General features: G+C 38.8%; 55 protein-coding genes and 1 other annotated feature (1 of these 56 only partly in view). Of the genes, 3 read left to right on the top strand and 52 right to left on the bottom strand.

Translation table 11 applies throughout. The annotated features are described in order from the left end of the window. The 5 genes in view from ACOMCU_RS04430 to ACOMCU_RS04410 are tightly spaced (at most 35 nt apart) and all read right to left on the bottom strand, a layout consistent with a single transcriptional unit that may run on beyond the window. Window positions 1–493, bottom strand: partial view of an oligopeptide ABC transporter substrate-binding protein gene (locus ACOMCU_RS04430; protein WP_421049533.1) — the 5' portion only. Its footprint begins 1,316 nt before the window's first position; the window shows 493 of its 1,809 coding nt (coding positions 1–493); it begins with the start codon at window positions 491–493; its stop codon lies beyond the left edge, outside the window. 15 nt (window positions 494–508) lie between these two features. Further along, window positions 509–1,411, bottom strand: a complete 903-nt coding sequence (locus ACOMCU_RS04425) for an ABC transporter permease (RefSeq protein WP_010858371.1) — start codon at window positions 1,409–1,411, stop codon at window positions 509–511. Between the two features lie 35 nt (window positions 1,412–1,446). Beyond that, a complete protein-coding gene (gene opp4B / locus ACOMCU_RS04420; RefSeq protein WP_010858370.1) occupies window positions 1,447–2,409 on the bottom strand; it encodes an oligopeptide ABC transporter permease in 963 nt (320 codons plus the stop codon). Between the two features lies 1 nt (window position 2,410). Then, window positions 2,411–3,358 carry an ATP-binding cassette domain-containing protein gene (locus ACOMCU_RS04415; protein ID WP_010858369.1) on the bottom strand — a complete coding sequence of 316 codons (948 nt, stop codon included), beginning with the start codon at window positions 3,356–3,358 and terminating at the stop codon, window positions 2,411–2,413. Further along, window positions 3,355–4,368: an ABC transporter ATP-binding protein gene (locus ACOMCU_RS04410; RefSeq protein WP_010858368.1), complete on the bottom strand. Its 1,014-nt coding sequence runs from the start codon at window positions 4,366–4,368 to the stop codon at window positions 3,355–3,357. Before ACOMCU_RS04410 ends, ACOMCU_RS04415 begins: the two co-directional genes overlap by 4 nt. Before the next feature lie 1,252 nt (window positions 4,369–5,620). Here ACOMCU_RS04410 and ACOMCU_RS04405 point away from each other — a divergent pair. Continuing rightward, on the top strand, window positions 5,621–6,409 hold the full coding sequence (locus tag ACOMCU_RS04405) for an MBL fold metallo-hydrolase (protein ID WP_010858367.1): 789 nt from the start codon (window positions 5,621–5,623) through the stop codon (window positions 6,407–6,409). Between the two features lie 209 nt (window positions 6,410–6,618). Here the strand turns inward: ACOMCU_RS04405 and pyrE are convergent, their stop codons facing one another. From pyrE to ACOMCU_RS04325, 16 genes are all read right to left on the bottom strand, one after another. Further along, window positions 6,619–7,248 carry an orotate phosphoribosyltransferase gene (pyrE, locus tag ACOMCU_RS04400; RefSeq protein ID WP_010858366.1) on the bottom strand — a complete coding sequence of 210 codons (630 nt, stop codon included), beginning with the start codon at window positions 7,246–7,248 and terminating at the stop codon, window positions 6,619–6,621. After that, a complete protein-coding gene (gene pyrF / locus ACOMCU_RS04395) occupies window positions 7,245–7,955 on the bottom strand; it encodes an orotidine-5'-phosphate decarboxylase (protein WP_421049532.1) in 711 nt (236 codons plus the stop codon). The genes pyrE and pyrF overlap by 4 nt, the downstream gene beginning before the upstream one ends. Next, entirely contained in the window at window positions 7,955–8,866 is a 912-nt protein-coding gene (locus tag ACOMCU_RS04390) for a dihydroorotate dehydrogenase (protein WP_010858364.1), read from the bottom strand. Before ACOMCU_RS04390 ends, pyrF begins: the two co-directional genes overlap by 1 nt. Further along, on the bottom strand, window positions 8,863–9,636 hold the full coding sequence (locus ACOMCU_RS04385; protein ID WP_010858363.1) for a dihydroorotate dehydrogenase electron transfer subunit: 774 nt from the start codon (window positions 9,634–9,636) through the stop codon (window positions 8,863–8,865). The genes ACOMCU_RS04390 and ACOMCU_RS04385 overlap by 4 nt, the downstream gene beginning before the upstream one ends. Window position 9,637: 1 nt before the next feature. After that, window positions 9,638–12,835, bottom strand: coding sequence for a carbamoyl-phosphate synthase large subunit (gene carB / locus ACOMCU_RS04380; protein WP_421049531.1), 3,198 nt, complete (start codon window positions 12,833–12,835; stop codon window positions 9,638–9,640). Then, window positions 12,828–13,928 carry a carbamoyl phosphate synthase small subunit gene (locus ACOMCU_RS04375; protein WP_010858361.1) on the bottom strand — a complete coding sequence of 367 codons (1,101 nt, stop codon included), beginning with the start codon at window positions 13,926–13,928 and terminating at the stop codon, window positions 12,828–12,830. The genes carB and ACOMCU_RS04375 overlap by 8 nt, the downstream gene beginning before the upstream one ends. Beyond that, complete coding sequence (locus ACOMCU_RS04370; protein WP_010858360.1) at window positions 13,928–15,205, bottom strand: dihydroorotase; 1,278 nt, start codon at window positions 15,203–15,205, stop codon at window positions 13,928–13,930. Before ACOMCU_RS04370 ends, ACOMCU_RS04375 begins: the two co-directional genes overlap by 1 nt. A 1-nt stretch (window position 15,206) precedes the next feature. Beyond that, the gene (locus tag ACOMCU_RS04365; RefSeq protein ID WP_010858359.1) at window positions 15,207–16,085 is read right to left on the bottom strand and encodes an aspartate carbamoyltransferase catalytic subunit; all 879 of its coding nucleotides are present in this window, start codon (window positions 16,083–16,085) and stop codon (window positions 15,207–15,209) included. A gap of 315 nt (window positions 16,086–16,400) precedes the next feature. Continuing rightward, the gene (locus ACOMCU_RS04360; protein WP_010858358.1) at window positions 16,401–17,732 is read right to left on the bottom strand and encodes a solute carrier family 23 protein; all 1,332 of its coding nucleotides are present in this window, start codon (window positions 17,730–17,732) and stop codon (window positions 16,401–16,403) included. A gap of 20 nt (window positions 17,733–17,752) precedes the next feature. Then, window positions 17,753–18,295: a bifunctional pyr operon transcriptional regulator/uracil phosphoribosyltransferase PyrR gene (gene pyrR, locus ACOMCU_RS04355; protein ID WP_010858357.1), complete on the bottom strand. Its 543-nt coding sequence runs from the start codon at window positions 18,293–18,295 to the stop codon at window positions 17,753–17,755. A gap of 326 nt (window positions 18,296–18,621) precedes the next feature. Continuing rightward, complete coding sequence (locus ACOMCU_RS04350) at window positions 18,622–19,533, bottom strand: RluA family pseudouridine synthase (RefSeq protein ID WP_421049530.1); 912 nt, start codon at window positions 19,531–19,533, stop codon at window positions 18,622–18,624. Continuing rightward, window positions 19,530–20,009, bottom strand: coding sequence for a signal peptidase II (gene lspA, locus ACOMCU_RS04345; protein ID WP_010858355.1), 480 nt, complete (start codon window positions 20,007–20,009; stop codon window positions 19,530–19,532). Before lspA ends, ACOMCU_RS04350 begins: the two co-directional genes overlap by 4 nt. A gap of 224 nt (window positions 20,010–20,233) precedes the next feature. Beyond that, entirely contained in the window at window positions 20,234–21,226 is a 993-nt protein-coding gene (locus ACOMCU_RS04340) for a methyl-accepting chemotaxis protein (protein ID WP_421049529.1), read from the bottom strand. Window positions 21,227–21,242: 16 nt separating this feature from the next. After that, window positions 21,243–22,373: an FIST signal transduction protein gene (locus ACOMCU_RS04335; RefSeq protein ID WP_010858353.1), complete on the bottom strand. Its 1,131-nt coding sequence runs from the start codon at window positions 22,371–22,373 to the stop codon at window positions 21,243–21,245. A 117-nt stretch (window positions 22,374–22,490) separates the two neighbouring features. Beyond that, window positions 22,491–24,059: a cation acetate symporter gene (locus tag ACOMCU_RS04330; RefSeq protein ID WP_421049528.1), complete on the bottom strand. Its 1,569-nt coding sequence runs from the start codon at window positions 24,057–24,059 to the stop codon at window positions 22,491–22,493. Window positions 24,060–24,083: 24 nt separating this feature from the next. Next, the gene (locus ACOMCU_RS04325; RefSeq protein WP_010858351.1) at window positions 24,084–24,413 is read right to left on the bottom strand and encodes a hypothetical protein; all 330 of its coding nucleotides are present in this window, start codon (window positions 24,411–24,413) and stop codon (window positions 24,084–24,086) included. Window positions 24,414–24,604: 191 nt separating this feature from the next. Between ACOMCU_RS04325 and ACOMCU_RS04320 the strand changes: the two genes are divergently transcribed. Beyond that, window positions 24,605–25,837 (top strand): helix-turn-helix domain-containing protein, encoded by a 1,233-nt coding sequence (locus tag ACOMCU_RS04320; RefSeq protein ID WP_421049527.1) that lies wholly within the window; start codon window positions 24,605–24,607, stop codon window positions 25,835–25,837. 124 nt (window positions 25,838–25,961) lie between these two features. Here ACOMCU_RS04320 and ileS read toward each other — a convergent pair whose 3' ends face one another. From ileS to ACOMCU_RS04165, 31 genes are all read right to left on the bottom strand, one after another. Further along, window positions 25,962–28,730, bottom strand: a complete 2,769-nt coding sequence (ileS, locus tag ACOMCU_RS04315; protein ID WP_421049526.1) for an isoleucine--tRNA ligase — start codon at window positions 28,728–28,730, stop codon at window positions 25,962–25,964. Window positions 28,731–28,783: 53 nt separating this feature from the next. After that, window positions 28,784–29,005: a binding site (T-box leader), on the bottom strand. 131 nt (window positions 29,006–29,136) lie between these two features. Next, entirely contained in the window at window positions 29,137–29,661 is a 525-nt protein-coding gene (locus tag ACOMCU_RS04310) for a DivIVA domain-containing protein (protein ID WP_010858348.1), read from the bottom strand. A 95-nt stretch (window positions 29,662–29,756) separates the two neighbouring features. Then, a complete protein-coding gene (locus tag ACOMCU_RS04305) occupies window positions 29,757–30,548 on the bottom strand; it encodes an RNA-binding protein (protein WP_010858347.1) in 792 nt (263 codons plus the stop codon). 91 nt (window positions 30,549–30,639) lie between these two features. Then, on the bottom strand, window positions 30,640–30,918 hold the full coding sequence (locus ACOMCU_RS04300) for a YggT family protein (RefSeq protein WP_421049525.1): 279 nt from the start codon (window positions 30,916–30,918) through the stop codon (window positions 30,640–30,642). A 20-nt stretch (window positions 30,919–30,938) separates the two neighbouring features. Further along, the gene (locus ACOMCU_RS04295; RefSeq protein ID WP_219364863.1) at window positions 30,939–31,430 is read right to left on the bottom strand and encodes a cell division protein SepF; all 492 of its coding nucleotides are present in this window, start codon (window positions 31,428–31,430) and stop codon (window positions 30,939–30,941) included. Then, on the bottom strand, window positions 31,414–32,118 hold the full coding sequence (locus tag ACOMCU_RS04290) for a YggS family pyridoxal phosphate-dependent enzyme (RefSeq protein ID WP_421049524.1): 705 nt from the start codon (window positions 32,116–32,118) through the stop codon (window positions 31,414–31,416). The genes ACOMCU_RS04295 and ACOMCU_RS04290 overlap by 17 nt, the downstream gene beginning before the upstream one ends. A gap of 171 nt (window positions 32,119–32,289) precedes the next feature. Beyond that, entirely contained in the window at window positions 32,290–32,526 is a 237-nt protein-coding gene (locus ACOMCU_RS04285) for a PRC-barrel domain-containing protein (protein ID WP_010858343.1), read from the bottom strand. A gap of 134 nt (window positions 32,527–32,660) precedes the next feature. Next, on the bottom strand, window positions 32,661–33,434 hold the full coding sequence (gene sigG / locus ACOMCU_RS04280) for an RNA polymerase sporulation sigma factor SigG (protein ID WP_010858342.1): 774 nt from the start codon (window positions 33,432–33,434) through the stop codon (window positions 32,661–32,663). Between the two features lie 114 nt (window positions 33,435–33,548). Then, complete coding sequence (gene sigE / locus ACOMCU_RS04275) at window positions 33,549–34,256, bottom strand: RNA polymerase sporulation sigma factor SigE (RefSeq protein WP_024362133.1); 708 nt, start codon at window positions 34,254–34,256, stop codon at window positions 33,549–33,551. Between the two features lie 13 nt (window positions 34,257–34,269). After that, on the bottom strand, window positions 34,270–35,103 hold the full coding sequence (locus ACOMCU_RS04270) for a sigma-E processing peptidase SpoIIGA (RefSeq protein WP_010858340.1): 834 nt from the start codon (window positions 35,101–35,103) through the stop codon (window positions 34,270–34,272). A gap of 298 nt (window positions 35,104–35,401) precedes the next feature. Continuing rightward, window positions 35,402–36,559 carry a cell division protein FtsZ gene (gene ftsZ / locus ACOMCU_RS04265; RefSeq protein WP_010858339.1) on the bottom strand — a complete coding sequence of 386 codons (1,158 nt, stop codon included), beginning with the start codon at window positions 36,557–36,559 and terminating at the stop codon, window positions 35,402–35,404. Window positions 36,560–36,613: 54 nt separating this feature from the next. Further along, window positions 36,614–37,897, bottom strand: a complete 1,284-nt coding sequence (ftsA, locus tag ACOMCU_RS04260; RefSeq protein WP_010858338.1) for a cell division protein FtsA — start codon at window positions 37,895–37,897, stop codon at window positions 36,614–36,616. Window positions 37,898–37,992: 95 nt separating this feature from the next. Continuing rightward, a complete protein-coding gene (locus ACOMCU_RS04255; RefSeq protein WP_010858337.1) occupies window positions 37,993–38,364 on the bottom strand; it encodes a small basic family protein in 372 nt (123 codons plus the stop codon). 3 nt (window positions 38,365–38,367) lie between these two features. Then, window positions 38,368–39,087, bottom strand: coding sequence for a DUF881 domain-containing protein (locus tag ACOMCU_RS04250; RefSeq protein ID WP_010858336.1), 720 nt, complete (start codon window positions 39,085–39,087; stop codon window positions 38,368–38,370). 108 nt (window positions 39,088–39,195) lie between these two features. After that, window positions 39,196–39,924 carry a DUF881 domain-containing protein gene (locus ACOMCU_RS04245; RefSeq protein WP_010858335.1) on the bottom strand — a complete coding sequence of 243 codons (729 nt, stop codon included), beginning with the start codon at window positions 39,922–39,924 and terminating at the stop codon, window positions 39,196–39,198. Then, entirely contained in the window at window positions 39,902–40,732 is an 831-nt protein-coding gene (locus ACOMCU_RS04240) for a cell division protein FtsQ/DivIB (RefSeq protein WP_421049523.1), read from the bottom strand. The genes ACOMCU_RS04245 and ACOMCU_RS04240 overlap by 23 nt, the downstream gene beginning before the upstream one ends. Window positions 40,733–40,753: 21 nt before the next feature. Beyond that, window positions 40,754–41,833 carry a putative lipid II flippase FtsW gene (ftsW, locus tag ACOMCU_RS04235; RefSeq protein ID WP_010858333.1) on the bottom strand — a complete coding sequence of 360 codons (1,080 nt, stop codon included), beginning with the start codon at window positions 41,831–41,833 and terminating at the stop codon, window positions 40,754–40,756. Window positions 41,834–41,873: 40 nt separating this feature from the next. Then, the gene (gene murD / locus ACOMCU_RS04230) at window positions 41,874–43,223 is read right to left on the bottom strand and encodes a UDP-N-acetylmuramoyl-L-alanine--D-glutamate ligase (RefSeq protein WP_010858332.1); all 1,350 of its coding nucleotides are present in this window, start codon (window positions 43,221–43,223) and stop codon (window positions 41,874–41,876) included. Then, the gene (gene mraY / locus ACOMCU_RS04225) at window positions 43,220–44,194 is read right to left on the bottom strand and encodes a phospho-N-acetylmuramoyl-pentapeptide-transferase (protein ID WP_010858331.1); all 975 of its coding nucleotides are present in this window, start codon (window positions 44,192–44,194) and stop codon (window positions 43,220–43,222) included. Before mraY ends, murD begins: the two co-directional genes overlap by 4 nt. A gap of 125 nt (window positions 44,195–44,319) precedes the next feature. Continuing rightward, window positions 44,320–46,236: a stage V sporulation protein D gene (locus tag ACOMCU_RS04220; protein ID WP_421049522.1), complete on the bottom strand. Its 1,917-nt coding sequence runs from the start codon at window positions 46,234–46,236 to the stop codon at window positions 44,320–44,322. Window positions 46,237–46,294: 58 nt separating this feature from the next. Then, window positions 46,295–48,511 (bottom strand): penicillin-binding protein, encoded by a 2,217-nt coding sequence (locus ACOMCU_RS04215; protein ID WP_421049521.1) that lies wholly within the window; start codon window positions 48,509–48,511, stop codon window positions 46,295–46,297. Continuing rightward, the gene (ftsL2, locus tag ACOMCU_RS04210) at window positions 48,508–48,876 is read right to left on the bottom strand and encodes a cell division protein FtsL (protein WP_010858328.1); all 369 of its coding nucleotides are present in this window, start codon (window positions 48,874–48,876) and stop codon (window positions 48,508–48,510) included. Before ftsL2 ends, ACOMCU_RS04215 begins: the two co-directional genes overlap by 4 nt. Next, window positions 48,877–49,827 (bottom strand): 16S rRNA (cytosine(1402)-N(4))-methyltransferase RsmH, encoded by a 951-nt coding sequence (gene rsmH / locus ACOMCU_RS04205; RefSeq protein ID WP_219364873.1) that lies wholly within the window; start codon window positions 49,825–49,827, stop codon window positions 48,877–48,879. 63 nt (window positions 49,828–49,890) lie between these two features. Then, window positions 49,891–50,322 carry a division/cell wall cluster transcriptional repressor MraZ gene (gene mraZ, locus ACOMCU_RS04200; RefSeq protein ID WP_421049520.1) on the bottom strand — a complete coding sequence of 144 codons (432 nt, stop codon included), beginning with the start codon at window positions 50,320–50,322 and terminating at the stop codon, window positions 49,891–49,893. A gap of 253 nt (window positions 50,323–50,575) precedes the next feature. After that, on the bottom strand, window positions 50,576–52,192 hold the full coding sequence (gene bshC, locus ACOMCU_RS04195; protein WP_421049519.1) for a bacillithiol biosynthesis cysteine-adding enzyme BshC: 1,617 nt from the start codon (window positions 52,190–52,192) through the stop codon (window positions 50,576–50,578). A gap of 100 nt (window positions 52,193–52,292) precedes the next feature. Continuing rightward, entirely contained in the window at window positions 52,293–52,688 is a 396-nt protein-coding gene (locus ACOMCU_RS04190) for a DUF3397 domain-containing protein (protein ID WP_010858324.1), read from the bottom strand. Next, window positions 52,688–53,587: a ketopantoate reductase family protein gene (locus ACOMCU_RS04185; RefSeq protein ID WP_421049518.1), complete on the bottom strand. Its 900-nt coding sequence runs from the start codon at window positions 53,585–53,587 to the stop codon at window positions 52,688–52,690. The genes ACOMCU_RS04190 and ACOMCU_RS04185 overlap by 1 nt, the downstream gene beginning before the upstream one ends. A gap of 405 nt (window positions 53,588–53,992) precedes the next feature. Then, complete coding sequence (locus tag ACOMCU_RS04180) at window positions 53,993–54,370, bottom strand: hypothetical protein (RefSeq protein WP_010858322.1); 378 nt, start codon at window positions 54,368–54,370, stop codon at window positions 53,993–53,995. 110 nt (window positions 54,371–54,480) lie between these two features. After that, window positions 54,481–55,248: an enoyl-CoA hydratase/isomerase family protein gene (locus ACOMCU_RS04175; protein WP_010858321.1), complete on the bottom strand. Its 768-nt coding sequence runs from the start codon at window positions 55,246–55,248 to the stop codon at window positions 54,481–54,483. A gap of 163 nt (window positions 55,249–55,411) precedes the next feature. Beyond that, window positions 55,412–55,585, bottom strand: a complete 174-nt coding sequence (gene rpmF / locus ACOMCU_RS04170) for a 50S ribosomal protein L32 (protein ID WP_010858320.1) — start codon at window positions 55,583–55,585, stop codon at window positions 55,412–55,414. 24 nt (window positions 55,586–55,609) lie between these two features. Continuing rightward, window positions 55,610–56,143, bottom strand: coding sequence for a YceD family protein (locus tag ACOMCU_RS04165; protein ID WP_010858319.1), 534 nt, complete (start codon window positions 56,141–56,143; stop codon window positions 55,610–55,612). Window positions 56,144–56,331: 188 nt separating this feature from the next. Between ACOMCU_RS04165 and ACOMCU_RS04160 the strand changes: the two genes are divergently transcribed. Then, window positions 56,332–57,543 carry a nucleotidyltransferase gene (locus ACOMCU_RS04160; RefSeq protein ID WP_010858318.1) on the top strand — a complete coding sequence of 404 codons (1,212 nt, stop codon included), beginning with the start codon at window positions 56,332–56,334 and terminating at the stop codon, window positions 57,541–57,543. Window positions 57,544–57,671 lie beyond the last annotated feature (128 nt).

The raw sequence follows: 57,671 nt of genomic DNA, 5'->3' as shown, positions 1-57,671 counted from the left end.
CACCCTCATAATCTGGATGACCAATAATTTCATATGGATAAATTAAGTCATCAGTAGTTAACGGCTTACCATCGGACCACTTAACGTCTTCTTGAATTGTTATTTTTGCTTTATTATTTTCGGCATCAACTTCTAGTTTTGCAATGCCTGTATCTTTCACTAAAAAGTCGCCATCAAGCTCATAAAGAACATTTGAAGCATATTTCATAATTTCCGAATCATATTTATCCTCATATAATTCCCAGTTAAAAATTCCTTGGAAAGGTGAATCTGTTACAAGAGCTACCTGTAACGTTCCTCCTGTAATAGCACTCCCTTCATTTGTTATCTCCATCGGTATTGTGCTTGTATCCACCTTGTCATCTTCTGTTTGAGCTGGTTTATCTTTGTTGCCCTCGTCCGTTTGTGATGCATTTTTTTCAGCACCATTGCAAGCTGTTAATACAAGCATCACTGCAAAAATAACGGACAGCATTAACCATTTCTTTTTCATAGTAATTCCTCCCTTTTATCCTAATCTTTGTTTTGCGTCAGCTGCACGGCGAAGTGCTTGACCGACGTAATTTATACCAAGCATCAATATTAAAATCAATAGAGATGCGGGTAACCATACCCACCATTTTTCTGATAATACTAACGGATTTCTTGCATAGTTTACCAATGTTCCTAAACTTGGCGTTGAAGGGGGTAACCCGAACCCTAAAAAAGAAAGCCCTGTTTCAATACCAACGTTCCCTGCAAAGCTAAGGGTCAGATCTACAATCAAAATAGAGCTTAAATTAGGCAAAATCCCTTTAAACATAATAGAAAAATCACTTGTTCCCATCGTTTTTGATGCACTGACATAATCACGCCGCCCTTCTGATAGTGCCTTACTCCGTACTAAGCGTGCAGTGCCCATCCATTGAAATATAGTAATAATCAAAATCAACTCAATAACTCCATATTTAGGAATAATTGTGACCACTACAATGATGATCATCAATGTTGGTAATGTCATACAGAAATCAATAATACGCATAAATAGATTATCAATAAAACCTCCATAATATCCCATGATAATACCAAGCGCTATCCCCGCAATACCAGCAATTACCGTAATGGAAATAGCAATTAAAATGGAATTCTTTGCCCCAATAATTAACTGTCCAAACATATCACGTCCTGCTTCGTCTGCCCCTAGTATATATCCATTTACACCCGGTTCAGTGTAACGCTCTAACAGTTTGATTTTCAAAACCTCTTCTTGATTGAGAATCATTGCTGCAATTAGAAGGGCTATTATAAGAAGGGTTATTCCTATAAAAGATACCATTGCTAGTTTATCTTTTTTAAACTCTCGTAAAACGACTTGAATTCCCGTTGGAGGAGAGCTTTCAAATTTGACTGCCTCTTTGTTTTGTTGTTCCATTTGAATTCACCTCTCCTTAAACATTATTTTAGTAGTTAGTCTATGCGGATACGTGGATCAACAATGCTCATAATAATATCAGACAGTAGACTACCTAATAATGTTAAGAAGCCAAAAAGCATAACTAGCGCAGTAATAACGCTATAATCTCGACTCATTACTGAGCTGACAAACAAATTACCCATTCCTGGGAAACCAAAAATGGTTTCAATGAAGATGGCCCCGCCCAACAATCCAGTAATTGTAAATCCTAAAAATGCTGCAATGGGTAGCAACGAGTTACGGAAAATATGTCGAGTGTATACTTTACGCATAGGAATTCCTTTGCTACGCGCTGTTTTCACATAATCCTGAGTTTTTGAATCGATAATTTCGGAACGTAAATATTGAATAATGCTTGTTGTACCTAAGATAGCATACGTTATGGCCGGTAATAGCAAGTGATATATCTTATTCCAATAATATGCCGCCGTGCCTGGATCAAGTCCTACATCGACGGTCCCGCTGGTTGGGAACCACATGAGTCGATAACCAAAAATAAATAAGAAAATAAGTGATAAAACGAATGTCGGAATGGCATAGCTGATAAAACTGTAAAGTATAATGGATTTATCTAAAAATGATTCTTGGTAGCGTCCAGCCAGCATCCCTAGTGGAATCGCAATCAAATATACAAGGATAGCACTGAGTAGAGATAGCCAAAAAGTATTTAAGCCACGTTCACCAATCAGTGTGGACACCGCAATTTTATATGTATAGCTCTGTCCAAAATCTCCTTGTAGCGCATTCGTGATCCAATGGTAGTATTGAATATACCAGGGGTCATAGAAACCAGCTTGTATACGTAATTCCTCAATTCTTGAAGGATCTGTCTCAGGTGTAATAAGACCTGTAAATGGATCTCCTGGCATTTGCTTCGCCAAAATAAAAATAAAGAGACTTAACACAAACATTTGTGGAATCATCATCAACACACGTCTTAAAATTGTTTTCCACATACTATACGCCCTCCTGTTCAATCTCAGACATTGCTACTCTATGTGTATCTGAGATAGATTTTAAGGGGTATACTTTCCCATGCTCATCATAATATTTATGTTGCTCCTCATGATACTTCGCTTCGACATCTTGGCGTTGTATTTTTCGCTCCATACGTGTCTCAGGTTCAATATTCGGAATAGCTGACAATAAGCGATTTGTATAAATATGCTGTGGGTTCACATAAATATCATTTCTAGTACCTGTTTCGACAAAGCGTCCCTTATACATAATAGATATGTGATCACACATATGTTTAACAACGCCTAAATCATGCGAAATGAATAAATAACTAAGTCCAAATTCACTTTGAATATCTTTCATAAAATTAAGTACCTGTGCTTGCACTGACAGATCAAGTGCTGATACAGGCTCATCAGCTATAATCAATTTGGGATTACATGCAACAGCACGTGCAATACCAAGACGTTGCTTTTGACCTCCGGAAAATTCATGAGGATATTTTAAAAGTACGTCCTCTGACATACCAACAATCGCTAATAGTTCTTTAATCCGCTTGCGCTCCTCCTGATCGCTGAGCTTCATAAAGTTTCGAATTGGCTCTGCTAAAATATCGAGTACCCGCTTTCTAGGATTCATGCTTGAATGCGAATCTTGGAAAATCATTTGGATATCTCGGTTATATGCTGAATTACGTTTCCGGCGCTGGTTCGTTACGTTGTCCCCTTCATAGATGATTTGACCCGATGTTACTTTTTCTAAACCAATAATTGCCTTACCAGTTGTAGACTTACCAGAGCCCGATTCACCCACTAATCCATATGTTTTTCCTTTTTCAAATTCCATCGTAACACCATCAACTGCATACACTTTATCGGTAATTGTATTAAAAAAACCCCCACGTATTGGATAATGTACGTTCAAATCTTTAATTTGCATAAAACTCATACAGTCCCGCCTCCTTCTTCACCTTCGAAATGAAAGTGTTTCCAGCAGGTACATCTAACAAAATGTCCTGGTGCAATTTCATGTAATTGTGGTTTTTTTTCATGTAAAGATTCATTAATCCATGGTATACGAGCTGAAAATCGACACCCTTCACGAGGCAAATTCATGAGCGATGGTACCATACCATGAATAACCTCTAGCTTCTCATTTTCATCATGTGTTTGCGGTATAGAATTTAATAGCGAACGCGTATAAGGATGTTTAGCATTTCTAAATAACTCTTGGACAGGTGCTTCTTCAATTACTTGTCCTGCATACATCACAGCTACTCGGTCTGCTACTTCTGCTACCACACCCAAATCATGGGTAATTAAAATAATACCTGCTTCAGTTTCGGACTGTAACGATTTTAATAAGTCTAATATTTGAGCTTGTATCGTCACGTCTAGAGCTGTCGTCGGTTCATCTGCAATAATAATCGACGGCTTGCCGGATAATGCAATAGCAATCATGACACGCTGTCGCATCCCGCCGGACAATTGATGCGGAAATTGTCTTGCTACTCGATTCGGATTAGAAATGCCCACTTGATTTAGAAGCTCTAATACACGCTCTTCACGTTGTTGTTTTGTTAGCTTTGTGTGATAGAGAAGGCCTTCAGCAATTTGTTCACCAATACGCATTAATGGGTTTAAAGCCGAGAGTGGATCTTGGAAAATGAATCCGATATCATTACCACGTAAACTATTAAACTGTTCTTCACTTAATTGTGTTAAATTTTGATTATTGTATAGAATTTCCCCCGAAACTTTTGTATTGATTTCATTGTGCAAACCTACAATAGTCGTTGCTAATGTACTTTTACCACATCCAGATTCACCAACAATTGCTAAAACCTCATTTTTTCGAAGCGACAGCGAGACTTCTTCTACAGCAGCGTGATATTCGTCTTTAATACGAAAACTCGTAGTTAAATTTCTAATTGTTAATAAGTCCTTCGCTGTATTCAAACAACCTCTCCTCCTATTTCAATATTCTGAAAAATACTGATAGATAGTGTTAATACTTATTCTAGAATTACATTTGCACAAAAACATTTTTAACACCTTTTAAACATTTGTTAACAAATCAATAGGCTTTTGCTACTTTTAATGTAAAAGCAACCATTTAATTACTGAAAGAATTATCTGACAATTAATTGTAGTATTATTTTATCTAGAAATAATGCGTTAAATCAAGTATATTTTTTAAATTATTACAATGAAAAATAAAAACCTACCATACATCTATTCCCAAAAAAAATAATAACTTTACATTGATATGCTGTTAATTATTAATTTTTATTTTTACTTCATTGCTAAAAAGTCATGATTTTATTATTTCGAAATAATAAAATCACTAATATTTACAGCACAACTAAGTACCAACAATCTTTATTCATCAATGTTTTCTGTGTTTACCAATAAAAAAACTAATATTTCTATATTTTCCAACAGTTTATTTTATAAACAATTGCTATCAATATATAATTTACTCTATTAATGTGTTAATAACCCAAATCATATTTTTCCACACTAAAAAAATACTTATTTACTTATTAATCTTACATACTTCTCCCATCATTTATTTTATGCATTTGCACAATTTTTATTCCAAAAATTTCTAGAAAAATGATAAATGGTTAAATAAATATAGATTATCGCATTAACTACGAGGCGTTCATAATGAAATTTCTCTAATTTTTATAGAAATTACAGCATTGAAAATTAAAATCTCTACACTACTTATAATTTGTATAATTCACTTTCATATCAATAAAGGGAAATATTATTAAAGTAATTGTTCCTATCCATAGGTAAATTTCGCTTCAGGCGGACGCTTTGCGTGGGCAAGACCGAGCCGCTTCGGGGCAACAGGTGTTTTATGTGCGAAAGCGAAGCGTCAGCAACAGGTGTTTTATGTGCGAAAGCGAAGCGTCAGCAACAGGGTGTTGGTCACGAAGTCGTTGTCACAGGACGTGACGCTTTTAGCCTTCGTTCCCATAAAACTCAGTCCAGGGTCTCGGTTCACTTCCCGCTGGAGTCGCTGCCTTACGCTCCTACCAAAAATGGTTCGTGTTTCTTTATAGAAAAACGATATATGAAAATGAATTCATCTAGAAAAGTATTAACATGCAATTCCAAAATAAGGGCACAATCATTTTGATTAATAAGCTCTCCCTGAAGTAGAATCGAAATATACCCAATAAAGGAAGTGAAAAATATGGTCAATATTATAGATACTTGGTTTACTGTAAAAGAAATTGACAAAAATACATTTGCAATTAGTGAATATGGGCATTGGGAAAAAGTCCATTCATTTTTGTTAATTGGAGAAGAGAAGTCAGTTTTAATTGATACTGGATTAGGCATTGATAATATAAAAAGAATTAGCAATCAATTAACAACATTGCCTATAATCGTCTTGACGACGCATGTTCATTGGGATCATATTGGTAGTCATGGAGAATTTGAAAATATTTATGTGCACCAAGAAGAAGTGGATTGGCTGAGAAATGGCATAAAAAAATTATCTATTGAACAGATAAGAAAAGATATAAGTCGTGATATTACACTACCAACTCCCGAAACATTTAACCCGGAAACATATCAACCATTTCAAGGAAACCCCACGGGTATCTTACAGGATGGGGATATTATTGATATTGGAGACAGAAAATTAACTATCTTTCATACTCCCGGACACTCACCAGGACATATTTCTATTTTGGATAGAAAAAATGGCTATTTATTTACAGGTGATTTACTTTACGATAAAACACCTGTTTATGCTTTTTTTCCGACAACTAATCCGGTTGACTTAGTTAATTCATTAGAAAAGATATCAAATATGCCAAACATAACACGGGTATTTGGCTCACATAATACATTGGGACTTGATCCTGCTATTTTAATAGAAGTAAAAAATGCAGTTGAAACATTAAGAAAAAATGGCCTTGATAAATTTGGGACAGGAATTCATAAATTTAAAGGATTTAGTGTACAGTTTTAATGAAATTTTTTTAATGTGTTGACGCGGGGACAATTAGTTACTAACTATAAAAGCGTGGTACGAAAATAACTGTTTTCGTACCACGCTTTATTAAGTAATTTTTACAAACTCATCTACTTTAATTTTTCAAATGTGACTGAAACTATTCCCATCCCAGACTATCTTTAGCAGATGTTTTAATGTTTTAAATCTTTAATAGAGAATCAGCTTTACAGTTCCCCTGCTTTCAGTTTTGCGTGCCAATCTTTTAGGAATGGGATGTCCTGTTCTTTAATAGCGCCTGATTCGTTCGCAGCTTCAATTAAATAATCAAAGTTTGTAAGAGATACATATTGAATGCCAGCTTCATCGAATGCTTGTTCAGCGCGTGGTAGATTGTAAGTGTATACGCAAACAACGCCTAGTACTTCACAGCCAGCTGCGCGTAAAGCTTCCACTGCTGTGATGGATGAACCGCCTGTCGAAACAATGTCTTCTACGACAACGACTTTTTGACCTGCTGCGTATTTACCTTCGATTTGGTTGCCACGACCATGCTCTTTTGCTTTTGAGCGCACGTAGACCATTGGTAAATCTAAAATATCACTTACCCAAGCGGCATGTGGAATTCCTGCTGTTGCTGTACCAGCTACGATTTCTGTTGCACCAAAGTGTTCTTTAATAACAGATGCTAGGCCATGTGCTAACTGTTTGCGAATGGCAGGATCAGAGATTGTCAAACGTGTATCACAGTAAATCGGTGATTTAATGCCTGATGCCCATGTGAATAACTCTGTTGGATTTAATTCGACTGCGCCTACCTTTAACATCGCGTGTGCAATTTCGTTTTGTAATGTCATATTGATGCCTCCCATAATTCGCTTACGATTTTATATGCTGCTACTGGATCTTGTGCCCCTGTTACAGCACGCCCCACAACAATTAATGAAGATCCATCTTGTTTTGCGCCATCTGGTGTGGCAATGCGTTTTTGATCATGTGCGTCGCCACCTGCTAAACGAATACCAGGTGTAACACGTAAGAAATTCTCACCACAAGCTGCGGCAATCGCTTTTGCTTCATGTACCGAGCAGACAACGCCATTTAATCCAGCTTGTTTCGTTAAACTTGCATAATGTAATACGGATTCCTGTAAAGATAAAGCAATTTTTTGCTCTGCCTGCATTTGCTCCTCTGTTGTTGATGTAAGCTGTGTCACTGCAATTAATGCCGCACGTTCACGACCTGCTGGCGTACCTGCTTCTAGACCTTCAAGTGCGGCTTCCATCATAGGACGACCCCCTGCTGCATGGACATTCACTAAATCTACCCCCAGTTTCGCTAAGCCCTTCATCGCAGAGCCAACTGTGTTTGGAATATCATGTAGCTTTAAATCAAGGAAAATATCGTGTCCTAAATCCTTCACTTTCCGTACAATATCTGGACCTTCCTGCATATATAACTCCATGCCAATTTTCACGAAAAGAGGTTCATTAAAATGTTGTAAAAACTTGAAAACTTCCGTCTCTCCCGGGAAATCAAGTGCAAGTATTGGTTTTGTGTGCATTAACGATGGCTCCTTCCGATAAGTTCTGAAATATGCTCTACACCCAAAGTATCAAGCATTGCTGGTAACTCCTCAATAATGTTCGGACACACGAAATGGTCAACAAAGTTTGCAGTACCCACTGCGACTGCTGAGGCCCCTGCTGACATAAAATCAATAACATCCTGTGCTTCTGTCACGCCACCCATCCCAATGATTGGAATATTGACGGCTTTATATACTTCATAAACCATGCGAATGGCAACGGGCTTTACTGCCGGGCCCGATAAACCACCCGTACCATTTGCAATCACAGGTTTCCCTGTTCGTTCATGTAGTCTCATACCAATTAACGTATTAATCATTGTAATACCGTCTGCACCGCCAGCTTCAACAGCTTTCGCAATATCTACAATATTTGTTACATTCGGTGATAACTTGACGTAGATAGGTACTTCAGAAACAGCCTTCACCGCAGCTACAAGTTCACGTGCTGTCTGCGGATCTGTACCGAATTGAATACCACCACATTTCACGTTTGGGCATGAAATATTAAGTTCAAGCGCTTTTACATTGGGAGCAGCTGAAATTCGGCGTGCTACTTCCACATAATCTGCTGTTTCAGTACCGGCTACATTCGCAATGATTGGTACATCATAGCCCTCTAAAAATTTCAATTCCTCATTCATTACTTTTTCAATACCAGGATTTTGTAAGCCAATTGCATTGAGCATTCCTGCTGCTGTTTCCGCCACACGAGGTGTAGGGTTGCCTGGCCGTGTTTCCACTGTTGTTGCTTTAATCATAATAGCGCCTAGTTTTGATAAATCATAAAGTTGCGCATATTCACGCCCAAAGCCGAAGCAACCCGATGCTGGCATAATTGGATTTTTCAACTCTAAGCCTGGTAAATGGATATTTAAACGACTCATAATGCCACCGTACCTTTCGGGAATACTGGACCGTCAGAGCATACTTTGACATAGTCTTTTTCAATTTGATCTGTTGTTTTACATACGCATGCGAAGCAAGCACCAATACCGCAGCCCATGCGCTCTTCAAATGATAGGTAACCCTCTTTTTCTGGATAGAATCCTTCTAATGCTTTTAACATAGGAAGAGGACCACAAGAATAAAACACATCAAATTCAGGTGCACGTGACGCTAATACGTTTGTAACAAAACCTTTTGTGCCTTTAGAGCCATCAACTGTCACATAGTGTGTTTCCCCTAGTGCATTGAATTCCGTCTCATAGAAACATACATCCTCCGTTTGGAAGCCTAACACATGGATTGTTTTGACACCGCGGGCATTTAATTGTTTTGACAGCTCATGTAATGGTGGTACACCAATACCGCCGCCAACTAAAAGTGCTGTACCCCCTTCTTTCACTGCATCTACAGGGAAACCATTACCGATAGGGCCAAGTACATTCACTAACTGTCCTTCACGATTTGTCGCTAAAACTTTTGTGCCGCGACCTTCCGCACGATAAATCATTGTAAATTCGTTGCTGACTTTGTCTACATTCGCAATACTAATTGGTCGACGTAAAAGCGGCTCCAATGAATCAGACACCTTTACATGGACAAACTGGCCAGGAGTCATTTCCTGCACCAGTTCCCCATGAAGTGTCAATTCGAAAATGTTTGTCGCAATTTGCTTTTGTGAGACGACCGTCATTTTCTCTTGACGTATCATATTAGTGTACGACCTCCGCTTTAGGCATTTGTTCTGCTGTGAATGTCATCGATTCGATAACACGTAGCATAGCTTCTGCTGTATCCAGTGAAGTTAAGCATGGTACGCCGTTTTCTACAGACTCACGACGGATACGGAAGCCATCACGTGCCGGCTGCTTACCTTTTGTTAATGTGTTTACAACTAATTGTGCTTCACCATTTTGGATTAAATCTAGTAATGTTTGTCCTTTCGCACCAATTTTGCCAACTACATCCGTACGCACGCCTGCCGCTTCAAAGCTTTGTGCTGTACCTTCTGTCGCCACAATGCGGTAGCCTACTGTTGAGAAACGTTTTGCCAGTGCGATAGCTTCATCTTTGTCTTTATCGGACACTGTGAATAATACTGTGCCTTCTGTACGAATTTCCATACCAGCTGCAACTAATCCTTTATAAAGAGCTTTTTCTAGTGTTGCATCTTTCCCCATTACTTCCCCGGTAGATTTCATTTCAGGGCCTAATGTGATGTCCACTCTACGTAATTTTGCGAATGAGAATACTGGCACTTTCACAAACACACCTTTTTGCTCAGCCGCTAAGCCTGTTGGATAGCCTTGTTCCACAATTGATTTACCAAGAATCGCTTTCGTTGCGATATTGGCCATCGGGATATTTGTAATTTTACTTAAGAATGGTACTGTACGAGATGAGCGTGGGTTCACCTCAATTACGAACACTTCACCTTGTGAAATCACATACTGAATATTCATTAAACCAATGATGCCAAGACCTTTAGCTAGACGAGTTGTATAATCCACTAATGTATCTTTTTGTACCTGTGTTAATTTTTGTGGTGGATAGACTGAAATCGAGTCACCAGAGTGAACCCCAGCACGTTCGATATGCTCCATAATACCAGGAATCAACACATTTTCACCGTCACAAATTGCATCAACTTCGATCTCATTCCCCGTTAAATAACGGTCTACAAGCACTGGGTGATCTGGAGATGCTTCTACTGCATTTTCCATATAGTGTTGTAGTTCTTCTTCGTTATAAACGATTTCCATCGCGCGTCCACCAAGTACATAAGAAGGACGAACGAGTACTGGGAAGCCAATGTCCTTCCCAATGACAAGTGCTTCTTCAGCAGAAGTAGCTGTTTTACCAAGCGGCTGTGGAATGCCGATTTCATGTAATGCTTGCTCAAATTTATCACGATTTTCCGCACGATCGATATCTTCTAGCGTTGTACCTAGAATTTTCACGCCGTTTTCCTCTAACTTATCAGCAAGGTTAATAGCTGTTTGACCACCGAACTGAACTACAACTCCAATTGGTTGCTCCAGATCAATGATGTGCATAACGTCTTCGATCGTTAATGGTTCGAAGTATAATTTATCAGAAATGGAGAAGTCCGTTGAAACTGTTTCTGGGTTGGAATTGATAATGATAGCCTCGTAACCAGCTTCTTGAATTGCCCATACAGAGTGGACTGTTGCGTAGTCGAACTCTACCCCTTGACCAATTCGGATTGGACCTGAACCTAGTACGATAACTGATGGTTTATCCGATTTGATTGATTCGTTTTCGTCTTCATATGTGCCATAGAAGTATGGCGTTTCCGACTCGAATTCTGCTGCACATGTATCAACCATTTTATAGACAGGGATAATGCCATGTTCTTTACGATATGCATACACTTCTTCAGGTGTCGTTTTCCAAAGCTCAGCGACTTTTTTATCAGCAAAGCCAAGACGTTTTGCTGTGCGTAATACCTCTTTATCGTTTTTATGGTCAGCAAGTGTTTGTTCCATATCAACGATGTTCTTAAATTTATTTAAGAAGAATAAATCAATGGCAGACCATTCATGAATTTGCTCAATTGTCACACCGCGACGAAGTGCTTCTCCGATGAAGAATAGACGCTCATCCCCAGCTTTACGGATACGTTTTTCAATCCAAGAATCCGAGTTGTCTTCTGCGTGTTTTAGCTCTAAATGTACTTGGCCTGTTTCAAGCGAACGAACTGCTTTCAGCATCGCTTCCTCAAATGTACGCCCTAGTGCCATTACTTCACCAGTTGCCTTCATTTGTGTACCAAGATTACGTTTTGCTGATTCAAATTTATCGAATGGCCAGCGTGGAATTTTCGCCACGATGTAATCAAGTGCTGGCTCAAAACAAGCATAAGTCGAACCTGTTACTGGATTTTTAATTTCATCTAGTGTAAGTCCTACAGCGATTTTTGCCGCAAGTTTGGCAATTGGGTAACCAGTTGCTTTGGACGCTAATGCTGAAGAGCGGGATACACGTGGGTTTACTTCGATTACATAGTAATTGAAGCTATATGGATCAAGAGCTAACTGTACGTTACAACCACCTTCGATTTTCAATGCACGAATAATATCTAGTGAAATATTACGTAGCATTTGGTTTTCACGATCTGATAATGTTTGTGTTGGTGCCACGACGATCGAGTCACCAGTATGAATACCCACCGGGTCAACGTTTTCCATGTTACATACGACGATTGCGTTATCCGCTGCATCGCGCATTACTTCATATTCAATTTCTTTATAGCCAGCGATTGATTTTTCCAGTAAACATTGTGTTACCGGAGAGTATTTTAAACCCGATGTTACGATTTCCTCTAAGTCTTGGTCATTGTAACAAATACCGCCACCTGTACCGCCAAGTGTGAATGCAGGGCGCACGATAACTGGGTAGCCTATGCGGGCAACTAACGCATGCGCTTCTTCCATGTTGTGGATAATGTCTGATTCAGGTACTGGAGCACCTAGCTCATACATTAGGTTACGGAATAAATCACGGTCTTCTGCTTTATGAATGGCATCTAATTTTGTACCTAAAATTTCGATGTTCAATTCGTTTAAAATACCTGATTCGTCTAACTCGATCGCCATGTTTAGACCTGTTTGGCCACCAAGCGTTGGCAGGATTGCATCTGGACGTTCTTTACGTAAAATACGTGATACGAATTCAAGTGTAATTGGCTCGATGTATACTTTGTCTGCAATTTCTGTATCTGTCATGATTGTCGCAGGATTTGAGTTTATTAAAATAACACGGTAGCCTTCTTCTTTTAATGACAGACAAGCTTGTGTTCCTGCGTAGTCAAATTCTGCTGCTTGTCCGATTACGATTGGGCCTGACCCGATTACTAAAATAGTTTCTATATCTGTACGTTTAGGCATGTTGTTTCCCCTTCCCTGCTTCTACTTCCATCATTTCGATAAATTCATCAAATAAGTGATTTGAATCTTCTGGACCTGGTGATGCTTCTGGGTGATATTGCACTGTGAAGATTGGGTATTTTTTATGTCGAACTCCTTCACAAGTACCGTCATTTAATGCGATATGTGTTAATTCTAAATCTGTGTCTTTTAAAGAATCGATATCGACTGCATAGCCGTGATTTTGCGATGTTAAATCTGTACGACCTGTACGTAAATCTTTTACTGGATGGTTACCTCCGCGGTGACCGAATGGTAATTTGAATGACTTCGCACCACTTGCTAATGAGAAGATTTGGTGACCTAGGCAAATACCGAACATTGGCACTTTTCCGATTAAATTGCGCACTGTTTCGATGCCTTCTTCAACATCCTCTGGGTTACCAGGGCCGTTTGACAGCATAATACCATCTGGATGCCATGCTAAAATTTCTTCTGCCGGTGTATTGTAAGGTACTACAAGTACGTCACAGTCACGTTTATTTAACTCGCGTAAAATACCGTGCTTCATACCATAGTCGATTAACACCACTCGCTTACCACGACCTGGTGATGGATACGCAGCTTTTGGTGTTACTTCACGAACATGATGAGTAATCGCTGGTGTAGCTTGAAGTTGTGCCACGATTTCCTCAACATTTACTTCCTCATCCGCTGCTGTCAAAATGGCTTTTACTGAACCTTTGTTACGAATAATACGTGTTAATTTACGTGTATCAATGCCTTCAATCCCTGGGATATCCTTTGATGTTAAGTACTCATCTACAGTTAAATCACATCGGAAGTTTGAAGGAGTTTTCGCTAACTCACGCACAACAAATCCACGAATTGCTGGTGTGATAGATTCGAAATCATCGCGGTTAATACCGTAGTTACCGATTAATGGGTATGTTAACGTTACGATTTGTCCGTAGAACGAAGGATCTGATATTGTTTCTTGATACCCCGTCATGCCTGTTGTAAATACGACCTCACCTTGTGAAGCTCGTTCACTACCGAACGCTGTACCTGTGAATACTGTGCCATCTTCTAAAATAAGTAAACGTTTTTTCATTACTCTACCTCCTGGTATACGATATTACCTTCAAAAATTGTTACAACTGGCCAACCCTTAGCAGCCCATCCGTTAAATGGTGTATTACGACCTTTTGATACAAAACCTTCTGCATCAATTGTTTGTTCTTTCGTTAAATCTATTAAAATCATGTCTGCAGAAGCACCAACTTCCAATGTTCCGTATGGTAAGTCAAAAATTTGTGCTGCCTTGACAGACATCCAATCAATCAATTGCTTTAATGTCCATTTACCTGTTTCTACAAATTGTGTATAGAGCAGTGGGAAAGCCGTTTCAAAGCCGACAATACCAAATGGTGCGCCAACCATGCCGCAGCATTTTTCTTCTACTGTATGTGGTGCATGGTCTGTTGCGATACAGTCAATCGTGCCGTCTAATAAGGCTGCATGTAGGGAGTCTTTGTCATTTGCTCCGCGTAATGGTGGGTTCATTTTCCAGTTCGCATCATCTGATGGAATATCCATTTCTTCAAGTAATAAGTGATGCGGGCAAACCTCTGCAGTTACAAGGATACCTGCTGCTTTTGCGTCACGTACTGCACGCACAGATTCCTTTGTTGAAACATGACAAACGTGATAGCGTGCGCCTGCTGCTTCTGCAAGAAGAACGTCACGGGCAATTTGTACAGACTCACAAATGGATGGAATCCCTGGTAAACCAAGCTCAACATTGCGTTTACCTTCATGCATAACACCGTCGTAAATTAGTGAGTTATCTTCACAGTGTGCCACTACAACCACATCGTGCTTTGCAGCATCCTTCATTTGTTCATACATTGTCGAAGCCAGTTGGATGCCAACACCGTCATCAGAAAATGCTACAGCACCTTGAATTTTTAACTCCTCAATGCTGGTACGAACTTCACCGGAAATATCCTTTGTTAAGGAACCATAGGGTAATACACGAATTACTGCGCTTTCCTTAATTAAGCCGTTAATCAGTTGCATATTTTCTACTGAATCGGGTACGGGTTTCGTATTCGGCATGGCACAGATTGTTGTGAAACCACCCTTCGCTGCTGAAGCCGAGCCTGTTGCTATTGTTTCTTTATGTTCAAATCCTGGCTCACGTAAATGCGTGTGTACATCGACAAAGCCCGGCGCCACAACTAATCCATTCCCTTCGATGATTTCAGCACCTTCTACATTTACATGTTGTCCAATTGCAGTAATTTTTCCATCGGTCATGGCGATATTTACTGTATTTAACTCGCCCTGTTCGTTTAACATTTGTACATTTTGAAGTAACTTTGCCATGTTATTCTCTCCCCTTTAAAATTGTTTCTACAATTGCCATACGTGTGAATACACCGTTGCGCACTTGATCAAAAATTCGTGAACGCTCGCACTCTACTAGCTCCGACGCAATTTCTACATCACGATTTACCGGTGCTGGATGCATAATAATTGCTCTATCCTTCATTTGTTTTTCACGTTCTATCGTTAAACCATACTTTTCATGATACTCTTCTTTTGAAAAACTTTTGTTAACCTTATGGCGTTCATGTTGTACACGAAGTAACATAATAACATCGCTTATTTCGATTAAATCATCCCAAGAGTGATGTGCTTCAAAGCCACCTGTCCATTCTTCTGGACAAAGGAAGTGAACATTTGCCCCTAAACGCTGTAATGCCGTAGCATTGGATTTAGCTACGCGGCTATGCGATATATCGCCAGCAATCGTAATATTCAACCCCTCAAAAGAACCAAACTCTTTTTTAATTGTGTAAAGGTCAAGTAGTGATTGTGAAGGATGTTGACCAGCACCATCCCCTGCGTTAACGACTGCAACATTAATGCCTTCAAGCAGTTCATTGTAGTACTCATCTTCTTTTGCTCGAATGACCACTGCATCTATACCAATCATTTCCAATGTCTTTACTGTATCATACATTGTCTCTCCCTTTGTCACACTGGAAAAGCTAGCATCAAACGGGATAATTGTACAACCTACTTTGCGCTCTGCCATTTCAAAGCTCGTTTTTGTACGTGTACTTGGTTCAAAAAATAAGTTTGCTACGTTGTAAGCGCGAGATAACGATGATGCTTCTCCATTTTCAAAAGCCTGCGCACGATTTAGGACGCTGTTAATTTCTTCAGTTGTTAAATGTTCCATCGATAATAAGTTCTTCATCATGTACCTCCATTGTTGTGTGTCATGAACGCCTATGTATGACGTTCTTCATTATTCAACTTGCTGAATAAATATCAAATTCCCCTTGGTATATTTGCTGCTGTCTCTAAGCTTTCGCGTAAAAAACAACTGCGGCAACCGTCGGAGGTTTTAATTTACAACAAGCAAATAAATTAAAAGCCCCGCTGATGTCATCAACGAGGCATAAGGAGGCGTGACAAGTTAAAGTTAGAACGCATTCAAACTTTTATCTTGTCCACATCTTCCCCTTTTTTGCCTCTCTGGACAATTCATTAAAAGGTACTACATATTTAGTTAATCATAGTCTGCAACTTCTTTATCGCGTCCCGGTAATGCTAGGTTTAGAATTACACCGATAATGGCCGCTAATGCCATGCCTTCAATGGCAAATGAATTAGTAAATTTAAGCGCTGCACCGCCTATTCCTACTACTAGGATAACAGATGCAATCACCATGTTACGATTGTTTCCAAAGTCTACATTGTTTTCAACAAGCATACGTAAACCACTAGATGCGATAATACCAAACAATAAGATTGAAATACCACCAAGAACTGCTGTCGGTATTGTCGAAATTAGGGCCATTGCTTGTCCAAAGAATGATACGACTACCGCAATGACTGCTGCTCCCATGATAACATACACGGAGTAGACACGTGTGATTGCTAACACACCGATATTCTCACCGTATGTCGTTTTTGGCGGTCCGCCGATAAAGGAACTCACTAATGTCCCTAAACCATCTCCTAAAATCGAGCGATGAAGGCCGGGGTTTTTTACATAATTTCGGTTTACTACTTTCCCCAACACTAATTGGTGACCGATATGTTCTGAAATCGTCACGATCACAATTGGTACCATTGCAAGTAAAATTTTTGCTGTAATATTGAATTCATAGTCCACTCCTGGAATTATGAAGTCCGGTAAGGCAAAAAATGTTGCTTCTTTTACTGGTGTGAAATCAACAATTCCGATGATGACTGAATAAATATACCCCACAATGAGACCCATCAGAATCGGCATCGCACTTAAAATATTTTTGAAGTATACTGTAAAAATAATTGCTGCAAATAATGTGACAAGCGCTGCTGAAAAATGTAATGTACTGTATTGAGATACTATTTCAACAACTCCAGTTGTTTCATTTAACTGTTCTACATTTATGTTCATCGCCATGTTTACTGCTGTACCTGATAGTCCTAACCCAATGACGATAATAACTGGTGCTACTACGATTGGTGGCAGTAAGCGCATTAACCATTTATAACCTGTTTTCCATATTAATAAAGATACTATACCGTACACTAAGCCGACCGCCATTGCACCTATCATTGCATTTCCTGGGCTTACACTTGCACCGTCTTCAGTTAAGCCATTGGAAGCAATTAAAATCGGTGAAATAAAGGCGAATGATGAACCTAAGTATGCTGGTACTTTAAACTGAGTAACTAATAAGAAAATAAGTGTGGCAATCCCACTTGTCAAAAGGGCAATTGCTGGGCTAAGTCCTACAAGTTGTGGTACCAAAATGGTTGACCCGAACATGGCAAACATATGTTGAAAACTTAATGTCACCAATTGTATTGGGGTTGGTTTCTCATTAATATCTAATACTGCCTTTGACATATAGTTTCCTCACTTTATTGTTAATCTTCTTTATAAATTGTGACGCAATCTTCTCCATCTACTTCTTGTAAATGTACAACGATACGTTCAGTACCTGAAGTTGGCACATTTTTTCCTACATAGTCTGCTCGAATCGGTAACTCTCGGTGTCCTCTATCGATGAACACTGCTAATTGAATTTGTGCAGGTCGTCCTAAATCCATTACTGCATCTAATGCAGCGCGTACTGTACGTCCTGTATATAAGACATCATCGACTAAAATGATTTTTTGATTCACTACTTCGTAAGCAATATCAACTTGTTCAACATGTGCCTGCTCATTTTCGTGCTTAGTCGATAAATCATCTCGGTATAAGGTAATGTCTAGCTCCCCTGTACGAATCGCTTTACCTTCAATTTTTTCAATGCGCTCTGCTAATCGTCTTGCTAGAAAAGCACCGCGCGTTTTAATGCCAACTAAAATACATTCATCAATACCTTTATTTCGTTCAATAATTTCATGTGCTATGCGTGTTAATGCTCTTGTCATAGATTGGCCATCTAATAACTCATTTTTTGTCACTATAATTCCTCCCCTCTTCTAGTTATTGTTGGTCATGTGTCACTAAACGAAACTACCATCGTTAGAAATTCACTTCAATCCTGTCGATCATACGTTGAGCAAATCGGCGTTTCGCATCCGTTGTACGGAATAAAAAAACCTCTCGAGGCGAAAAGCCTGAGAGGGTTATATACGTGTTCAAATAGCATGTTGAAAAATTTGCAGCACAAATTTTTTGCAACACTATCACATGTACCTTCTCAGCCTCTCTGGACTGCCATTAAAGGTGAATATTTAGTTAAGTTGTTCATTCACTGTCGTTAGTATAGACCTTCTTTAAATATTCGTCAATGGTTATTTCTTAACTCATCTAATAATTGGACATAATCAGCAGGAATAGGTGCTTCAAACTCCAAATATTCACCTGACGAAGGATGATCAAATCCTAATATACCCGCATGTAATACTTGTCCACCAAAATCCAAGGTCTTTTTCGGTCCATATTTTGGATCTCCAGCAAGGGGGAATCCTATATATTTCATATGCACGCGAATTTGATGTGTTCGTCCTGTCTCTAAGCGACATTCTACAAGCGTGTAATCGCCAAATCGTTCAGTTACTTGGAAATGTGTCACCGCATGCTTGCCATTATCAACAACAGCTTGTTTCTGTCTATCTTTTTGGTCACGTCCGATTGGTGCTTCAATCGTCCCTTTATCATGTGCGATATGCCCATGTACAAGGGCCGTATATTTACGAGTTACCGTTTTTTTCACAAGCTGGTCAACTAATGATACATGGGCCGTGTCATTTTTTGCAACCATTAGTAAGCCCGATGTATCCTTATCGATTCGGTGTACAATGCCTGGACGCATTACACCATTAATGCCTGATAAGTCTTTACAATGATACATTAAGCCGTTTACGAGTGTCCCTGTCAAATGACCTGGCGCCGGATGAACTACCATCCCCTTTGGCTTGTTGACAACGAGTACATCCGCATCTTCATAGACGATATCAAGGTCTAAGTTTTCAGCTATTACATCTAATGGCTCTACCTCTGGTACAGTTATTTCGACAATGTCGCCTACTTTTACCTTATATTTCGCTTTTACTGTCTCACCATTCACTTTGACAATACCTTCTGTAACCCAATTGCCAATTTGTGTACGTGACCATTCTGTTTGCACAGTTGAAAGCGCCTTATCAATACGCTCTCCTTGTTGCTGTTCTTCGATTGTATATGTTACTTGCGTCATTGTTTCACCTGTTTCTTTTCTTTTTTATCTTCGATGATTAAACCAATCATTAGGACAACTACAGCAACTGTTAATGCCGCATCTGCAATATTAAAGATAGGGAAATCATAATTCATCACTGGAATTAACACATCAACAAAATCGACCACTTCGCCTCTAAATAAACGGTCGATAAAGTTACCTATAGCTCCACCCAGTAATAGCATTAAGCCCACTTGGAAAATCGGTTTTCCCTTAGCTTCTTTATGATAAAAGTAAATGATGGCAATAATAACGCCCACTGTCACAATCGTAAACAACCACATTTGTCCTTCTAACATTCCCCATGCGGCCCCTCTATTTCGATGAGATAAAATACCAAACCAAGGGTCCCATACAGAAATACGCTCACCATATTCCATATTTTTCACAATTAGCCATTTTGTCCATTGATCTAAAAGGATCACAAAAGCGGCCAATCCATAATATTTATACACAGCCATTCCTCCGTTCGCTCAACATCTTACCTATTCTACCATAAGAGCCTATAGAGGAATAACTAATATACCATGAAAATATTGCTGAAAAACTAATAGGGTCTAGGTCAGTAGCGCTCAGGTAAGTCTCAAGTTCTGCTCAGGTGAGAATCAGGACCGTTCGGGTAGTCTCAAGCACCGCTCAGGTCTAGGTCAGCTACAGCTCGGGCTTGTAGCCTGCTGTTTCAGGAAAGCCTCTGTTGGCGCACTGCCTCTGCTAAATAATATAGTTGCGAAATATAGGAGGTAATATCGTTAGCATTGTAAAATTTATCCTGCGAGAAGGCATACAGTTCATTAATTTCTTCAATGGAGATCTGTGTCGCTTCCATAATTGCCATAAGTTGCAGTTGGAAAGCAGTTACTTCCGACATCGTTTGATTCGTTGCCTGCTGAATGGCTGTCATATTGCTAAATAGCGCTTGTTCTGATTGTTCGATCTTTTCAAAAAAGGCCATTGTATTGTTTGCCATATTCTGTGTTTCACTAACAATTTGCGCTTCCTGCACCATTGTTGTGGACAGTAGCTCCATTCGACCCACGATATCCGTTACCTTTGTACGAATGTGCACCAATGCACCTTTACTTTGCTCAGCCAATTTACGAACCTCTTGCGCTACAACCGCAAAGCCTTTACCATGCTCCCCTGCACGTGCAGCTTCAATCGATGCATTTAGTGCAAGGAGGTTCGTTTGATCAGCGATATCACTAATCATTTTCGTAAATGCCATAATATTATTTGTTTCTATTTGAACATCTTTCATTGATTGCTCTAAACGATTGAACACGTCCATTACTTTTTCCATTTGTCCAAAAAGCTTCGTCATATTGTTATTGCCTTCTGCCACTAAACGAATGTTTTCCTTGCCCTGTTCCTCTACAACATTTGTGATTTCATGGACATGCTCTGTCTCGCGAACCATTCGCTCTGCACCTTCATGGGAATCATGTAATGCTTGCTGTTGTATTGCAAGTGATTTTTTGATGCCTGTTATCTGTTCGATAAATATACTATCAGCTTTTGCATTTTTTTCGTTCGCCGTACCCAGTAACCCAATTAAATCAAACATACCGTTTAAAATCATATCACGCTCTTCTTTTGTTAAACCATTTATTTCCATTCTAAGCGCTTCTTCACGATGTTCGTCTTGAGGACGTATGAAAAGTTGTTTTAGCATCTTTTTTCTCCTGTCATCATTTGCCAAACCCTATCAATAATAAGGTTTGGTTGATTAATGATTTATTTAACTGTTCACCGTAGCTAGAAAATCCCGCTAGGTTTGGTAGTTGGCTTAATTCTTTATTAAGTGCTGGAAATAACCGTTGCTCTTGAAACTGTAATTTTCGCAAAATACAATTACATGCTAGGACACCCTCTAGTCGATTAAATTGCCTAGTAAATGTAGCTAATGTCGTTTGTAATGTTTCAACTGGATCCCTAGGTTCTAACAGTTCCACGACAGCATCTTGGTACACTTGACAATAAAATGCAATAGCTCCATTGGCCTCCACTCGAAATGGAGAGGCAATTAACAATTCTTCATTAAAGCAACGTCCAAGTGGATTTTTCATAAAATAACGAGGCAATTGTTGTTCACTCACACCTAATGCTTTTGCGTAAGAACTTGCCGCTGTTTCATCATTAATTTCATAGACGATACGTTTTTCTGGATCAGCCTTTGTAATTTTCAATTCGATACCTGTACTTTTAAAAATATTCTCTTTTTGGATATAAAAATCGAGGTATGGTTTGATAAAAACAACGACTCCTCCTTTATCAGTTAGTTGACCGTTCAAGCTGACAATTGTTTTGTCAAATTTTTCATCATCTCCTGCTGTACCACCAAAAATCGGAAAACCATCATGATGAAAGATAGAATTGACAATAGATAGCATTTTTTCTTCTCCTGCAACTAGGCCCGTTGGAAAAATAAAAGCCAGACCCTCTTTGTCAATTTGTGGACTCTCTAGAGGAATGCCTAATTTTTTTGCACTTTGCAACAATTTATTACGATCAAAAATTGGATACTTTTCAATATTGGTCATCAGCACGGCTTGTACTTGTCCGAAATCCTTTCCGTAACTTTGTGCACTCAAGCTATGCTCTGAAAATCCTTGGGGACCAATTTCACCAGTCGTTGTTACACCCACTACTTCACTATTCGGATACTTTTCGTTAAAATAGCATGTTAATTGTTCAAAGGTATGGACTGTGCTCGTAAAAAACAAAACAAGTGAAGGCTCAATATGTAATTTTGCACTAACTTCTCTAAATGCCTGTGCAGTATTTCTTGTCGTAGATAAAGCTGAAAGTATATCTGACATAGGACATGTCTCCTCCTAGCATAATTTGTAAATATTATAGCACGAAATGATACTACTATAATAAACAAAAAGCTATTTCTATCACTTGATCAGCAATAGAAATAGCTAGCAGAGCTCTTATACCGTTTCAGATTCTTTTGAGTGTACACGCTTCATGAAATCATTTACGTCAGCAGGCACTTTTCTATCTAATAAGGACACGATAATAACAGATAGGAAACCAACAGGTACTGTCACGATACCAGGAATTTTAAATTGTAAAAAACTTGGTAGCGTTCCTGGAAGGAAAATCATCCACATCGACACAGCAAGTCCGATTATTAAGCCTGCTATTGCTCCTTTTTCTGTCATACCTCTCCACCAAATCCCTAAAATAAAAATTGGTGTAAATGTACTCGCAGCAACTGTAAACGCTAAAGCGACTAAATGACCAATCGATGCATCTTTCACGAGTAAACCAAGCGCACCGTAAAGAACACCTAAAATCACGATGGCCACTTTTCCTGCAATAACTCGTTGTTTTTGAGTAATATCCTTTTTCATGAAAGTGGCATATAAATCATGTGCCAATGCACCAGAACTTGTGATAAATAACCCCGATAAATTCGAGAAAATGGCTGCGAACGCCCCTGCTATAACAAGGCCAAGTAACCAATCTCCTCCGAGTGCAAGCCCAGTCGTTGGAATAACCATATTGTTCCCGCCAAGCACTAAATCACGCATTACCTCTTCACTTGCAGTACCAGAAATGAAAATTGCACGACCAACAACACCTAAGTATACGGCTAGTAAGAAGAATGCACTTGCAATACCAATTGCCATTAATGCTGATTTACGTGCCGCCTTCGCACTAGGGTTTGTATAAAAGCGCAATAAAATATGTGGAAGACCAATAGTACCTAACGCTAATCCAATAGTCATACTAATTGTTTGCCAGAAGGTCGGGAAATAAAAGCCTGTCCCAGTCCATGCCGCACCGTCAAAATTAACATCACTTCCATCTAAGGCATATGGTGACGTACCTGTAATAGGACCACTGAAAGAATGAATAGCTGCTAAAATTTTATCGTAATGTAAACCTCCGTACATTGCAGCGATCAACATGACTATAAATGCACCTAGACGAATCCAAAGCTCCAATGCTTGGTTAATAGTTGTTCCTTTCATACCGCCTATCCCTACATAGAAAATCATAACAACACATGTAAAAATGATACCGAATTCATAGGAAGTACCAAAGAACATACTTAGAATTTGAGCTGCGCCTAAAAGCTGAGGTGCTGCATAGAATCCTGAAATAGCTAATACGACTAAAACTGCCGCTAGCCGTGCTCTTCGGCTATGAAAACGGTAAGCTAAAAAGTCTGCTACTGTAAATGCACCAAAACGTCTTAATGGTCCTGCAACAAATATAGCTAAAAGCGTTAAACCAATTGAGAAACAAAATGCATAATATGCACCATCATAGCCTAGTTGAAAAGTTAAACCAGCGATCCCGAGGAATGTAGCTGCACTTAAATAATCTCCTCCAATTGCTGAGCCATTCGTAAACCACCCGAAGCTTCGTCCCCCAACGAAGAAATCAGACGCAGTTGTATTTCTTTTTGTTAAATACGTAATGTAGACAATTGTCCCCATTAGCGCAATTGTTAACAGCATTTTCGGTTCTAGTAAGGCTTCAATCATTCAACATACCCCCTTTTAGTCAAACTATTTATTTGTCGTTTCGTACTTCTTTAAGCGTTTTTCATACAATGTCGTATGCACATAGGCAATTACGAAGGCCATTGCCATCATAACGACCGTTGTTACAAACCAAGTGACTGTCATACCGCCCCATATTTTCTTAAAAGCGAATTCAGGAACAAACCAGTTCATAACCGGAATACTAAAAATAAAAATAAAATACAACACGGTTAAACCAAAACCCGTTTTAAACTCATCTTTCATAATTTTATTTGTTGTTGGATCTAATGGTGGTAAATCTTTTACATCGATCGTTCCTGCTTCAACATAATCGTAATCATGACTCCCTGCCATCTTACTAACCCCCTCTTTGTTTACGCAAATAATTATCTGAAATTTCAAATTATTATTTACTACAACTATTCTATTCTATTTAGAAAATAATATAGTTACAAAATATTGCTGTATTAGTACAAAAAAGTACTATATTAAGTTAAAATATTTCTATTATTCCTTTTTCATTTTTTGCAATTAGAAGGGAGCTATTGATCATTTTAAACGTTGTGTGGTACGTTGAGAATTTAGTTGAAAAACAGCACATGATCGGTTGGTTAGAGGAATTTTTGCCGAATACGTTTGTTGTTTGTGAAGAACCAGCTACTAACGAAGTGGCAATTTTCGTCTATGAAATTAACCGCTTATTTGATTGGGTAAAGGTCAATCGTTTAAGGAGAAACTATCCTAATAGTATTATTGTCCCAATTGTTGCAGTACACTTAACCTATTCCACTGGCATCGCAATTGAATTAAATTTACAAGCACTTCTCATAAAACCATTGCAGAAGCAAAAATTTTTACGGACCGTAAAAAAACTTTATACATCCTCTAAAGAGAAGCATGCACATACACTTACGATGCTTGAACTATCACAGCAAATTTCGCTAGACCATACGTCTCCTTTTAGAGAAGCATTTTTGAGACGTCTTATTCGTGGTGAAATCGATAATGAACAAGAGATTATACATGCTGCTGCATTTTTATCAACCGACTGTATACCAAACCTTGTCTTTTTAATTCAAGGATATATTGATGTTAATGACCACGGCCAAGTAACTGTTGATGCAAGTTCGGTGATTTCTAATGTGTTTCGGCAATATTTTGCTGATAAGGCTCCTCTGTCTTTTTTAAATTTTGAACGTTACTTATTACTATTAATGCGTATTCCCAATGACTATACTTCTTTTAAACATTGGGCTGAAGGCGTGCATTGTTTGCATGAGGTTATCGAGGTTTTGAAAAAAGACTATAGTATTCATCTTTTTATGGGGGTCGGTGGGGTATTTCGGCAATCGCTACAAGTCAAGGAGTCCTATAGTCAAGCAAGAAAGGCTCGAAGAAAACCACCCGTTGATAATATTCATATCCGTTTTTATGAGGATTTAACGAAGCATGAACAGCTTCAAAAAGCCATCCAATATATAGAGGAGCATTATGATGAACAGATTGTCATAAGTGATGTTGCTAAATACATTAACTTTAGTTCCACCCATTTTAGCAGATTGTTTAAAAAAGAAACGGGCCGCAATTTCGTAGATTACGTAGCTTTTACACGTATTATTAAAACACTCCCCTTTTTACGAAAATACGATTATACCGTTGAAAAGATTTCCGCAAGCTCTGGTTTTAATACGCCTAATTATTACAGCCTTACTTTTAAAAAATACGTTGGACTTTCACCAACCGACTACCGCAATACAAAGGAAATTTTATTTAAATAAAAAATGAGCAGCCGATTTTAACATCGCGCTGCTCATTTCTAAATTCATCCAAGTGAATAATTCTAACTCTTTAAGATCGAATGCATCTCATCTCTTTAAGGATGGTCGTATTTACTTTAGCTTTTTATACGTAATACTTTTCCACTACTTCTGCACAGCGTGCGCAAACCGTTGGATGCGCTTCGTTCGTACCTACTGTTTGCGAAATTGACCAACAACGCTCACATTTCTCACCTGTTGCTTTTTCAACAACGATGGATGCATGCTCAAGAGCTAATGCTTCAGCAGGCGCTGCTTCAAATGGTGCTACTTCAAAGTCAGATACGATTGATAGTTGTGCAAAATCAATATTTGCATCTTTCAATAATGTTAAAACATGTTCTTTTGCATAAACTGTTACTTTTGCTTCTAGAGATTTACCGATTGTTTTGGCATTTCGTGCTTCCTCTAATGCTTTTAGAATATCATCACGTACATCGATAATTGATACCCATTTCATGCGCAAGCTTTCGAAGTTTTCTTTCTCATCAACCTCTGGTAAATCTGTTAATTGAACAGATACTTCATCTACTAAGCCTTGCTCGTGTAAGTAAGACCAAACCTCATCTGTTGTATGTGGAATAATTGGTGTCATTACTTTTACTAATGTCATTAATGTGTCGTAAATGACTGATTGCATTGCACGACGATCTTTATTGTCATGCCCTTCAATGTACACAACATCTTTTGCGATGTCTAAGTAGAATGAAGATAATTCAACAGCGACAAAGTTATTGATTGTATGGTAGACAGCTGCAAAATCATAGCGATCATAAGCAGCACGCACAGTTTTTAAGACGTCTTGCAAGCGCATGTATACATATTGGTCCATTTCACGTAAATCAGCATATGCTACGCGGTCAGTCTCTGGTTTGAAATCGGCAATATTTCCGTGTAAGAAACGGAATGTATTACGAATTTTGCGGTATACTTCAGAAACTTGCTTTAACATATCCATTGAAATACGTACATCGGCCGTGTAATCAACAGATGCTACCCATAAACGTAAAATATCTGCACCATATTGATCCATTACCTTTTGCGGAATAATGACATTGCCGAGTGACTTACTCATTTTACGCCCTTCACCATCAAGCACGAAACCATGCGTTAGTAAACCTTTATAAGGTGCGTAGCCATTAATTGCTACTGATGTAATTAATGATGAGTTAAACCAACCACGGTGTTGGTCTGAACCTTCTAAATACAAATCAGCAGGATATTTCATTCCACGTTCAACTAGCACACTTTGGTGAGAAGAACCTGAGTCAAACCATACGTCCATAATATCGTTTTCTTTTGTGAACTCACCGTTCGGGCTTCCTGGATGTGTAAAGCCTTCTGGTAGTAATTCTTTTGCCGACTTTTGGAACCAAATATTTGAGCCATGCTCACGGAACAATGCTGAAATACGTGAAATTGTTTCTGGTGTAATAATTGGTTCACCATTTTCTGCATAAAAAATTGGAATTGGCACACCCCATGCACGTTGACGAGAAATAACCCAGTCCCCACGGTCACGAATCATGTTATAAAGACGTGTTTCGCCCCAAGTTGGTGTAAATGTTGTTGATTTAACAGCTGCCAGTAACTCATCGCGGAAAGCATCAATTGACGCAAACCATTGTGGTGTCGCACGGTAAATAACTGGTTTTTTTGTACGCCAATCGTGCGGATAAGAGTGCGTAAAGAAGTCTAATTTTTCTAATGCGCCGACTTCTGCTAATCGCTCTGTCACCATTTTATTCGCATCATTATAGAAGACACCTTCAAAGCCTGGAGCTTCTTCTGTATAACATCCACGATTATCAACAGGACTAAGGATTGGTAAGCCATATAATTTACCAATATTATAGTCGTCTTCCCCGTGTCCAGTAGCTGTATGAACACAACCAGTACCAGCTTCAGCTGTTACATGCTCACCAACCATGACAAGTGACTCGCGATCATAGAATGGATGTTGTGCGACAAGGCGGTCTAGCGCTTCTCCTTTTACTTCCTGTAGAACTTCATAAGTTGCCCACTCAAGCTCTTTTGCGATTGTTTCCAATAATTCTTTGGCAATGATGAATTTTTTATCTGCTACTGCTACAACTACATAGATAAATTCTGGGTTTAAAGAAATTCCTAAGTTCGCTGGAATTGTCCAAGGTGTCGTTGTCCAGATGATAAATTTCGCATCTGTTGGTACAACACCTTTTGCATCTTTAATGGCAAAGCTTACATAAATAGATGCTGATTTTACATCTTTATATTCGATTTCTGCTTCTGCTAGTGCTGATTCAGAAGAGGGTGACCAATATACTGGCTTTAAGCCTTTGTAAATATAGCCTTTTTCCGCCATCTTACCGAATACTTCAATTTGACGAGCTTCAAAAGTTGGCTTTAATGTGATATAAGGATTTTCCCAGTCACCACGAACACCTAAACGACGGAATTGTGCACGTTGGTTGTCGATTTGTTCATAAGCATATTCTTCACATAATTTACGGAAATCTGCAACCGACATTTCTTTACGCTTTACACCTTTGTTTGTTAACGCTTGCTCGATAGGTAAACCATGTGTATCCCAACCAGGAATGTAGTTAACATGGTAGCCAGTCATAGAACGATGGCGTGTAATCATATCCTTTAGCACTTTATTTAAAGCATGGCCGATATGAATATCACCGTTTGCATAAGGAGGGCCATCATGCAACACATACTCTGGGCGATCTTTCGTACGCTCCATTTGCAGTTTATTGATGTCCATTTCATTCCATTTGTCTTGCATCTTCGGTTCATTGGCCGGCAAGTTTCCGCGCATTGGGAAATTCGTTTTCGGCATTAATAAGGTTTCTTTATACTCAACCATTTGTAATTCCTCCTCTTTTTTTGCAAACAAACAAAAAAGCCCCTCAATCCCTAAAAAGGGACGAGAAGCTTGACTCGCGGTACCACCCTAGTTGCAGTACATAAAAGTACTACCTCTTGAAAGCACGTTAACGTCGTGCGCTCCGAAATAACTTACTAAACGTTCAGTTATTCAGCTCAGGAGTGATGTTCTTTGTTATTTGAATGTTTGGGCTCCCACTATCCCCAAATCGCTTCACTACGCCTAACAAATACTGTCTCCATCTTCGCCTGTATGCATATCTGTTCTAAATAATTACTATTACCATAGTATATGAAAATCCATCATTAACGTCAAGTTAAACAAATAGTAAGTAGATGTTGGTCAACTCTACAGACCGTTATAAACACTCATTGAGGTCGATTTCTTAAACTTCGTCTGATTCCTGCGCTTCTTCAACAGATGATTGAATTTCCGTTAAATCTATATCATATTGTAACAAATGATCCCAATCATCAGCATTTAGTAAATCAAGCTGGGCTTCTACAAGCATTTTAAAACGATTTCTGAAAACCTTTGATTGTTTTTTCAACTCATCAATTTCAATCGTGACTTTACGTGCTTTTGTTAAAGCCTCATTAATAATGCGATCGGCATTTTTCTCTGCCTCTTTCACAATTAGCTTTGCTTCTTTTTGTGAATTTCTTCGCACTTCATCAGCGGCCTCTTGAGCCACAACAATTGATTTTTGTAATGTTTCTTCTAATGAGCTGAAATATCTCGCTTGTTCTACAGCCATTTCTAGCTGCTTGTCGACTTCCTTTTTTTCACGCAATAAAATCTCATAATCTTTAATAATCTGATCCAAAAATTCATTTACTTCATCTTCTGCATAACCTCTAAAAGATTTTGTAAACTCCTTATTATGTATATCAATAGGTGATAATGGCATACAATCCTTCTCTCCTTTACATGTACATTCGTTCTTCCTATTATACAATTGTTCCAACAACTTAGCAGTAAAAATTAATGAAATTTACTTGATTTTTAGCTTTTTTGGGCCAATCGACCGATTTGCAAGCGAATTTTATCTTTTTTTGTACGACCTTCTGTCATAACAATTTTCACACGACCGCTTCCTCTTACGGACAAAATATCGCCTTCTTGTAATTCGAAAGCAACAGCCTCTCGCTCAGTCCAATTTACCCTTACTTTCTTACCAGTAATAAGTGCTTGTGCCCTTTGGCGCGAAACCTTTAACACACTTGCAATAATAACATCTAGACGCATTGAAGAAACCGTATGGGATTCTTCCACCCATTCATCGTCATTTTCAATGAGGGACTCGGTCTCTTTAATCGATTCCACATGCACTTTGACTTTGCCAATGCCAGTTAAATGGAGTCGGACATAATCTGCAACCTCATCAGCGACAACAAATTGAAGCTGTTGCTCATTGACGCGAATATCACCAAATTTAGCGCGATCTAAACCTAAAGACAATAATGCACCTAAAACATCTGGATGACGTAATTGTATAAACTTAGCAGGATAATGTATGGTAAACACGCTTAGTTGGAAATCCTCCAATTGCGGTTCGAAATACGATGGAAAGATTAGCATACGCTGACGTTCAGCCTCATGAAAAAGGCCCGCACTCATCGTTTTTAGGGCTGCTTCATCCTGCCCAATAATGGATGTCACAATGAATCGTTGCCTTGGATCTAAAAAATCAGTCAGTTTTGGAGCATAACGATCCTCTACCTCACGTTGCCAACTCACTACCTGTTCGATAAAAGGCTGCTCGTCCTTCCTAAAATGTTGAATTAAATGCTCCATATACCCACCTCTTCTAACTTTCTTCCATAGATGCCATACCTAGTATTTCCCTATTAAACAAAAAATCCTCACCAACTGTGAGGATTTCCAGCTAAAACATTAAGTATATTTTTTGAATCACAATCAAAAGACCTTTTAGAATATAATTTAACAGAAAAATTGCCACCATTGGAGAAATATCAATCATGCCAATTGGAGGAATTATCCTTCTAAAAATCCCTAAATACGGCTCACAAACTTTTTCAAGCATCCGACCAATTGCTGAGTTTTGTGCAGCGGGTACCCAAGACATTAAAATATAAGCAATTAGCATAAAAGAATACACATAGAATGCTAATGGTAAATAATACATTATCATACTTAAAATCATATAAACTACAATCCTCGCTTTTAATTATCGTCTAAAATAAAATTTGAAATTTCGCCAGATACTTCTACATTATCTGGTGTACATAGGAATATATCTTTACCGATGCGTTGTATATCACCGCCAAGTGCATAAACCGTGCCACTTAAAAAATCGATAATTCGTACACCCTGCTCACGATCTATACGTTGTAGATTGACAATTGTAGCACGTTTGTTTTTTAAGTTTTCCGCAATATCCTGGGCCTCTGCATAAACTCTCGGTTCTACTAATACCACTTTTGCTCCTTTAGAATTCATAGCTGCCTGTAAACTGACAATATTATTAGCAGATGCGCTTTGTGGTACAATTTCATGAATCGGTGCCTTACGTTCTTTTATGACCTTTTTAGATTTGGCTGCATGAATCGGCTGTTGTTGCACGGGTTGTTGCTGTTGAATAGGAGCTTGCGTGATTTCTTCTTCTAATTCTTCTTCAAGATAAAAGAAGTTTTTGATTTTATTTTTCATGCTCATCCTGTTCCCCTCTTTCATTTCCAACAAGAGCCGTTCCGACTCGAACGAATGTAGCTCCTTCCTCTACCGCTATTTCAAAGTCATTAGACATGCCCATTGATAACTCGGTACAAGGTGCGTGTGCGAATCCTCGCTCGGCTATTTGCTGTTGACATTGTTTTAATTGCTTAAAAACAGAGCGAATCATTGTTTCGTCCTCTGTATTTGGTGCCATTGTCATCAAACCAACAACTTGAATTTTCGTAAAGTCTTGTAAAGATTCGATAAAAGTTATAGTCTCTTCGGCTGTTAAACCATGCTTAGATTCTTCACCTGATACATTAACTTGTACAAAGCATTTTACAGGCTTGTTTGCTCTTTTTTCAATTTCTTCAGCTAAGCTCAATCGATCCAATGAATGTAAGTAATCAATATCATTAATGATTTGTTTCACTTTACGTGTTTGAAGTGAACCAATATAATGCCAATGTACATCAGCTTGAATCGCTTCAATTTTAAGTTTTAAACCTTCAGGGCGATTTTCTCCTACATGCATTAGCCCCGCTTCAATCGCTTCTTGCGTTCTTACTACAGAAACCTCTTTAGTCACCGCTATAATTTGAACATTATCGTGTTCACGATTTGCACTTTTTTGTGCTGCTTGTATTTGTTCAGTAATTTTGTATAAATTTGTTAAGATTTTCGTCACTTTTTTCCCAACTTTGCAACATTAGTTTCTTTTATTGTAACAAGCAACGCTTTATTTATCAATAAATAGCCTGACCTATTAGTAAAGTACATTTGTGCTGTTCGTACGCAACTGAGGTAAAAATAGTCGCAGATTGGCTATTTATATGAACTAGCAGCACAAACATTCGTTTTATGATAGTGCCTTCACAAGGATGACATCCTTTCCCACAACAAGCACATCTTTCATATAAACTTTTCTAACTGAATCTTCTCCCCTAAAAAACCCAAGATACTTACGAGGCTCTGCTATCATAAAAGCAGTTACATAGCCTGTTTCCTTTGAAACCTCTGCATCTACAACAAACCCTAAAAAACGTCCATTACCTGCTTCTATAACTTCTTTTTGCTGTAAATTTGAGAAACGCATCTGTACCCCTCCTAAATCAATTGAACCATCAATAATTGTACCCGTTGCTATCACTTTGACTGTCGCTCAGTAAGCGTTTTTCTAACTAAATGAAGATAAAATGCGCACCGAAATCTCGGGTGCGCATTGTCTACTTACTTATAATCTTTCTGCATCGTTTCTATTGCATTTTTTTCTAGACGTGAAATTTGCGCTTGAGAAATCCCCAGTTCCTTTGCAATTTCAGTTTGTGTCTCACCAAAATAAAAACGCTTTGCTACAATCATTTGCTGACGTTCATCTAACTTTTGCAAGCTTTCTTTCACCGACACGTAGGCAACCCATTGATCTTCCGATACATCATCATCACGTAATTGGTCCATCATATAAACAGCGTCTCCACCGTCTGAATAAATGGGCTCTTGTAATGAAACTGGGTCTTGAATGGCATCTAAAGCAAATAAAACATCTTCCTTTTTCATGTCAATCATTTCAGCAATTTCTTCAATCGTTGGTTCTCGCAAATTATCGGTTATCCATTGCTCTTTTGCCTGCATCGCCTTGTACGCAATATCTCTTAGTGAGCGAGAAACACGTAGTGCATGATGATCACGCAGATGGCGACGAATTTCTCCAATGATCATTGGTACAGCATATGTTGAAAATCGTACATTATGCTTTAAATCAAAATGATCAATGGCTTTCATGAGGCCAATACAGCCTACCTGAAATAAATCATCTGCCTGTTCACCCCTATAGGCAAATCGCCCGACAATACTGAGCACTAACCTTAAATTGCACATTACAAGCTCTTCACGAATCTCTGTTTCTCCTGCTTGTAAACGGATGAAGAGTTCCTTCATTTCCTCGTGCTTTAAAATTGGCAAAGTCGATGTATCTAAGCCGCAAAGATCTACTTTTGTTCGCATATTCGATTCCTCCGGATGTTATTCTCTGACTAAACCGTTACATCAGTTTGTCCGACAGAATCAAGAATATGCAGAAAAATTTCGACCAATTTTAGGTAGGATAAATTTCCCTAACTATGATATTGGCTGATTCAAATTTTCCCGTAAATCTTGAATAATTTTCTTCTCTAGACGGGAAATATATGATTGCGAGATACCTAAATGATCAGCTACTTCTTTTTGCGTCATTTCAATTTTTCCGTTTAAGCCAAAACGACATTCCATAATATATCTTTCACGCGCACCTAGTAAATTTATGGCATGGAACATATGTTGTCGCTCGATTTTCTTTTCCACATTATCTAAAATTATATGTTCCTCTGTTCCTAAAATATCTGACAAAAGTAATTCATTTCCATCTGCATCTGAATTTAATGGCTCATCTAGTGAAACCTCACCCTTCATGCGACTTGTCTTACGTAAATGCATCAAGATTTCATTTTCAATACAACGTGATGCGTACGTTGCAAGCTTAATATTTTTATCGGTATTGAACGTTTCAATCGCCTTAATCAAACCAATTGATCCAATACTTATTAAATCCTCAATTGGTGTACCCGTATTATCAAAACGTCTAGCAATATATACTACAAGACGTAAATTACGTTCAATAAGTGTGTCTCTTGCTCGTAAATCTCCGTTCATAAAGGATGCAATGACTGTGACTTCTTCTTCTCGACTTAGTGGCACTGGCAATGAATCATTTCCCCCTATATAGTACGTTTCACGACTCCGAAACTTACCCCATAATTTTTTCAAGCTAGCAAGTAGCCTAAGAAGCAATAGTTCTCCCCCTCTATGAGTTATTTGAAAGCGCTGAAAAATGTAAAATTGCTGCTGTGCTATGTGGAAAATTTTTAGCTTTTTTCGTTAAAACGATATATTCATTTGCTTTCACTTGTGACGGTTCTCCTTTTATAAGCCACTCATCAAAGCGAAAACCTAATACAACTGCTTGTTGTTGCACTGTATTTACATGAATAAATCGAATTAGTCGTTGATAATCTGCTGAAAACATTGATACATCGTACGGATCAGTTTCTTGCCATTCAGATAATCCTTTTCGTATCGCTACTGGTAAATGTGGTCGTAAAGCGGTATAAGAAACAAAATGGACAGGTTTTCCTGATAAAGGCTCGATGCATTGATTTCCTGTATCAACAAATGCCGACAGTGGTATCATTACATCGAAAATCCTTAATGTTGTATCAAAAACAAACTGACCACTTATACGCTCCAACTTCACAAACCCCCATTGTTTATAAAAAACAGCGAGATAGCCAATTGCTAACAATAAACAAATGACAATCAAATGAATGACAGATAGATTCTTTAAATACGGTTGTAACGCAGTTAAAAGTCCGCCAATAACAATTGTTGCTACCAATACAATTGGTCCTTGCTTCTGAAAACTTCGAATCTTGAATTGAAATGCAATACCAATTAGTACGATAAAACTTAGCAATATTGTCATCAGCATTTGACCACCGATTACAGCTATCAAACTACTACAAATAGAACTCACTAATAATCTCGTATTCTTTACATGAACCCGTGTTACTTTTGCCGTAAACGTGAGTATCGCTAGATTATAAAGCGTATTAATGAGCACCAGCCATTCTCCATACATAACAGCCGCCTCCTACTTACAAAGTTAGCACGCCACAGTCACAAATATTGTCAAACAATCGCATCAATTCGTTAAAATGTTTTGACAAAATACATGCTTTCCTTACACATTTGAACATAATAAAGAAAATCATTTTCTTTCAAGTCCGGAACCACAAAGTTCAAATCATCCATAACATCTGTCAAAAGAAGTAAGCGAAAGCGTAGAACCGATGGTACAAAACCAGCCCTATAAATATAAAAAGCTCGTATTTTACCGAAGTAAAATACGAGCTTTCAAGAAGATAAATACTTGTCTTTTATCCACGATTTTTACGATTACGTAAAAATGCAGGTACTTCAAGCATATCATCCTGTGCATAATTCTGCTGGTTTTGACGTGGTTGTTCTTGCTGAACATGAACCTCTTGACGTTGCTCACGAATTGGCGCTTGTTGTTGAGGAGCAGCTTGTCTATTGGCATTTAATGTTGGACGTGCAACCCCACGATGTTGTTGTAAAGCTTCTTCAGAGAAACCAGTCGCTATGACTGTTACGATAATTTCATCTTTTAAATTCTCGTTAATAACAGAACCGAAAATCATATTTACTTCTTCGTCAGACGCGGAAGCTACGATATCGGCTGCTTCTTGTACTTCAAATAAGCTAAGGTTTGAGCCGCCAGTAATATTCATAAGAACACCTTTAGCGCCGTCAATTGATGATTCAAGTAAAGGACTTGAAATCGCTTTTTTCGCTGCTTCTGCAGCACGGTTTTCACCTGTTGCTATACCGATTCCCATTAATGCAGAACCTTTATTAGACATTATTGTTTTTACGTCTGCAAAGTCTAAGTTAATAAGACCCGGGGTTGCGATTAAATCTGATATACCTTGTACACCTTGACGTAAAACATTATCCGCTTCGCGGAAGGCTTCTAACATTGGCGTAGATTTATCGACAATTTGTAATAGCTTGTCGTTTGGAATCACGATTAATGTATCTACCGCTTCCTTCATGCCGCCAATACCACCGATTGCTTGTGTTTGACGTTTGCGACCTTCAAATGTGAAAGGTCTTGTTACTACACCGACTGTGAGTGCTCCTAGATCACGCGCAATTTGTGCGATCACTGGCGCAGCACCAGTACCTGTGCCACCACCCATTCCAGCCGTTACGAATACCATATCCGCACCGCGTAGAACTTCTTCTAACTGTTCACGGCTTTCTTCAGCAGCCTTTTTCCCTACCTCGGGATTTGCACCAGCCCCTAAACCACGTGTAAGCTTTGTACCAATTTGTAACTTTATTTCAGCCTTCGATAAATTCAAAGCCTGTGCATCTGTATTTACTGCGATAAAGTCAACACCCTGTACACCATGTTCTATCATTCGGTTGACAGCGTTGTTACCGCCGCCACCGACACCAATGACCTTTATAACTGCAAGTTGATCAACACTTGTATCAAATTCTAACATACTTTTTTTCCTCCCACGGTAACTCGACTCTGTATCATTCATTACGCATTCAAGTTAATCAAAAAATTTATCAAATAATTTTTTTGCTCTCCCGATTACGCTTCCCTTAGACTCTGATGGTGCAGCATATTCTTGCTTCTTAGGTGTCGCTGATTGAGATCCTACAACCGCATATTCAATAGGTTGCGTATTCGTACTTTTTCCGTAAAAATCATCTTCTAAATAGGCGTAACGAATTAGTCCAACTGCCGTCGTAAATGAAGGCTCTCTAACGCCAATATAATCAGGTATATATATTCTAACACGCGTTTGCAGTATCTGGCGCGCCAGTTGCGCAATACCATCAAGCTTTGCAACACCACCAGTTAAAACAACACCACCTGGTAAATCTCGAACGCCTAGACGTGCTAACTCATCAATCACTAACTCAAATAACTCTTCTAAACGAGCACCAATAATTTCTGAAATAAAGCGCTGGCTATACTGATCTCTTGAATCTGTACCCACAATCGGCACCTCAAAGAGTTCATCATCTGATGCATCGTCGTAAAAGGCATGTCCAAATTGATGTTTGATTTGTTCTGCTTGCTCTGTCGGTGTTTTTAAGACAATTGAAATGTCTTTTGTAATGTGATCACCACCAATTGGTATCACACCCGTATGAGTTAACAAACCTTCTTCAAATACTGCTATAGTTGTTGAACCGCCTCCCAATTCTATGAAGGCAGTACCTTGATTTTTTTCATCTTCCGTTAAAGCAAAATAACCGGCTGCCAATGGTTGCAGATAAATCTCTCTAATACTTAAGCCTGCTCTCTCCACACAACGAAGTACATTGTGTAAAAGTGTTTTAGAGGTTGTAATCATCGTTGCATCCATTTCGAGACGAATTCCAATCATACCGCGTGGATCTTTGATTTCGTCTAAATTATCCACAATAAATTGTTTTGGAATGATGTTTACTAATTCACGCTCAGGAGGTATTGACATGACTTGTGCAGATTCTACCACTCTGTCTAAATCATCATCTGTAATTTCTCTATTTTCACTATTTACAGCGACAACACCTTTAACTAGCTGTAACATCGTCTGGTTTGCTGGAACGCCTAAAACGACTTCATCGATTTGATAACCGGTCATTCGTTCTGCTTGTTCCACTGCCTTTCGAATAGATTGAACTGTTGCATCAATATCAACAATCGCGCCTTTTCGAACGCCATTCGATTTTACATTTCCGACCCCAATTACGTGTAATTGTCCGTCGCTCATTTCACCTATTAATACTTTGATAGAGGATGACCCAATATCAAGTGATATATATAATTCTTGTTGGTTCAATTCGCTGCACCTCCTTGAAAAATGCTCTTAATTTCATTCTATTGTAAATCTAGCATAATGTCTAAGCAAATCGAGTATTTTGGGCAATTTTTCTCTCATTCTATGGAAGTTTTGTTCTTCTTGTGACGTTTTTCATCTAATCGAGTTAGTAATATACGCCTAATTATTGCAATATTTTGGAACAAACGTACGCCAAAAGCAAAAATGGCTGCTAAATACAAGTCCACACCTAAATTCACACCTAAGAAGGCAAGCCCTGCTGCCAGAACTATATTAAAAAAGAAACCTGATACAAATACTTTATCATCATAGACTTGCTGTAATTGGGCACGTATACCGCCAAATAATGTATCTAACGCTGCCAAAACTGCTATTGAAAGATAATTTTCATAAATAGAGGGTATCTGGATATTTGTTAACAAGCCCAAGGCAAGTCCAAATGCCAAACCTAAAAATGGTAGCCACATAAATTAATCTCCTTTTTTGCCCTCTGTTAAATAATCGTTTGTCAATGAATGATCGAATGCCGGGATTGTTAAATATTCAATTGGCTCCTCTATTACTAAATTAAAATTATCTAAATAAAAGGAGTCGATAAATGTGGAAGCTTGAATTGAGTTATACATTTTCTGCGCTTCCTTAAAAGAAGTTGTCCCAACATAAATCTCGAATGGTGGTGAGGTTAGTGGAACACTATTCACCGTAGTTTTTCCATTTATGTCTCGAATGGCTGTTGTATGTACAATGCGGTTACCATCTATGGCAACACTTGTAGCATCGTATTTAAACAAGGCATTCAATAATTGAGTAAGTAAATCAGGAGAGATTTCTTCGAGGTCATAGCCCATTGCTACTAATTCCGGCGCTGGTTTGACGCGAAGTATCACACCTGGTCCTGTGACTTCTGTTAGTCCTGCTTGTTGTTTTAAACTATCCAAAGTTTCATTTAAAATAGATTGTAAATTTGCTTTTTCAGATTGCTCATAGCGACCCACTACATCATTAAGTGAGCGAATATCTGCTAATAATGTGGAATGCCTTTTTTTCTCTTCTGCTAATTCTTCTCGTATGGCCCAAATATCTCGTGTATCTCGCTCAGCTGGTTTTTGAATGGTATTGTACTGTACCGCTATCATCAAACCGATAATAAATAGCACGATCGTTATTCGGGTGTACATATTTTTTTTCAAAATAGCCCCTCCTAGACGTATCGTAATTAACACCTCGGCGTCATCGCCTCCAAACTTGTGCAAGGAGCTGTCACAGCGACGGAAGGCTTGTCCTAAATCAGGATATAGTTAACTTTCTATTTTTACATTTGGCATTGTTAGTTTTTGATTTTCTTCTAGTGACACAATAATATTGTCCTTTAACAGCTGATCTACTACGCCACCACTTAAGTTTAAGGAGGCACTGAGTGTTGCTGAGTCTCCTACTGCCTCAATAACAAAAGGCGCTGGGTGCTGCTTACCATCAATCGTAATAACAGGTCCATTACAGCGAATATAAGAATTTGCTATAATGCGCTGTCCGTTAATAGCTATTGCCTGTGCACCAGAGATTTTCAGTTCATTTAGCAGCTTAAACACATGACTTTCATGCACGATATAATCATTAGGATTGACAGACTTAGGATCATAATCACCATCTTGAAGGGTAATACGTATTCCTTTCCCTTCTGAATCTAAATCTCCTAGTAATAAACGTAAATCTTCTGCTTGTTCAACAAGCTGCTTATAATTTTTTTCACTAGATGCGAATTCTTTTTCATATTTGCGTATTTTCTCTTGTAAAGCACTTGCCTCTTCTGTAAGCTCTTTATTGCGTTCTTGCTGTTCAATTAACTCCTCACGATACGAATCTTCTTGCTCATAAAGTTGTGAATTAATGGCACTGGATTCCCGATTATCCCTTGCCTGGTTGTAGGAATAGCCGATGATAAAGCCTGTTGTCACGCAAACGATGAGCAGCTCAAATTGTTTTCTTGAAAAGAAGTTTCCTTTGCTATTCGTTTTCTTGTTGTTCATCTTCTGTCACTTCCTGGTTGGCCGTTTCTCCATCTGGATTTTCCATGTCTATACTTACTTGGTTGTACTCATCATTAAAAGAACGATAATACGAGCCGACCTCTAAATCGATAATACCTTTTTCTAAATTTGCAATTTGCGCTACGATTGAAGGGTAATGGTTTAGCTTTTCAGCTAATGTCTGAATAACTGCGCGTACCTCATAGCCATCATTCATATAAAGCTTGACAGCATTTGGATTCGTCTCATTACCATTCGTATTTACTTGAGAAATTAAGGCTAAAACTTCTGGTTTTAAGCGTGCAAACTGCTCTACAAGCTTGTTAATAGTTTTTTCTCCAGTTATGCCTATAAAGACAGGTGCATCAATCGGAATGCTGTCTTCAGCCTGCTCAAAACGCTTACCATTCTCAAGTAATGGATAATAGGTACCATCACCAGCTAAGTACGCAACTTTTTTCCATTCCTTTATATCAATCGTTACGCCTCGTAGCCAATTACGCTTAACATGCGCCTCTTGTACCCATTTATCCTTCCGTAAAGCCTCTTCTACATCTCCTACTTTAAAGCTCCACATCGACTTCCCAGGCGCAAGGTTACTAGTCTGTAAGTAATATTGCTCTTCTGCTAGTTGTGCACCATTAACCGTGATTTTTTTGATATCACTGTAAGGAGATTGAAAATAAAGGAGTACTGCTAGTACTAAAAAGAAAAGTAATATCAGCACTATAAATTTGCGATTCGTACGCTTTTTTCGTCGCTTTTTAAGCGTAGGTATGCGATCTTCTATATCAATTACTTTCTCCAAAAAAGTACTCCTCCTTTATATTTATTTCGCTAATTGATAAATAATACCTATTATTAACCACATTGTTACTAAAGATGTCCCGCCGTAGCTAATAAAGGGTAATGTGACACCCGTTACAGGGACCAAACCAATCACTACTGCTATATTTAAAAATGCTTGCACAGTTAACATCGTCACAAGTCCAATAATTGCATAATAGGACGTTCTGTTCTTAGCCTGTACAGCAAATTTATAGCCTGCATATATTGTCAAGATAAATAAGGCTAAAATAACGAGCCCACCAAGTAAGCCAACTTCTTCTAAAATAATCGCATAAATAAAGTCATTTTGCGGCTCAGGTAAATATAAAAATTTTTGTCTACTCTGGCCAAAACCATGTCCAAAAATACCTGCTGGCCCAATCGCCATTAATGATTGCACCGCCTGAAAGCCACTGCCTAAAGGATCTACCCAGGGGTCAATAAATGCTTCAATGCGCTTTAACCTGTATGGTGCCGTGACTATTAAAATAGCTAATCCGGCAATACCCGCTACCATAAACATCGCATATAGCTTCAGTGGGTACCCAGCTACAAAAAATAATAAGAACACGGAAACAACAAGTATAAATACCGAACCAAAATCCGGTTGCAGCATAATAAGTACAACAGGTAATAACAAGATTAATCCATGCCGCCAATTAACAATCGGCGTACCTGTTTTATGTTGCGCTAATATATGACTCATGTATACAAGGACTGTAATTTTCGTCAACTCTGCAGGTTGTATCGTTAATGGGCCTAAACCAATCCAACTTTGAGAACCGTTTCTTACCAGTCCAATACCAGGAATAAGAACAAGGACCAGTAAAACCAATGAAAATATATAGGCCATTTTCCAAAAGGACTGCTCCCGCAGAATATTTAAACGAATGGTAATTAGAAACACTACAATGCCTACGACAAAGTATATACTTTGCTTCATATAAAACGGCATTTTTCCACTATAATGAATGGCACTCCAATAAGTGCCTGCAGAATAGACGAAAATAATGCCGATTACTGATAGCATCAATGTTGTGACAAGCAATAAATAGCTTTCTTTCCCTCTCAGTAATGCCATCCTTCCAAGTCAAGTATATTCTAAAATAGTTACAGGCTCATTACAGCTTCATTACAGCATCAATAAAAACGTCACCTCGTATTTCAAAGCTGTCATATTGATCCCAACTTGCACAAGCTGGTGATAGTAGAATCACATCACCCTCTGCAGACATCGGTGCTGCGTAATGCACCGCATCCTCTACGTTCTGAGCAATAACAGTGTGTTGCACACCACATGATTTCGCAAATTCTACAAAGCGTAAGCCTGTTTCACCAAATGCAACGACACCTTTCACATGGTTCATGCAAGGGCGTAACTCTTCAAATGAATGACCACGGTCTAAGCCACCTGCTAGTAAAATGACAGGTGCCTGAAATGCATCCAAGGCACTTTTCGTTGCTAAGCAGTTTGTTGCTTTGGAGTCATTGTAAATCTTCCGGCCGTTCCATTCACGGACATATTGCGTACGGTGACGCACGCCACCAAAGTTCGCTAAAACTTCTTTCATTTTCTCTTTTTCACAGCCAACTAATAGACAAGCTGCTATGGCTGCTAAAATATTTTCTAAGTTGTGCTTACCAGGAAGAGCGATATTCGCTCGTTCCATATACGGCTCGCCTTGCCAATAGATTGTTGTATCATCTGCACTAATACCTTCATGTGCATACCCTCTTGAAGTAAATGGCACTTTCTTTGCATTTGATTTTGTAGCATAGCCAACTACAATTGGTTGATCGGCATTATAGATGAAATAATCGCTTTCATCCTGATTACGTGTTACCCCAAACTTTGCCTCTGCATAATTATCAAAAGTGCCATGATAATCAAGATGTGCATCGTAAAGATTTGTTAAAATAGCAATTTTCGGCTTGTATGTTTTCGTTCCCATCAGTTGGAAAGAAGAAAGTTCAGTGACAATCACATTATCTTTCTCCGCTTCCCTTGCTACTCCACATGCGACTGTCCCAATATTCCCTGCAATTAACGGTTTTTTTGCACCATTCTCTAGCATTTCAAAAATCAATGTCGTTGTTGTCGTTTTACCATTCGATCCGGTAATACCAATAAACGGTGCATCACTAATTAAGTACGCCAACTCTATTTCTGTCCATACAGGAATATCACGGCTTAGTGCGTCTGCGACAATTTTATTGCTATAAGGAATTCCTGGATTTTTCACGACCAGTTCAAAACCTTCATCGAGTAAATCTTCTGGATGGCGTCCACAAATAACCGTAATGCCTTTTTGCAATAAGCCTTGTGCGTCTGGGCTTTCATCAAACGGCTTCGAATCATTAACCGTCACAAAGGCTCCAAGCTCATGTAAAATCTCAGCTGCTGCTACGCCACTTTTTGCTAGACCTAGAACAAGAATTTTTTTATGTTGTAAATCTGTATAGTTTTTCATAAGAACGCCTCCGATAAAACTGCAATCAATGCCACTGCTAAAGCAGTTGACCAAAAAACAAGTACTACCTTCCATTCCGACCAACCAGATAATTCAAAATGATGGTGAATAGGACTCATTTTAAAAATACGTTTTTTGCGAAGTTTAAAGCTCCCCACCTGTAAAATAACAGATAATGTTTCAATCACAAATACTAATCCAACTAATACGAGTAAAAACTCTTCCTTTACTAAAACAGAAACCATTGCAAGAGCTCCGCCAAGCGCTAATGAACCCGTATCTCCCATAAACACTTTCGCTGGATTTGCGTTAAACAGTAAAAATCCAAGTAGGGCACCCGTCACTGCAAATGTGAATAAGGCAACGTCTGCTTGATTCTGGAATAAAGCAATAACGCCAAATGCAGCAAATGCAATAGATGCTGTTCCTGCCACAAGTCCGTCTAGTCCATCCGTTAAGTTTACTGCATTTGAAAATCCGACTAACCAGAAAATTAAAAAGGCTACATAGAAAATACCAAGATCAATTGTCCAGTCTGTAAATGGAATAGCCAGTGTTGTGTCAAAAGAACCAACATGCAATAAGAAATAAGCAAGGATGGCAATAACAATTTGACCTATTAGTTTTTGAATCGAGGTTAATCCTAAATTACGTTTAAAAATCACCTTTAAACCATCGTCTAGGAAGCCTATCAATCCAAACCCCACTAATACGAGTAAGAGGACCACGGTTTGAGTCGTGAATAAATCTAAAAAGCTACCAATCCCCATAGTTGTGAGAATAATGGCCATTAAGAAGATAAGGCCCCCCATTGTCGGTGTCCCAGCCTTTTTCATATGGGATTTTGGCCCTTCTTCACGAATACTTTGCCCAAACTTCAGTCGACGAAGAAGCGGAATACTAATTGGTGCCAGGATAACTGTTACTATAAAAGCAATAGCTAAAATGGTAAGCGTTGTTGCGAGTTTCATTGAAAAATCTCCTTTAAATCTCGTTTCCCTTTCTTCATTAAGAAAAAAGTACAAACTTTCATATATTTATTACTACCCTTCATAATAATAGTGGTTCTTTCCCTTTTTTTAAAGGTAAAGTTACATTAGTTCTCTAAATATAAATGTATGGTGCCATCTTGTTCGATAACACTATCCACTTCAGGTAATTGACTACCAATTTTAGCCCCTTCCCCGTGCCATTCAATACGAAATGGGTAATGTTGCTTGGCAATATCATCCTTTGTCTGACCTATAAAACTTGGTACCTTTACAGTAATTGGGTCACCCCATCGATAATCTTTTTCAAGCTGTTCCTTCGATTTTTCAATACCCACAAAAGGTGCAACATCCTCAATAATTTGACCAACAATTGGTGCTGCCACAACACCACCGAATTGCGTCGTTTTCTTCGGGTTATCTACTGCTACATAGACAACAATTTGTGGATTATCCGCTGGTGCAAAGCCTATGAAAGATACGATATATTCGCCATCCTTATAACGACCATTTTCTACTTTTTGTGCTGTACCCGTTTTGCCTCCAATGCGAAGGCCATCTCGATAAGCCTGGCGCCCTGAACCTTTGGCAACAACAGACTCTAGCGCACCACGTACCTTTGCCGATGTTTCTTCACGAATAACCTGTCTTTTCACGATTGGTTCGGTTTCTTTTATAACTTCCCCAGTAGTCGGATTAAAAACCTTTTTCACAACATATGGCGTATAAAGCTTGCCCCCATTCACTGCAGCGGCAACTGCTTGCACCTGTTGGATTGGTGTTACGGCTACTCCTTGCCCGAATGAAGTCGTTGCCTGCTCTACTGGACCAAATGCTTCTTTTGAAAATAATATGCCTGATGCTTCCCCAGCAATATTCGAACCCGTTTTTTCACCAAAGCCAAAATCTTTAACATATTGAAGTAGTTTTTCATTACCGATACGCTGGCCTAATTCAATAAAACCTGGGTTACAAGAGTTTTCTACCACTTCAAGAAAAGTTTCATGTCCATGACCTTCACGTTTCCAACAGCGCAGCCTAGCTCCCGCAACCATGGTATAACCAGGATCGTAAAAAGTATCACGTTCTAAATCCACTACATTTTCCTCTAGTGCCGCACTGAGTGTTATAATTTTGAACGTAGAACCTGGTTCATAAGTCATCCAAACTGGTAAATTCTGATTATAGATAGCTGGTTCAACTAATTGGTACTGTGCTGGATGAAAGGTTGGATACGAGGATAATGCTAATATTTCTCCTGTGTTGGGATCCATCGCAATAGCCATCGCTTGGTCAGCTTCATAGCGTTCCATTGCCTGTGACAATTCTCGTTCAACCACCTGTTGTACATCCACATCAATCGTTAGTTCGATCGTGGCACCGTCTTCTCCAGACTTCCATGCGCTCGCTACATTAGGTAAGTTATTACCTCTAGCATCTGTAAAAAGCCGTATAGCAGAGGAATTTGCCTGTAAGAACTTATCGTATTCATATTCAATACCTGCTAGCCCTTGCGCATCATAGCCTGTAAAACCAATAAAACGTGACAATAACGTACCATAAGGATAGTCCCTTGAATAATCTACACCACTATATAATCCTTCAATTTGCATACCTTGTAATGTAACGGCTTTCTCATAAGAAATATTTTTGCCTTCAGGTGCCAATTTTACTAAGTATACTTTTTTATTCATTTTTTCCAATAGTTTTTGTTCATCTACTTCAAGCACTTGGGCTATTTTTGCTGCGGCACCTTCAATATCATTACTTTGAGAAGGCATAAAATATAAAGTAGGTGCTAACTTATTCGTCACAATACTTTTACCGTCTCGGTCCGTAATATGTCCCCGCTCATTCGCAAATGGAATTTCACGATCCCAGTTTTCTTCTGCTTTTTTTGTCAGTTCCTTTTGATCGAACACCTGCAAAAACAACAGTCGGATGATAATTGCTACTGCCATCAACATAAACAATACATATAAAATACGTAAACGCTTTTTTGAATGGATTGAAATCCACTTCATTCGACATCACACCTTGTTTTTTACAACGTATGAAATAAAGTGGACTTCTATTCAGTATCTATTCATCCTCTATTTGTTCAACTTCTCCTTCGGATGACGCTTCTACGTCTTTCACAAAGCTTTCAGCAGGTGTTTTCAGTTTCACGACAATCGGTGCACTATCTGAAATCACTGTACCTGCCGATACACTTTGACTAGCAGCAAAGCCCTCTCCGACAACCTCAATTTGTAGACCTGACATTGATTTGAACACAAGTACATTTCGCAACGACCAATTCGTAAAGTTTGGCAATGTAGTATCACCTGCTGTTTTTAAGAATACAGTGCTACCGTTTACAAGTTTTTGTTTACCCTTTGGATATTGCTCGATAATTTTACCACCAGCGCCTACAATTACCGGTTGCAAGCCGTCATTCGCTAGCTCCACCTGAACTGCTTTTGTGTCTTTCCCAGTATAATCTTGAATATTTACATGATTAACATGCTGAACATCCTGAGGATTAATGTTTAAATGTTTTAAACTGTTTTGCATAACTGGCTTAAATATTTTTGAGACTGGTACAGAACCAAGCTCACCCTTAAGCTTAGGTTTTGTTACCGATACATACATAATAAGCTGTGGATCATCTACTGGTGCCATGCCTAAAAATGAATACAGGAACTCATTTGCCCCCCATGAATATTCACCATTGGCCTTAGGAATTTGGGCAGTACCCGTTTTCCCTGCGACTTGATATTCATCGAGCACAAAATCCTTTGCTGTCCCGTATTTTGACGTTAATGTAGAAGCGAGTATTTCACGTACTTGCTTCGCTGTGTCGGCTGAAACTGGTTGTCCCTTTTCAACTGGCTCATGATTTTGGATCGTTTTCCCTGTTGTTGAGTCAACAATACGATCAATGACGTAGGGCTGCATCATCGTTCCGTCATTCGCAATCGCTGTCATTGCTTGAATAAGTTGAATCGGTGTTACCGTTGAACCTTGACCATAAGTTGTTGTAACACGTTGTATTGGATACTGAGATAATATAGTTCCTGTTGCTTCATTCGGTAAATCAATACCTGTTTTTTTACCAAAACCAAATCTGTCTAGGTACTCAAGGAAATTATCGTCACCAATTTTCTTTAAAAGATTAGCCATCGCTGTATTAGATGAGCGTTGGAAACCTTCCAAATAAGTAATCCAATCCCAACCATATTGATTATGATCTCGGATAGTTCGGTCAAGGATTGTATACGAGCCTGATTTATAGTACTCATTTGGATCCCATGTCCCAGTATCAATAGCCGAAGCTAGTGTGAACGTTTTCATCGTCGAACCTGGCTCAATCGTTTCTTCAATAACCTCATTCAGCCATTTCATATTTTTACCGTCACGTGTATCAGGATTAAATGTAGGTCGCTGAGACATCGCCAAGATTTTCCCTGTTTTGGACTCTGCAATAACAGCTGTCATTGATTCAGGATTATATTCCTGTTCAACTTGAGTCATCGCTTCCTCTAAAAAACTTTGAATTGTTTTATCAATCGTTAAAAAGATGTCGTCACCATCTTTTGCTGGTGTCACCATCTTCTCACTGGTAGGCAATAAATAACTAAAAGCATCTGTTTGGTACTTCACTTTGCCGTTTTCCCCAGTTAGCTCTTTGTCATACGTATATTCAAGTCCCATTTTGCCTTTAGTTGTTATTGAGCCGTCTTCTTTATCCTCTTTTATTGCAAAACCGATTAAATGTGAGGCAAAAACACCGTTTGGATAATAGCGTTTTAAATCACTGACAAATAAAATTCCAGGTAATTTTTCATCTTTAAGTTTGCTCATGACTTCATGGTTAATACCACGTCCTGCACTACCAAACTCAACTTGGTAAGGCTTTTCGCCATCAGGCTTCAATTTTGTCAGCTGTTTGTATATTGCCTGTTCATCCATCGGAATGTACTCTGCTAAAACTTTAGCAGTCTTTTCCGCATCAACGACATGACGAGGTTTCTCAGGATTCGGAGACGCACTCTCATTTACAACTGCTATTAAACGATAGCTCAGCGTATCTTCGGCAATCGTTTGTCCATTTCTATCATAAATTTTCCCGCGACTCGCAGTAATCGCACTCTCTTTTCCATATTTAGCTGCTGCCTTTGCCGCAAGTGCTTGTCCCTCTGCTTCCCCCGTCGCTTGTAATGTAACCATTCTAGTGAATAATAGGAAAAAGAGCCCTCCATAAAAAATCAATAATAGAAAGGCTCCCCATTGGAATCGAAATTTCTTTTTTTTCATTTTCCCGGCACTACCTTTACATTTTTCTCATTTTGAGTTAAACCGAGTTCTTGTGCTTTTTTCCATATGTTTTCATATGTAGAAAGTTCACTTACACGCACTGTTAAGTCAACATTCTGTCTCGCAATTTCATCTGCCTCTGCTTCTATTTTTTGAATGTCCATGCTTGTTGTTTGTATAGCTGCTTGATTATTTAATACTAGTACGGCTAGTACAGCAACAATGCTAACTAGGACGATTAGCATTGTCTTTTCAAACTTCTGTTTCGTTTTTTTACGACGTATGATAGTGGGTTGTGGACTAGGTGGTGTTATCGGTTGTTGCACATGTTGCTGCTGGTGCTGCCTTACACGAACTGCTGCCATTTACTCACGCCCTTTGTCGTTAATTTTCTCCACCACTCTAAGTTTCGCTGAACGCGCACGGTTGTTTACTTCTAATTCTTCATCAGAAGGGACAATCGGTTTTCTCGTTACAAGCTTTAAGATTGGCTTCATGTCTTCTGGAATTACAGGTAAATTCGGTGGTAATTCCGGTAATGATGACGCTTCCTTAAAAATAGTCTTGCATAGGCGGTCCTCCAATGAATGGAACGTAATGACACTGATGCGTCCACCTACGTTAATCATATCAATCGCATCGACTAGTGAGTCCTCTGCTGCGCCTAGCTCATCATTGACAGCAATTCGAATTGCTTGAAATATACGCTTTGCAGGATGTCCACCTTTACGGCGAGCCGCTGCTGGAATACCCTCTTTAATAAGTTCTACAAGCTGTCCTGTTGTTTCAATCGGTGCCGTTTTACGTGCCTCTTCGATTTTACGAGCAACTTGTTTTGAAAACTTTTCTTCTCCATAGCGGAAGAAGATACGAACTAAATCTTCGTATGCCCATTCATTGACAACATGAAATGCTGAAAGCGTTGCCGTTTGATCCATGCGCATATCGAGCGGTGCATCATGATGATAACTAAAACCGCGCTCTGGCGTATCTAATTGTGGAGAAGAGACGCCAAGATCATATAAAATACCATCTACTTCTTCAATACCAAGTGCTAGTAATTCTTCTTTTAAATAACGGAAATTCGAATGTACAAATGTAACACGCTCTAAATAGGGCGCTAATCGAACTTTCGCATTGTCAATAGCGATCGTATCTTGATCAAAGCAAATGAGACGACCTTTATCTGATAATTGTTGTACTAAATATTCACTGTGCCCTGCTCCGCCAAGCGTACAGTCCACATATACACCATCAGGATCGAGGTTCAACCCATCAACAGTTTCTTTTAATAACACGGTTGTATGATCGAACATACCACTCGCTCCCCTCAGGCCTTAACTTCTTTCAATTAACGTATAAACGTTCCAATACAAAAATTAAAAATCAAAGCCAATCATATTTTCTGCAATTTCATTAAAAGATTGTTCAGACTCATTAAAGTAAGTTTCCCAAGCATCTTTTGCCCATATCTCAATTCGATTCGAAACGCCTAACACAACACATTCTTTCACTAAGTGTGCATGCTGTACGAGGGTTGAAGGAATATTAATACGTCCTTGCTTGTCTATCTCAACTTCTGTCGCACCGGAAAAGAAGAATCTTGCAAATGCACGGGTATCCTTCTTCGTCATCGGTAAACCTTTTAATTTTTCTTCGAGTTTTCGCCATTCATCCATAGGATAGCCAAACAAACAATTATCAAGACCGCGTGTTACAACAAACGTTTCACCTAAGGTTTCACGAAATTTTGCGGGCACGATTAATCGTCCTTTCGCATCAACAGAGTGTTGATATTCTCCCATGAACATGCTATTCACCCCACTTTATTAAATAATGTACCACATCCCCCCACTTTCCTCCACTTTTTTTAAAAAAAACTTGACATTTTTACCTCCAATGTGAAATTAGACCTTTAGCAAATAATTCATTTTGTGATAAATGACATAAATAAAGAGCTACCCGTAGGAGGGTAGCTCTTTATTTTACCTTTTGTTCGATAAATTTCGTCAAATTTTTATAGACAGGACCTCAATATATAAACAAAAAGACCTATTCACATGTTTATAGATATAACAAATAGTGATGATTTCCAATGCTATATGTTTTTCCTAGCATTTCATCAATCAACCTAGGTCCAAACTCATTCATATATTGATATGGATTATAACATCGTTCTTGAAATCCTTCATTTGGATACAACTCATTTTGTAGCTTCATAAATTTACGGATTGTCGTCTCATGTTTACTAAGCACCGTTTGCTCAATTTTTTGTTGCATGTAGTCAAATTGTTTTAAATGATTTTCCTTATTTTTCATAAGAATTTTTTCAAGTGAAATTTGTTGCTCAATTAAGTATGCTTCAAAGGCTTCATATTGTTCTAATAGCAGTTGTTGCATTGCTTGAATTTGACGTTTTGCTTCATCATCTTGCACCTCAGCAATAAAATGTTCCTTCAACTGCAACGCTTTACCTTCCCACACATTTTCAACAGACAAACTATTTTCACGTAATAGTTGTTCTACTTGACGTGTGATAATCGTAATATTGAGTCGTGGTGCAAAAATAGGCATTTGTAAGCCCAACACCGAAAAGGCATCCTTTAACGTTGCCCAATAAGCAAGTTCCCCAGGTCCACCTACGAATGCCAATACTGGTAAAGCCATTTCCTGCATTAATGGACGCGTCACTACATTATTACTTAATTGCTCAGGATGATCTTTTGCAATTGCCAATAACTCCTCACGAGATAGCTTAATATTCGCTGCAAAATTAACGAATTGCTGTTGACGCCTTTCTAATAAATGACGTTCCCCATCTTTCACATAAAACAGATTAGCCGCTTCATTTGTTGCCAATATTGGCTTATCATATCCAACACGTTCAAACTCAGCTTCCTTCTCCGTTACTAATCTTGCAATTTCCTCACTATGATTTATGATTTGTGCAAAGTACTCGCTTTCGTATTGTCGGAAGTTCACGTCAGCTGCATCAATTATTAGTAAACCTTCTTCTTTAAACAACTGATTCATTAATCGAGCAAAGAAGTCCGTAAATGTTTCACTTTTGTTAAGTGCATCTACCAGCTGTTTAATGAGTCCCTCTGTGTATACTGTTTCACCGAAATCTTTCATAATAGTATTGATTAATTGCATCATAGATTCTTTGTTTAGGCTTGTAGTAGATGCCATCGTTTTACGTCTTGAACGCTCACTATAGGCGCGCTTTTTGAGCTCCACACCTTGCATTGTATACGTGTGGTTAATTTCTTCTAAATCATGATCTTCACCAGCTATCCAAAAAACAGGTACGACCGCTCTTTGAAGCTTTTCACTTTGCTCTTTCGCTAATGTTATGACTGAAATTGCCTTATGAACTGAGTAAAGAGGACCTGTTAAGACACCCGCTTGTTGCCCACCGACAACCGCGACAGCTCCTTGCTCTAATTGCTGTAAATGTTCTTGCGCTTTTTCTGATAAACCAAGTGGCTCCATAAATTGACGAATAATTGCTGTTAATTTTTGCGGATCGCGCACTTGTTGTTCTAAATATTTTACTCGCCGTTTAAACGATACATCACTATATTCGTACTCAAAGAACGTATGAATGGCAGTATTCGGTGACCAATAATCTGCTAGCACACGATTTTTAACGGGTACTTGGATTGACTCCAGTTTCATTTAACATAAACTCCTCTACTCACTAAATCATCAATTTCCTTATAAACTTTTTAATGCTTTTTATTTTAACGCTTATGGCTTCAACATGAAAAGAAAATGCTTATACAGATTGTAAATATTCTATAACAGATTGAATCAAACCTACTAGGCAAATAAGAAAATACGCTGAACTTAGCACTAAAAATAAAAAGCGCCAAATTTTGCGTAATAGCGGTTTCACTTCCAGTTCCTTTTTTGTACGCCATTCAATATATGTAAAAACCATCGCTAGCATTATTGCTAGCATCACAAGCAGAGCACCAATATTAACTCCCCAAAGCACACCAATCGCCAGTGGTACTGAGAAAAACAGCCAAAATGTGGTAACATCCGATGCTGCACCAAAAGCATGTGTACCTCGAATATTAACCTTTCGACTAATTAAATAGACAACGATAAATAGCAGTAAGGGACAAAAAATAATGATACTAATAATTATATGTAAAAAATCTTTCACTACCGTTCACCACTCTCTTCTATTGCTAACATTTGGTTATACAACGTACGCAGAGTAGGTAAAATATGGCCATTTGTTAACGCTTTTTGCAAGATTGGGCCAACAATCGTGTCAATTTCGCTTTTTTTCCCAAGTTTACGATCTGCCAGCATAGACGACGTGTTCGCTGCGGTTTTTTCACATAAGGCAGTCACTGCTGAAAAAGGTATGGTATATTGTAAATTCACAAAAGCTTGCGTTAGCTCCTGATAGATTGTTTGCATTAATATAAAAGCATGCTTATTCGTTAAAAGCTCTCCATTCTTCATTAGTAAAATAGCTGTTAACGGATTAATGATGCAGTTAAATACAGCTTTCTCAAATAACATCTGCTCAGGATTTTGGACAAACTCAACCGGAAACAAAGGATTTTCCATTTGCGAGAGCTTTTTAAAGACAGAATTATGCCCACGCGCAACCGCAATTTTACAGGTACCAACACCTCTATGTTGAACGGTTGTATCATTTATTACCTGAGCACCAAAAGCAACAGAGCAAAAAGCAATATTTTGTTGTGGTAAGCGCAGCGCCTCATCTAAATGCGCTAAGCCATTTTGCATAAATAATAACGGTACTTCACTTGGTAAAGCAGCTATTTGACCATAGAGATTCTGTAGTTGACCATATTTAACTGCCACTACAATCAAATCCTGCTGCGGCAACGTAGCTAACTCTGTCGTTGCAATAACTTGATGTGCCGTTGTTGTTCCATCAATATTCAGTCTCGTTAGATGCTCAATATTTAGTTGGCTCGCTTGCTCCCGTCGCCGTACAGCTAACGTTACGTGCATAGCAGCCTCAGCTAAATAGCTTGCCGTTAGCTGACCGACTGCCCCCGCACCAATAACCACTACATTCATAACGCTCCTCCATCTTCTACATGTATATAAGGGATTATCTAAAAAGGACAGAACAAACCCTGTGAACTACCCTTTCTTTAAAGGAACAAGAACTCCGTGTTCATCAATTTACTATTGCCATATTAAACGCCCTATAACCGCGGCTTTCTTTACGCTTAGAAGGAGGTGCCTCAGAAACATCTCTGAGACACCTCCTTTGCAGGTGCTTCTATTATACAGGATTGGCAGGTTGTTTACGATACGAAATGGCTAATTGCTTCAACCAATGTTGGCTATATACAGTATGAGTATATCTATTTTATCCATTTTTCAAAAACATCTTTCGCTCACTCAAGGTTACAAAATCCATTACCGCTAAAATAAAAAATAAATAAATTCTACTTAACATTTTTGCATTTAAAATATTTAATCTTTCATCAGAGAGTAACCTTGCTGTAACCATTTCACTAGCTTTTCATGCTCATTCTGCAATTCACGGTGCTTAATTTCCAGAGTTTGATAGGCCTCTGTTAATTCATCAAAACTTGTCAAAGCCAATTTTAAATGACTTCGCATAGATTGTTGTGGTTGATTTCTTACAGCTAAAAGTGACTGACTATATTGGCCACGCAACGTTTTATTCCATCTGAAACCACATGCTTGTTTTGTACGACCTAGTTCATGAGCCGCCATTTCAAAAGCCTCTAACTGTGTTTTGCCATTCTGCACATTATGCAACACAATTTCCGCTAATCTTTCATCATCTTCCTTTGTCCATTGGTCTTTTCTTTTTTTCAGTTCCATAATCTATCACCCTCACATTTTTTACTACTATATGCTTTAGCAGGCAAAATAGAATCACAGGATACAAAAAGACAGTGATTATGTTTTTTAATAATCACCGCCATTAAACACTACTTATTATTCTTTTTTGTCAGGAAATTATTAACCGCTTCATGATGTGCCTCGCTTTCCCAAAGTTTCGCACATGTGCGTACTTCTTCCATCACACGCTCATACATATTTCGTTCACGCCACTTACGAAGCTCTATTTCCTTATATGCCTTGTGCACAGAAGGATGAATTTTTCGCATATGCTCGATAAAATCATTCAGCGCATCCTCTTTTGCCTCTTCGAAAACACACATCGCCCAGCCAATCTCGTATAGTAATTCCGCAGGATATGGCTTCGCATCCACTAGCATCTTCATCGCACGGTCATGGCGCAAACCTCGTTCAAATAAATATGTACCGCCACCCCAACCACTTGTAATCGCTAATGTTCCTTGAATAAAACCACACTTCGCATGACTTGCTACTAGGCGGAAATCACAAGCAGTAGCAATCTCGCAACCACCACCAACAGCTGTCCCATTAATTAACGCAATCGTCGGTACCGGTAACGTTGCAAGATCATATAATATTTTCCCCATCTTACTTAACATCCCAAATGCCTCATCCTCTGTTTCAAGTGAATGAAACTCCGATAAATCACCACCAGAGCAGAAAGATTTCTCTCCTGCGCCTGTTACAACTAAAAAACGAACATCATCATGATGATGAATATATGTAATTACTTTCTGAAGACCATCCATGACCTCATCATTTACGGCATTACGTTTTTCTTCCCGATTTATCGTAAATGTCATGATACCCTCTTTGTTATCAATTGTATATGCCATTACCGTTCCCCCTTTGCCTCGTTGGATAGATTGTATCACAAAATTATTATAGCACTATATATCTTTTTATTATTAACTAAAAATTCCGTCTTTTTTAACAAATAAAAAGGCTAGTAAAGAGCCATGGTCTCTCTACTAGCCTTTTAAGTGAGCAAACACTGAATTATTTGCTTACTACTTCTTTACCTTTGTATTGTCCGCAAGCTTTGCAAACACGGTGTGATAATTTTGCTTCGCCACAGTTTGGGCAAGCTACCATACCAGGTACAGATAGTTTGAAATGCGTACGACGCTTTCTTTTTGCAGTTTTAGAAGTTCTTCTAAATGGTACAGCCATTGATGGCACCTCCTTACAGATCGTCTATTCGTCTGTTTGATCAAAATACTTAGCTAAATCAGCTAGTCTTGGATCCACTTTTGGTACGTCAGTTTTTTTGTGTAGTTCAACGTCTTCATCCGTTGCGTAAGACCAGTCTTTACCACCTTGCATTTGTCCTTCGGTATCCTCTTTGAATACTTGCATTGGCACCTCAAGAAGTACTAGCTCCTCAAGAACTGGCTTCATGTCGATTACTTCACCAACAATGTAGTGAATGTCTCCGTCATCTTCCCCTCTTTTTTCATCATCAATCCAGCTGAATACTTCAACTGTCTTAACTTCGATAGGAAACTCAACATCTTCCCACGTGCGTGCACATGGAAGTGTTAACGTTGCCGCCACAGTCAACTGACATGTCATTTGCGATGCACCGAAGGTACATAGCCCTTTTACATGAACGGGCGAAATTGCTCGAATATCCTGGTTTCGCTCCATCACCTCGTCCAACTGCACATAGGCATCAATTGGCATTCCGTCTTGGCGGTATTTAGATAATTGATGAATTGACCATTTCATTCGTTTAATCACCTCGAGACAACACTGTTGATTATATAATGTGTAAAAATAGATGTCAAGATAATTTCTTGTCACCACCCTAAAACCCACCTATAATTATATATAATTATAGTATATTTGTACTCGTCCGCATGCGCGTCGTCAAAATAGTGCCCATGCGTGGCCAAAAATAAAGGGGGTTTTACGTTATGCAAGCAGTCGGCATTGTTGTTGAATATAATCCGTTTCACAATGGGCATGCTTACCATTTGGAACAGGCGAAACAAATAGCACAAGCAGATATCGCCATCGCTGTAATGAGCGGATCATTTTTACAGCGCGGTGAACCAGCCATGGTCGATAAATGGACACGCACAAAAATGGCCCTCGCAAGCGGTGTCGATATTGTTATTGAGCTACCTTATGTCTATAGTACCGCACCAGCAACTGATTTCGCAAAGGGAGCGATATCTTTATTATCCGCAATTTGCTGCGATTCTTTTGCTTTTGGTAGCGAGGATGGCTCTATTCAACCCTTTTTGAATACGTATCAATTGATAGATGACCATCGTAACGAATATAACGCCCTTATCAAAGAGCGCCTACAAACAGGTGTTAGCTATCCCAAAAGTCTACATTACGCCTATGAACAGCTTTCTCAAAAATTCCCTGCCACATACATTAATTTAGGACAACCGAACAATATTCTCGGCTTTCACTATATTGAAGCTGCGAACACGCTTGGCAGTGACATTCAACCACTAACGATACCGCGCATTGCAGCAGGGTATCACGATGCATTACAGGAGGGGGCATCCATTGGAAGTGCTACAGGTATTCGCAAAGCACTTGCTACGACAGGCACTCTGCAAAGTGTGCAAGATGCCCTTCCTAAAGCGACCTATGAATATTTACATGACTGGCATAGTCATTTCAATCAGTTTGCTAGCTGGGAGAATTTTTGGCCATTGCTGCAATTTACTATTATGCGGCACACGCCTAGCGAATTAACACGCTATGCCGAAGTAACAGAAGGCATCGAGTACGCACTTATTAAAGCCGCTAAAACCAGTGATTCTTTCGCAAGCTTTATGGAGAAAATAAAATCCAAACGCTATACTTGGACACGTCTTCAACGCATGCTCACTCATATTTACACTTCTTTTACGAAGGAGCAACTAAGAAGCTTTACAAGCCCCTCTGCCATTCGATTACTTGGTATGAATTCACAAGGTCAAGCGTACTTAGGACAGCGTAAAAAAGATTTCACATTGCCACTTATAAGCCGTGTGGCTGCTACGAAAGACAGCATGCTAGCCGTCGATATCCATGCTGCAGAAATATATAATTTAAGTATAGAATACGGGGCACAACAGCTAAAGCTTCCAAAAGACTATCAAACTCCGCCCATTCGTTTTTAATTTGGCATTGGGAGGCTTTAAGTGCCAACCTATGCTATGGGGCACAAAACGGCATTTCTGATCGTCGACATATTCTTAAAAAATTCCGTAATTTCCCTAAGGTCACTGCGGACGGTCCCTTTGTTCGA

Origin of the sequence: Lysinibacillus sp. UGB7, from assembly GCF_049058285.1 — a bacterium.
Taxonomy (GTDB): domain Bacteria; phylum Bacillota; class Bacilli; order Bacillales_A; family Planococcaceae; genus Lysinibacillus; species Lysinibacillus sphaericus_B.
Note: the sequence above shows the minus strand (reverse complement) of the source record. Positions and strands in the feature narration are given on the sequence as shown.

What these genes read in the sequence shown, in the direction of transcription:
- ACOMCU_RS04425 (WP_010858371.1), bottom strand. Translation starts at nt 1,411, where the DNA reads ATGGAACAACAAAACAAAGAGGCAGTCAAATTTGAAAGCTCTCCTCCA.
- opp4B (WP_010858370.1), bottom strand. Translation starts at nt 2,409, where the DNA reads ATGTGGAAAACAATTTTAAGACGTGTGTTGATGATGATTCCACAAATG.
- ACOMCU_RS04415 (WP_010858369.1), bottom strand. Translation starts at nt 3,358, where the DNA reads ATGAGTTTTATGCAAATTAAAGATTTGAACGTACATTATCCAATACGT.
- ACOMCU_RS04405 (WP_010858367.1), top strand. Translation starts at nt 5,621, where the DNA reads ATGGTCAATATTATAGATACTTGGTTTACTGTAAAAGAAATTGACAAA.
- pyrE (WP_010858366.1), bottom strand. Translation starts at nt 7,248, where the DNA reads ATGACATTACAAAACGAAATTGCACACGCGATGTTAAAGGTAGGCGCA.
- pyrF (WP_421049532.1), bottom strand. Translation starts at nt 7,955, where the DNA reads ATGCACACAAAACCAATACTTGCACTTGATTTCCCGGGAGAGACGGAA.
- ACOMCU_RS04390 (WP_010858364.1), bottom strand. Translation starts at nt 8,866, where the DNA reads ATGAGTCGTTTAAATATCCATTTACCAGGCTTAGAGTTGAAAAATCCA.
- ACOMCU_RS04385 (WP_010858363.1), bottom strand. Translation starts at nt 9,636, where the DNA reads ATGATACGTCAAGAGAAAATGACGGTCGTCTCACAAAAGCAAATTGCG.
- carB (WP_421049531.1), bottom strand. Translation starts at nt 12,835, where the DNA reads ATGCCTAAACGTACAGATATAGAAACTATTTTAGTAATCGGGTCAGGC.
- ACOMCU_RS04375 (WP_010858361.1), bottom strand. Translation starts at nt 13,928, where the DNA reads ATGAAAAAACGTTTACTTATTTTAGAAGATGGCACAGTATTCACAGGT.
- ACOMCU_RS04370 (WP_010858360.1), bottom strand. Translation starts at nt 15,205, where the DNA reads ATGGCAAAGTTACTTCAAAATGTACAAATGTTAAACGAACAGGGCGAG.
- ACOMCU_RS04365 (WP_010858359.1), bottom strand. Translation starts at nt 16,085, where the DNA reads ATGAAGAACTTATTATCGATGGAACATTTAACAACTGAAGAAATTAAC.
- ACOMCU_RS04360 (WP_010858358.1), bottom strand. Translation starts at nt 17,732, where the DNA reads ATGTCAAAGGCAGTATTAGATATTAATGAGAAACCAACCCCAATACAA.
- ACOMCU_RS04350 (WP_421049530.1), bottom strand. Translation starts at nt 19,533, where the DNA reads ATGACGCAAGTAACATATACAATCGAAGAACAGCAACAAGGAGAGCGT.
- ACOMCU_RS04340 (WP_421049529.1), bottom strand. Translation starts at nt 21,226, where the DNA reads ATGCTAAAACAACTTTTCATACGTCCTCAAGACGAACATCGTGAAGAA.
- ACOMCU_RS04335 (WP_010858353.1), bottom strand. Translation starts at nt 22,373, where the DNA reads ATGTCAGATATACTTTCAGCTTTATCTACGACAAGAAATACTGCACAG.
- ACOMCU_RS04330 (WP_421049528.1), bottom strand. Translation starts at nt 24,059, where the DNA reads ATGATTGAAGCCTTACTAGAACCGAAAATGCTGTTAACAATTGCGCTA.
- ACOMCU_RS04325 (WP_010858351.1), bottom strand. Translation starts at nt 24,413, where the DNA reads ATGGCAGGGAGTCATGATTACGATTATGTTGAAGCAGGAACGATCGAT.
- ileS (WP_421049526.1), bottom strand. Translation starts at nt 28,730, where the DNA reads ATGGTTGAGTATAAAGAAACCTTATTAATGCCGAAAACGAATTTCCCA.
- ACOMCU_RS04310 (WP_010858348.1), bottom strand. Translation starts at nt 29,661, where the DNA reads ATGCCATTATCACCTATTGATATACATAATAAGGAGTTTACAAAATCT.
- ACOMCU_RS04305 (WP_010858347.1), bottom strand. Translation starts at nt 30,548, where the DNA reads ATGGAGCATTTAATTCAACATTTTAGGAAGGACGAGCAGCCTTTTATC.
- ACOMCU_RS04300 (WP_421049525.1), bottom strand. Translation starts at nt 30,918, where the DNA reads ATGATTTTAAGTATGATAATGTATTATTTACCATTAGCATTCTATGTG.
- ACOMCU_RS04295 (WP_219364863.1), bottom strand. Translation starts at nt 31,430, where the DNA reads ATGAGCATGAAAAATAAAATCAAAAACTTCTTTTATCTTGAAGAAGAA.
- ACOMCU_RS04285 (WP_010858343.1), bottom strand. Translation starts at nt 32,526, where the DNA reads ATGCGTTTCTCAAATTTACAGCAAAAAGAAGTTATAGAAGCAGGTAAT.
- sigG (WP_010858342.1), bottom strand. Translation starts at nt 33,434, where the DNA reads ATGCGAACAAAAGTAGATCTTTGCGGCTTAGATACATCGACTTTGCCA.
- ACOMCU_RS04270 (WP_010858340.1), bottom strand. Translation starts at nt 35,103, where the DNA reads ATGTATGGAGAATGGCTGGTGCTCATTAATACGCTTTATAATCTAGCG.
- ftsZ (WP_010858339.1), bottom strand. Translation starts at nt 36,559, where the DNA reads ATGTTAGAATTTGATACAAGTGTTGATCAACTTGCAGTTATAAAGGTC.
- ACOMCU_RS04255 (WP_010858337.1), bottom strand. Translation starts at nt 38,364, where the DNA reads ATGTGGCTACCATTTTTAGGTTTGGCATTTGGACTTGCCTTGGGCTTG.
- ACOMCU_RS04245 (WP_010858335.1), bottom strand. Translation starts at nt 39,924, where the DNA reads ATGAACAACAAGAAAACGAATAGCAAAGGAAACTTCTTTTCAAGAAAA.
- ftsW (WP_010858333.1), bottom strand. Translation starts at nt 41,833, where the DNA reads ATGGCATTACTGAGAGGGAAAGAAAGCTATTTATTGCTTGTCACAACA.
- murD (WP_010858332.1), bottom strand. Translation starts at nt 43,223, where the DNA reads ATGAAAAACTATACAGATTTACAACATAAAAAAATTCTTGTTCTAGGT.
- mraY (WP_010858331.1), bottom strand. Translation starts at nt 44,194, where the DNA reads ATGAAACTCGCAACAACGCTTACCATTTTAGCTATTGCTTTTATAGTA.
- ACOMCU_RS04220 (WP_421049522.1), bottom strand. Translation starts at nt 46,236, where the DNA reads ATGAAGTGGATTTCAATCCATTCAAAAAAGCGTTTACGTATTTTATAT.
- ACOMCU_RS04215 (WP_421049521.1), bottom strand. Translation starts at nt 48,511, where the DNA reads ATGAAAAAAAAGAAATTTCGATTCCAATGGGGAGCCTTTCTATTATTG.
- ftsL2 (WP_010858328.1), bottom strand. Translation starts at nt 48,876, where the DNA reads ATGGCAGCAGTTCGTGTAAGGCAGCACCAGCAGCAACATGTGCAACAA.
- rsmH (WP_219364873.1), bottom strand. Translation starts at nt 49,827, where the DNA reads ATGTTCGATCATACAACCGTGTTATTAAAAGAAACTGTTGATGGGTTG.
- mraZ (WP_421049520.1), bottom strand. Translation starts at nt 50,322, where the DNA reads ATGTTCATGGGAGAATATCAACACTCTGTTGATGCGAAAGGACGATTA.
- bshC (WP_421049519.1), bottom strand. Translation starts at nt 52,192, where the DNA reads ATGAAACTGGAGTCAATCCAAGTACCCGTTAAAAATCGTGTGCTAGCA.
- ACOMCU_RS04185 (WP_421049518.1), bottom strand. Translation starts at nt 53,587, where the DNA reads ATGAATGTAGTGGTTATTGGTGCGGGGGCAGTCGGTCAGCTAACGGCA.
- ACOMCU_RS04180 (WP_010858322.1), bottom strand. Translation starts at nt 54,370, where the DNA reads ATGGAACTGAAAAAAAGAAAAGACCAATGGACAAAGGAAGATGATGAA.
- ACOMCU_RS04175 (WP_010858321.1), bottom strand. Translation starts at nt 55,248, where the DNA reads ATGGCATATACAATTGATAACAAAGAGGGTATCATGACATTTACGATA.
- rpmF (WP_010858320.1), bottom strand. Translation starts at nt 55,585, where the DNA reads ATGGCTGTACCATTTAGAAGAACTTCTAAAACTGCAAAAAGAAAGCGT.
- ACOMCU_RS04165 (WP_010858319.1), bottom strand. Translation starts at nt 56,143, where the DNA reads ATGAAATGGTCAATTCATCAATTATCTAAATACCGCCAAGACGGAATG.
- ACOMCU_RS04160 (WP_010858318.1), top strand. Translation starts at nt 56,332, where the DNA reads ATGCAAGCAGTCGGCATTGTTGTTGAATATAATCCGTTTCACAATGGG.